At 63.0% G+C, this 57,671-nt stretch carries 45 protein-coding genes and 1 pseudogene (2 of these 46 cut by a window edge); 33 read left to right on the top strand and 13 right to left on the bottom strand.

Translation table 11 applies throughout. The annotated features are described in order from the left end of the window. Positions 1–834, bottom strand: partial view of a D-xylose ABC transporter substrate-binding protein gene (gene xylF / locus HU762_RS17945; protein WP_186639256.1) — the 5' portion only. It extends 168 nt beyond the left edge of the window; 834 of the gene's 1,002 nt are visible here — the first part of the coding sequence; it begins with the start codon at positions 832–834; its stop codon lies off the left edge, out of view. 192 nt (positions 835–1,026) lie between these two features. Beyond that, positions 1,027–2,343 carry a xylose isomerase gene (gene xylA / locus HU762_RS17950; RefSeq protein WP_186639258.1) on the bottom strand — a complete coding sequence of 439 codons (1,317 nt, stop codon included), beginning with the start codon at positions 2,341–2,343 and terminating at the stop codon, positions 1,027–1,029. 155 nt (positions 2,344–2,498) lie between these two features. On the opposite strand from xylA, the gene HU762_RS17955 reads away from it, so the two are divergent. The 3 genes from HU762_RS17955 to HU762_RS17965 all read left to right on the top strand — a co-directional run bounded on the left by HU762_RS17955 (position 2,499) and on the right by HU762_RS17965 (position 4,734). Beyond that, positions 2,499–3,677 (top strand): XylR family transcriptional regulator, encoded by a 1,179-nt coding sequence (locus tag HU762_RS17955; protein ID WP_186639260.1) that lies wholly within the window; start codon positions 2,499–2,501, stop codon positions 3,675–3,677. A gap of 170 nt (positions 3,678–3,847) precedes the next feature. Then, positions 3,848–4,189: a hypothetical protein gene (locus tag HU762_RS17960; RefSeq protein ID WP_186639262.1), complete on the top strand. Its 342-nt coding sequence runs from the start codon at positions 3,848–3,850 to the stop codon at positions 4,187–4,189. 173 nt (positions 4,190–4,362) lie between these two features. Then, positions 4,363–4,734, top strand: a complete 372-nt coding sequence (locus tag HU762_RS17965; protein ID WP_186639388.1) for a hypothetical protein — start codon at positions 4,363–4,365, stop codon at positions 4,732–4,734. Between the two features lie 14 nt (positions 4,735–4,748). On the opposite strand, the pseudogene HU762_RS26750 reads toward HU762_RS17965, so the two are convergent. Both HU762_RS26750 and HU762_RS17970 read right to left on the bottom strand, forming a co-directional pair. Next, positions 4,749–4,934: pseudogene (locus HU762_RS26750) on the bottom strand (GNAT family N-acetyltransferase); the annotation flags it as partial. A 214-nt stretch (positions 4,935–5,148) separates the two neighbouring features. Beyond that, complete coding sequence (locus tag HU762_RS17970) at positions 5,149–5,457, bottom strand: hypothetical protein (protein WP_186639264.1); 309 nt, start codon at positions 5,455–5,457, stop codon at positions 5,149–5,151. Between the two features lie 364 nt (positions 5,458–5,821). Here HU762_RS17970 and HU762_RS17975 point away from each other — a divergent pair, with 364 nt between their 5' ends. The 3 genes from HU762_RS17975 to HU762_RS17985 are packed head-to-tail and all read left to right on the top strand — an operon-like array spanning position 5,822 to position 7,899. Next, complete coding sequence (locus HU762_RS17975; protein ID WP_225923574.1) at positions 5,822–6,325, top strand: STN domain-containing protein; 504 nt, start codon at positions 5,822–5,824, stop codon at positions 6,323–6,325. Between the two features lie 17 nt (positions 6,326–6,342). Next, entirely contained in the window at positions 6,343–6,888 is a 546-nt protein-coding gene (locus HU762_RS17980; RefSeq protein WP_186639268.1) for an RNA polymerase sigma factor, read from the top strand. 54 nt (positions 6,889–6,942) lie between these two features. Then, positions 6,943–7,899 (top strand): FecR family protein, encoded by a 957-nt coding sequence (locus HU762_RS17985; RefSeq protein ID WP_186639270.1) that lies wholly within the window; start codon positions 6,943–6,945, stop codon positions 7,897–7,899. Between the two features lie 16 nt (positions 7,900–7,915). Here the strand turns inward: HU762_RS17985 and HU762_RS17990 are convergent, their stop codons facing one another. Both HU762_RS17990 and gspH read right to left on the bottom strand, forming a co-directional pair. After that, positions 7,916–8,527 (bottom strand): prepilin-type N-terminal cleavage/methylation domain-containing protein, encoded by a 612-nt coding sequence (locus HU762_RS17990; protein WP_186639272.1) that lies wholly within the window; start codon positions 8,525–8,527, stop codon positions 7,916–7,918. Further along, positions 8,527–8,985, bottom strand: a complete 459-nt coding sequence (gspH, locus tag HU762_RS17995; RefSeq protein WP_186639274.1) for a type II secretion system minor pseudopilin GspH — start codon at positions 8,983–8,985, stop codon at positions 8,527–8,529. Before gspH ends, HU762_RS17990 begins: the two co-directional genes overlap by 1 nt. A 91-nt stretch (positions 8,986–9,076) precedes the next feature. Between gspH and HU762_RS18000 the strand changes: the two genes are divergently transcribed. Then, complete coding sequence (locus HU762_RS18000; protein WP_186639276.1) at positions 9,077–9,505, top strand: type II secretion system protein N; 429 nt, start codon at positions 9,077–9,079, stop codon at positions 9,503–9,505. A 1-nt stretch (position 9,506) separates the two neighbouring features. On the opposite strand, the gene gspI is transcribed toward HU762_RS18000, so the two are convergent. Next, positions 9,507–9,887, bottom strand: coding sequence for a type II secretion system minor pseudopilin GspI (gene gspI, locus HU762_RS18005; protein ID WP_186610012.1), 381 nt, complete (start codon positions 9,885–9,887; stop codon positions 9,507–9,509). A 173-nt stretch (positions 9,888–10,060) separates the two neighbouring features. Here gspI and gspG point away from each other — a divergent pair, with 173 nt between their 5' ends. From gspG to HU762_RS18105, 20 genes are all read left to right on the top strand, one after another. Beyond that, positions 10,061–10,510, top strand: a complete 450-nt coding sequence (gspG, locus tag HU762_RS18010) for a type II secretion system major pseudopilin GspG (protein ID WP_186639278.1) — start codon at positions 10,061–10,063, stop codon at positions 10,508–10,510. Between the two features lie 26 nt (positions 10,511–10,536). Beyond that, positions 10,537–11,481 carry a type II secretion system minor pseudopilin GspK gene (gene gspK, locus HU762_RS18015; RefSeq protein WP_186639390.1) on the top strand — a complete coding sequence of 315 codons (945 nt, stop codon included), beginning with the start codon at positions 10,537–10,539 and terminating at the stop codon, positions 11,479–11,481. Then, positions 11,478–12,650, top strand: a complete 1,173-nt coding sequence (gspL, locus tag HU762_RS18020) for a type II secretion system protein GspL (protein WP_186639280.1) — start codon at positions 11,478–11,480, stop codon at positions 12,648–12,650. The genes gspK and gspL overlap by 4 nt, the downstream gene beginning before the upstream one ends. Next, positions 12,643–13,197, top strand: coding sequence for a type II secretion system protein GspM (gene gspM / locus HU762_RS18025; protein ID WP_186639282.1), 555 nt, complete (start codon positions 12,643–12,645; stop codon positions 13,195–13,197). Before gspL ends, gspM begins: the two co-directional genes overlap by 8 nt. Beyond that, positions 13,194–15,578 carry a type II secretion system secretin GspD gene (gspD, locus tag HU762_RS18030; RefSeq protein ID WP_186639284.1) on the top strand — a complete coding sequence of 795 codons (2,385 nt, stop codon included), beginning with the start codon at positions 13,194–13,196 and terminating at the stop codon, positions 15,576–15,578. Before gspM ends, gspD begins: the two co-directional genes overlap by 4 nt. Next, a complete protein-coding gene (gene gspE, locus HU762_RS18035; RefSeq protein ID WP_186639286.1) occupies positions 15,575–17,017 on the top strand; it encodes a type II secretion system ATPase GspE in 1,443 nt (480 codons plus the stop codon). Before gspD ends, gspE begins: the two co-directional genes overlap by 4 nt. Beyond that, complete coding sequence (gene gspF / locus HU762_RS18040; protein WP_186639288.1) at positions 17,017–18,228, top strand: type II secretion system inner membrane protein GspF; 1,212 nt, start codon at positions 17,017–17,019, stop codon at positions 18,226–18,228. Before gspE ends, gspF begins: the two co-directional genes overlap by 1 nt. Positions 18,229–18,567: 339 nt before the next feature. Next, positions 18,568–19,800, top strand: coding sequence for a substrate-binding domain-containing protein (locus HU762_RS18045; protein ID WP_186639290.1), 1,233 nt, complete (start codon positions 18,568–18,570; stop codon positions 19,798–19,800). Between the two features lie 115 nt (positions 19,801–19,915). Next, complete coding sequence (locus tag HU762_RS18050) at positions 19,916–21,145, top strand: substrate-binding domain-containing protein (RefSeq protein WP_186639292.1); 1,230 nt, start codon at positions 19,916–19,918, stop codon at positions 21,143–21,145. A gap of 204 nt (positions 21,146–21,349) precedes the next feature. Then, positions 21,350–33,859 carry a filamentous haemagglutinin family protein gene (locus HU762_RS18055; protein ID WP_186639294.1) on the top strand — a complete coding sequence of 4,170 codons (12,510 nt, stop codon included), beginning with the start codon at positions 21,350–21,352 and terminating at the stop codon, positions 33,857–33,859. 446 nt (positions 33,860–34,305) lie between these two features. Further along, positions 34,306–34,713: a transposase gene (locus tag HU762_RS26915; RefSeq protein WP_272976174.1), complete on the top strand. Its 408-nt coding sequence runs from the start codon at positions 34,306–34,308 to the stop codon at positions 34,711–34,713. 147 nt (positions 34,714–34,860) lie between these two features. Then, positions 34,861–36,456 carry a ShlB/FhaC/HecB family hemolysin secretion/activation protein gene (locus HU762_RS18065; protein ID WP_186639297.1) on the top strand — a complete coding sequence of 532 codons (1,596 nt, stop codon included), beginning with the start codon at positions 34,861–34,863 and terminating at the stop codon, positions 36,454–36,456. Between the two features lie 31 nt (positions 36,457–36,487). Continuing rightward, complete coding sequence (locus tag HU762_RS18070; protein WP_186639299.1) at positions 36,488–38,320, top strand: MotA/TolQ/ExbB proton channel family protein; 1,833 nt, start codon at positions 36,488–36,490, stop codon at positions 38,318–38,320. Positions 38,321–38,330: 10 nt separating this feature from the next. After that, positions 38,331–38,756, top strand: a complete 426-nt coding sequence (locus HU762_RS18075) for a biopolymer transporter ExbD (RefSeq protein WP_186610023.1) — start codon at positions 38,331–38,333, stop codon at positions 38,754–38,756. 3 nt (positions 38,757–38,759) lie between these two features. Then, on the top strand, positions 38,760–39,482 hold the full coding sequence (locus tag HU762_RS18080; RefSeq protein ID WP_238340404.1) for an energy transducer TonB: 723 nt from the start codon (positions 38,760–38,762) through the stop codon (positions 39,480–39,482). A 35-nt stretch (positions 39,483–39,517) separates the two neighbouring features. Then, on the top strand, positions 39,518–41,209 hold the full coding sequence (locus tag HU762_RS18085; RefSeq protein WP_186639301.1) for a putative porin: 1,692 nt from the start codon (positions 39,518–39,520) through the stop codon (positions 41,207–41,209). Positions 41,210–41,224: 15 nt separating this feature from the next. Further along, positions 41,225–41,872 (top strand): DNA repair protein, encoded by a 648-nt coding sequence (locus HU762_RS18090; protein ID WP_186639303.1) that lies wholly within the window; start codon positions 41,225–41,227, stop codon positions 41,870–41,872. 36 nt (positions 41,873–41,908) lie between these two features. Then, complete coding sequence (locus HU762_RS18095) at positions 41,909–42,391, top strand: YbjN domain-containing protein (protein WP_186639305.1); 483 nt, start codon at positions 41,909–41,911, stop codon at positions 42,389–42,391. A 5-nt stretch (positions 42,392–42,396) separates the two neighbouring features. Continuing rightward, complete coding sequence (locus tag HU762_RS18100; protein ID WP_186639307.1) at positions 42,397–43,362, top strand: peptidylprolyl isomerase; 966 nt, start codon at positions 42,397–42,399, stop codon at positions 43,360–43,362. A 41-nt stretch (positions 43,363–43,403) separates the two neighbouring features. Further along, on the top strand, positions 43,404–44,381 hold the full coding sequence (locus HU762_RS18105; RefSeq protein WP_186639309.1) for a LysR family transcriptional regulator: 978 nt from the start codon (positions 43,404–43,406) through the stop codon (positions 44,379–44,381). 62 nt (positions 44,382–44,443) lie between these two features. On the opposite strand, the gene mqo is transcribed toward HU762_RS18105, so the two are convergent. Next, a complete protein-coding gene (gene mqo, locus HU762_RS18110) occupies positions 44,444–46,093 on the bottom strand; it encodes a malate dehydrogenase (quinone) (RefSeq protein ID WP_186639311.1) in 1,650 nt (549 codons plus the stop codon). A gap of 208 nt (positions 46,094–46,301) precedes the next feature. Between mqo and HU762_RS18115 the strand changes: the two genes are divergently transcribed. Beyond that, positions 46,302–47,087: a DeoR/GlpR family DNA-binding transcription regulator gene (locus HU762_RS18115; protein ID WP_186639313.1), complete on the top strand. Its 786-nt coding sequence runs from the start codon at positions 46,302–46,304 to the stop codon at positions 47,085–47,087. Positions 47,088–47,178: 91 nt separating this feature from the next. After that, on the top strand, positions 47,179–48,105 hold the full coding sequence (locus HU762_RS18120) for a Gfo/Idh/MocA family oxidoreductase (protein WP_186639315.1): 927 nt from the start codon (positions 47,179–47,181) through the stop codon (positions 48,103–48,105). 220 nt (positions 48,106–48,325) lie between these two features. Here HU762_RS18120 and yghU read toward each other — a convergent pair whose 3' ends face one another. Beyond that, positions 48,326–49,165, bottom strand: coding sequence for a glutathione-dependent disulfide-bond oxidoreductase (gene yghU / locus HU762_RS18125; RefSeq protein ID WP_186639317.1), 840 nt, complete (start codon positions 49,163–49,165; stop codon positions 48,326–48,328). Between the two features lie 274 nt (positions 49,166–49,439). Between yghU and HU762_RS18130 the strand changes: the two genes are divergently transcribed. Both HU762_RS18130 and HU762_RS18135 read left to right on the top strand, forming a co-directional pair. Next, on the top strand, positions 49,440–50,795 hold the full coding sequence (locus tag HU762_RS18130) for a PAS domain-containing methyl-accepting chemotaxis protein (RefSeq protein WP_186639392.1): 1,356 nt from the start codon (positions 49,440–49,442) through the stop codon (positions 50,793–50,795). A 256-nt stretch (positions 50,796–51,051) separates the two neighbouring features. Next, positions 51,052–53,106, top strand: a complete 2,055-nt coding sequence (locus tag HU762_RS18135) for a pyridoxamine 5'-phosphate oxidase family protein (RefSeq protein ID WP_186639319.1) — start codon at positions 51,052–51,054, stop codon at positions 53,104–53,106. Here the strand turns inward: HU762_RS18135 and HU762_RS18140 are convergent. Further along, positions 53,103–54,047 (bottom strand): DMT family transporter, encoded by a 945-nt coding sequence (locus HU762_RS18140; RefSeq protein ID WP_186639321.1) that lies wholly within the window; start codon positions 54,045–54,047, stop codon positions 53,103–53,105. The two genes, HU762_RS18135 and HU762_RS18140, sit on opposite strands and share 4 nt — an antisense overlap. A 74-nt stretch (positions 54,048–54,121) precedes the next feature. Between HU762_RS18140 and HU762_RS18145 the strand changes: the two genes are divergently transcribed. Further along, on the top strand, positions 54,122–54,976 hold the full coding sequence (locus HU762_RS18145) for a LysR family transcriptional regulator (RefSeq protein WP_186639323.1): 855 nt from the start codon (positions 54,122–54,124) through the stop codon (positions 54,974–54,976). A gap of 11 nt (positions 54,977–54,987) precedes the next feature. Here HU762_RS18145 and HU762_RS18150 read toward each other — a convergent pair whose 3' ends face one another. After that, a complete protein-coding gene (locus HU762_RS18150) occupies positions 54,988–55,443 on the bottom strand; it encodes a PACE efflux transporter (RefSeq protein ID WP_186639325.1) in 456 nt (151 codons plus the stop codon). 106 nt (positions 55,444–55,549) lie between these two features. Between HU762_RS18150 and HU762_RS18155 the strand changes: the two genes are divergently transcribed. Next, positions 55,550–56,440 carry a LysR substrate-binding domain-containing protein gene (locus HU762_RS18155; protein ID WP_186639327.1) on the top strand — a complete coding sequence of 297 codons (891 nt, stop codon included), beginning with the start codon at positions 55,550–55,552 and terminating at the stop codon, positions 56,438–56,440. A 21-nt stretch (positions 56,441–56,461) separates the two neighbouring features. On the opposite strand, the gene HU762_RS18160 is transcribed toward HU762_RS18155, so the two are convergent. Further along, positions 56,462–56,734, bottom strand: a complete 273-nt coding sequence (locus tag HU762_RS18160; protein ID WP_186639329.1) for a YceK/YidQ family lipoprotein — start codon at positions 56,732–56,734, stop codon at positions 56,462–56,464. Then, positions 56,710–57,671: the 3' portion of an MFS transporter gene (locus tag HU762_RS18165; RefSeq protein WP_238340405.1), read on the bottom strand. 295 nt of this gene lie beyond the right edge of the window; only the last 962 of its 1,257 coding nucleotides appear in the window; its start codon lies beyond the right edge, outside the window; it ends in the stop codon at positions 56,710–56,712. Before HU762_RS18165 ends, HU762_RS18160 begins: the two co-directional genes overlap by 25 nt.

Here is a 57,671-nt window from a genome sequence, read left to right on the forward strand (position 1 = left end):
GAGTTTGGCCGCTTCGGAGGCGATCAATTTCAGCGGTTTGTAGACAGTCATGGTCTGCGTGCCATCGATGACGCGCTTGACCGCCGCCAGGTCGGCGTCCTGGCCAGAGATGGGCACCTTGCCGGCCAACTTCTGCGCGGCCAGGGCCTGGATGGCGCCGCCGGCGGTGGCGTCGTTGGAGGCGACGATGCCATCGATCTTGTTGTTGTTCCGGGTCAGGGCGTTTTCAACGATGCTCAGGGCTTCGGTGGGGTTCCATTCCTTCACCCATTGCTGGCCGACAATCTTGATGTCGCCCTTGTCGATGGCCGGTTGCAGGACCTTCATCTGGCCTTCACGGAGGATCTTGGCGTTGTTGTCCGTAGGGGCGCCACCGAGCAGGAAATAGTTGCCCTTGGGCGCTGCTTTCAGCACACCGCTGGCCTGCATCTCGCCAACCTTTTCGTTATCGAAGGAAATGTAGGCGTCGATATCGGCATTGAGGATCAGTCGGTCATAGGACACGACCTTGATCCCGGCCTTCTTGGCTTCGGCGACGGCGTTGGTCAGCACGGTGGCGTTGAACGGCACGATGACGATCACGTCGACGCCGCGGGAAATCAGGTTTTCGATCTGGGAAATCTGCTTTTGCTCGTTGGCATCCGCCGACTGCACGAAGACTTTGGCGTCGAGTTTTTCCGCCGCCGCGACGAAGTAGTCACGGTCTCGCGACCAGCGTTCCAGGCGCAGGTCATCGATGGAGAAACCGATTTTCGGGTGGGCGGCGTCGGCCATGACCGGGAGCGATAGCAGGGCCAATGCGCCGGCGAGCAGAGTACGTTTGAAGCTTTTCATGGTGGTGCGTCCTTTTATTGTTTTTTGAAAGACACTGCCTGACGATGAACGTGATGCCGGTAGAACTGTAGAGAGTTGCACGGCGTTGCGGGCACAGATTTGTCGCGCGAATGTAACAACCGCTTTGGCAAGGTCGTTCCTCCGCAGGGGCCGCTTCGCGGCCAGCGGGGATAAATCCCCTCGCCACAGCCCTCAGGGGTAGATGAACCGGTTGACGACGTTTTCGAGCATCTCCTGCCGACCGCTGACGGCTTGCGGATCCAGGTCGTTGGTAAAGGCGTGCTCAGCCAGCGATTCGAGGCTGAAGTCGCCCGCCAGAACGGCCTTGCCGAATGGCTGCTGCCAGCCGGCGTAGCGCTGGTCCTTGAATGCCTGCAACTGGTCGTTCTGCACCATCGCCGCTGCGCGCTCGAGGGAAAGCGCCAGCACGTCCATCGCCGCGACATGACCGTGGAACAGGTCGATGTCGTCCACGCTTTGCCGGCGGACCTTGGAATCGAAGTTGAATCCTCCGTTGCCGAAGCCCCCGGCCTTGAGGATTTCATAGGTGGCCAAGGTCATTTCCTCGACGCTGTTGGGGAACTGGTCAGTGTCCCAACCGTTCTGCGGATCGCCACGGTTGGCGTCGATGCTGCCGAAGATCCCCAGCGAGACCGCCGTGGCGATTTCATGATGGAAACTGTGCCCGGCGAGCGTGGCGTGGTTGGCCTCGATGTTGACCTTGATCTCGTTTTCCAGGCCGAACTGTTGCAAGAAGCCGAACACCGTTGCGCTGTCGTAATCGTATTGATGCTTCGTCGGTTCCTGGGGCTTGGGCTCGATCAGCAGGTCACCCTTGAAGCCGATCTTGTGCTTGTGATCGACCACCATGCGCATGAAACGGCCCAGTTGTTCGCGCTCGCGTTTCAAATCGGTATTGAGCAGGGTTTCGTAACCTTCACGGCCGCCCCACAGCACGTAGTTCGAGCCTTTGAGGCGCTGGGTGGCGTTCATGGCGCTGAACACCTGGGCAGCGGCGCAGGCAAATACTTCCGGGTTCGGATTGCTGGCGGCGCCAGCGGCGAAGCGTGGATTGCTGAAGCAATTGGCGGTGCCCCAGAGCAGTTTGATTCCGCTCTGTTCCTGATGACGTTCCAAGTGGTCGACCATTTGCGCGAAGTGGTTGCGGTATTCCTTCAGCGACTGGCCTTCCGGCGCGACATCGGTGTCATGGAAGCAGTAATAGTCGATGCCCAGTTTGGAGAAAAACTCGAACGCCGCTTCGGCCTTGCCGATCGCCAGCTCCATCGGATCCCCGGCATGTTGCCACGGGCGCTTGAAGGTGCCGGCACCGAACACGTCGGACCCTGGCCAGACAAAGGTGTGCCAGTAGCAGACGGCCATGCGCAGGTGCTCGCGCATGGGTTTGCCGAGCACCAGCTTGTCGGCATCGTAATGGCGGAAGGCAAGCGGGGAGTCGCTGCCCGGGCCCTCATAGCGAATCGTCTCGACATCGGGGAAGTACGGCATGGGACGGTTTCCTTTTTATTCTTGGCGGTGTCCCGATACTAACGCCGCCCCTGTCGGTGCAGATTATGAAAATCACCAACAGACAGTTCGATTTTGAGTATTGAGAATCAACGCCTGCGCGCCTAGTCTGTGTCGATCGGCATAGGGAACACACCATGAAAACCGTCCCGCCCGTTCACCGCATTGCCCTGCTGTTCAATGGCAGCAAGATCTATGATCGCGGCATTATCAGCGGCATCGGCAACTACCTGAGCAGCACGCGCGCGTCCTGGGATCTGTTCCTCGAGGAAGACTTCCTGTGTCGCTTGAAAGGGATCGAACGCTGGCAGGGCGATGGGATCATTGCGGACTTTGACGACCCACTGATTGGCGAGGCGCTGTCCGGGATCAAGTTGCCCGTGGTGGCGGTGGGCGGCTCGTATCGGGATGAGCGCGCCTACCCCAAGGGTATTCCTTATGTCGCCACGGATAATCATGCGCTGATCAAATTGGCCTATGAGCATCTGATCGAGGCCGGGTTGACGCGTTTCGCCTGCTTCAGCCTGCCCGAAGCACAAGCCAATCGCTGGGCCCAGGAGCGGGAGAAAGCCTTTCGCCAATTGGTCCAGCGCGATGGCCTGCACGCTGAGGTCTATCGCGGCATGGGCACTAGCGCGCCACTCTGGGACAGCGCCGTCGAGCAGCAGATTGCCTGGCTGCAAAGCCTGCCCAAGCCCATCGGCATCATCGCCGTCAGCGACGCCCGGGCCCGGCAGTTGTTGCAAGCCTGCCTGACCGCCGGGATTGCCGTGCCGGAAGAAGTCGCCCTGATCGGCATCGACAACGACCCGTTGACCCGCAGCCTGACCCGGGTGCCGCTGAGTTCGGTGGTGCAGGGCACCGAAACCATGGGCCGGACCGCCGCGCGGTTGCTTCACCAAATGCTGCATGGCATGCCGTCCTCGAGCACGCAGGTTCTAATCCCGCCTGATGCGATCAATGTGCAGGTATCGAGCCTGCACCAACCATTGGGCAACCCCTATGTCATGCAGGCACTGCTCTTCATCCGCCAATACGCCTGCCAGGGCATCAAGACCGCCCAGGTGGCGGCTTACGTAGGGGTGTCGCGGTCATCGTTGGAATCGCACTTTCGCAAGGAGCGGGGCTGCAGCGTCCACGACGAAATCCTTCGTTTCAAACTGGCCGCCGCCGCCAAGGGGTTGGAAAACACCGACTCGCCGATTGCCGACATCGCCCAGAATTGTGGTTTCAAATCGGCGCAGTACCTGCACACCGTGTTCCGCCGCGAATTCGGCTGCACGCCTCGGGAGTATCAGGTGCGTCAGGCTGATTGAGGAAATGACTCAGGGCTGCAGATGGCTCTGGTCATCCTTACCCGGCTTGCAACTATTGCTGGGAGTAATAGTGACCATTACCAAATGCAAGTTCTGCTTTGCAGGCTTTCATTGGAAAATCAGCGCCATCAAACACGCCACCCCGTATTTTTATTTTCAGGATCCGACCCATGCGCCCTTTGTCTTTGCTTGCCCTGGCGTTCTCCCCGTTGCTGCTGGCGGGGTGTGCCTCGGCGCCGAACGATCCGACCCTGACCCTGCAGACCAGCAAGACGCCGGCTGAATACGCCGAATGCGTCGTGCCGAAGCTGCAAGACAGCGCGTTGAGCCCGTTGGTCTCGCAGACCCAGCGCAGCTATCGCATCGTCGTGCCGAGCAAGGTGCTGGCAGACAATGTCCTGGAAGCCTACAAGGCCGGCAGCGGCGGCAAGGTGTTCATCTACGAGCGCCATCTGCTGGCCTCCAATCTCGTGCCTTCGAGTTTCGAGCGCGCTGCACAGGAATGCATCTGACCAAGTCGTAAACGCTTTTTACCGTGCTCCTTTGGTTGGCCGCAACCAACCAATCCCCTTGCCCCGCACCGCATTCGGTCGCGGGGCTTTTTTTGTAGACGGGAACCGTACGTGCCGGATGTGAGAGGATGGCGAACGCAAAGTCGCCGCACATCACAAGGACCGAAATGAATATGCTCCCAGCGCGCGCCGTGCCATTCGTCTTGACGCTTGCGGCCCTTTGCACGCCGGTGCAGGCCTCGACGTGGCAGATCTGTGAAATTGAGCTGAAGGTTACCGAAGTGGTGAAACGACCCACGCCAGAGCTTAAGGTCCAGGTGCTGAAAGCGCGTCCGATTTCACCCAGCGTGGAATGTCCGACGGAGGGCGCGGTGCTCAGTTTCGTCCCGGAAACCGCCGACTACCAAGCCACGCTGCCGCGCCGGCAATGGCCCGCAAAAGGCCAGACGGTCCGGATCAAATACCGCTATCTGGATGGTATTTGCAAAGGCGATGGCAACGACTATCCCTGTCGTATCGAGCATTATCCGTTTGGGTCTCGATAAACTGGCCCCTGAAGCTAGATTGAAAGACCGTACCAATTGTCATGCCCGGTTTCGCCCCGGTTGGAACGCTCCAGCAGAAAACCACAGCGCTGAAGTACTTTTACCGAGCCTATGTTGGTCGCGTAGACATTGGCCTGCAGCCGACCGAGTCGCCAGTGCGACTGGGCCTGCTGGATCAAGTGCCTCACCGCCAGTGTCGCCTAATGGGCGATGTGCTCGCTACTGCGGCGTAATGCTGTTGATTTAAGAGGTTCAACAAACCTGTGGCGAGGGAGCTTGCTCCCGCTGGGCTGTGAAGCAGCCCCAAACGGCCAATGCGGTCCTCCAGACGGATCGCGTTTGCAGGTTTTGCGACTGCTGCGCAGCCGAGCGGGAGCAAGCTCCCTCGCCACGGTTTAAGTGAACAGCATTACGCTACTGCGGCGGGCGTTGCGGCAAGGCGGAATTGCCAAAGGTGTTGCCCATGCGAATTCGCGTAGCGGACTGGTTGTACAAGCCCAGCTTATTCGGCGCGCGCTGGTCGATCGGCACGTTCATCGCTTCCTGGTTCTTGCGAGCTGCCGCAGTGCCCTTCGGGTTAGCCATCTGCTCGCTCAGGCATTCATAGGACAGCGCCTTGTAGCCGTTCACCTCGACATTGATGCATCCCTCATTCACTGGCTCGGCGGCTTGCACCCACAAGGGAAGGATAAGAAACAGTGGCGTGAATACGCGACAGTCCATGACGAGGTTCCTCGCGGCGGCAGAAGAATCCAATCTACCTCGAAATCGCGCAGCGTATGGCGATGTTTTTTTTGCAGCGACCGTCACACAAACGACATGTACAGCTCTCATGATGCGCCAACGCAGGGCGTCGACACGCCGTTCGGGCCGGAAGCCGTCTATGTCAAGAGAAGCGCTGAGCAGGTGCTGCCTCGCGCCCACGGTACTGTTTTTTTTGCTCCATGCACTGATGCCGCAAAGGGATGCGTGGTCAGCCACGCCTGCGCCTCGTGAGGCTGGCCACCGAGCGGATCGCTTGGTCGAATTTGCAATCCCCGCTCAGGAGCTGAGTGCCGCCCTGGACCTTTACAGCAGAACCAGCGCAATGGCGATTCTGGTTGATCGCCAGCTGACGCACGGACGGCGATCGACGGCGGTGAATGGGCGCTTGCATGCGCGTCAGGCGCTGGAGCAGTTATTGGCCGGAAGTGGGCTGATGGCGCTGTACACCGGCGCGGATGCATTTACCGTCAAACGAGCCGAGGTCGCCAGCCGTGCAGGTACGTCGCCACGCCACGGCAATCCCAGGTTACGCGAGAACAGTTTTGCCAACGCCTTGCAGTCTGCGCTGGAGCAGGCGCTATGTCGCTCCGTGGTGACTCGCCCGGGCCGTTATCGCGCAGCGTTGCAGGTGTGGGTGGGCGCGTTGGGCGAGGTGCAGCACAGTCGCTTGCTGGCTTCCACCGGTAATGACCAGCGTGATGCGGCGATAATCGAGGCGTTGGGTCGATTGAATATCGGCCAGATACCGCCGTCGTCGTTGCCGCAGCCGGTGACTGTGCTGGTGATGCCGGACGCCGCTGTCGCAGGCATGGAATGCAACCCATAGGAAGGAGCGGTAAAGCCATGACGGAAAAGGAGCAGAGCGCCATGCTCAAGGTGTTCCTGGCTTCCTATGATGTGTTTCGCGCGCGCCTGCGCCGGCGTCTGGGCTCCGATGACCTGGCCAACGACGTATTGCATGAAACCTATCTGCGGGTAGACCGCATGGAACAGCCGGTGGATGTGCAGAAACCCGGCGCCTACCTGTTTCGCATGGCCCTGAACATCGCCGCTGACCGTCGTGCACAGGATGCGCGACTGCTCACCGGTATCGAAATCGAAGAGCTGATGCAAACGGTCGACGAGCATCAGGACCCGGCGGTGATCGTGGGCGGTCAGATTGAAATTCGCGCGCTGATGCAGGCGCTGACCGAGCTTTCCTCCAGGCGTCGGCAAATATTGATGGCATCGCGCATGGAGCAAACGCCGCATCAGGCGATCGCCCTGCGTTTTGGCATTTCCACCCGGATGGTCGAGAAGGAACTCAAGGCTGCGCTGGAATATTGTGCGGATCGCCTGGAAAGAAAAGTGATCCAGCGGTTCGGTCCCGGTGCGGGAAAACAGTCTTAGGTCATGAAGCGCGTGTCGCGCGTACTTTCTCGAGTCATTGCACGTTTGAAAAACATGTCCATAAGCGCATCTGAATCGGCCACTGCCACGGTTAGCCAGCTCCGGGACGAAGCCTTCCATTGGCTGGTGCGCCTGACGTCCGGGCACGCCACCCAAGCCGATGCCGAGGCCTTTCGCCGGTGGAGCGCACAGAGCTCGGAACATGCCCGGGCATTTGCCCAGGCCCGGCAGTTGTGGCAAGCCATGGCGCCTGCCGAGCAAATGCTCCAAGGCGTACAGGCGGCTAAGGTCATCGATCACCCCCGACGTTTCGGCCGGCGAGCGTTTCTCGGCGGGGCGATTGCCGCGTCAGTGGCGGTATTGGTAGCGCGTCCGGCGCTGTTGGATGGCTGGTCCATGGGGGCTGATTTTCATACCAATGTGGGTGAACAACGGCGTGTCGACCTGGTCCAGGGCGTAGTGCTTGAACTCAATACCCAGACGCGTATCAGCCAGCGCACCGTGGCCGCTGGCGATGCCGCCATCGAAGTGCTGAGCGGCGAAGTGGAGGTCCAGGCCCGTACGCCTTTGCGCGTATTGGCCGGCAATGCCGAGCTGCTGGCCGATGGCGCGCGGTTCAATGTACGGGCCATCGATGGCAGCGTGTGCGTAACGTGCCTGGAAGGCAGCGTGCAAGTCCAGCATCAAGGACGTCGCGTAAGCCTGGTGCAAGGCCTGCAATTGACCTATACCGCGCAGCGACAAGGCCAACCCAGCGCCTTCGACACACAGCAAGTGATGGCCTGGCGTGAGCAGATGCTGGTGTTCAACGACGCACCGCTGGCGAGCGTGATTGATGAAATCAACCGCTACCGCCCTGGGATGATTGTGCTGATGAACGCGCAACTGGGGCAGCGCAAGGTGCAGGCGCGCTTCAGCTTGGCGCAATTGGAAAATGTCGCCGTGCTGATTCGCGATGCCTATGGCGCCTCGATCACCGAGCTACCGGGCGGCATCGTGCTGGTCAGCTAAAACCGCCCATGCGATATCATTCAAGCGGCGCCAACACCTGGCGGTACTGCTCGGTGCCTTGCGCCGTGCGACGGCTGAAGCTGAACTCCAGGCCAGCCGGGTTTTCCTCCTTGCTGCCGGTCAGATGGCTCCAGCCACGATCCGCGCGCCAGACCCGCACATCGACGCGCTCCAGTTCACTGAGCACCGCCACGCCTTCCTTGGGCGCAGGTAATGGGTAGCGCGACCGGCCGGCACCTGCGGCGCGAAACAACGTGCCGTTGTCGATCCACCATTTCACGCGCTGCACGCTGCCGTCCTGCGCCGCCGTGGCGCGTATCAGTTCCAATTGCAACGGGTTGCTGTCGCTGCTGCGGATGCTGATCGCCGCAGGCGCCGGGAGGCTGGCGACAGACGGGTCGTCAGGGGCTTTTGGCTCGGCCAACTCAGTGGTGGCGCGCAGGGCAAAGTCTCGCTGCAACTGGTTGAGCGCACGCATCAGTTGCGCGTGTTGCTCGACGCTGTCCTGCAAGTGAGCGTCGGCGCGAGTCACGCCGTCGAGCCCGCGCCAGGCGATCAGGCTGACGATCGTCATCAGCATAATGGCTACCATCACCTCAATCAGCGTGAAGCCTCTTTGCCGGTCCATCAATGCACCTCGATGCGGCCAGTCGCGGTGCGCGTCACCGATACGCTGGCCTGGTTGCTGGACAGGGTGACTTGCAGGGGGGCGCCAATCCATTCGGCATCGAGCACCAGCGTTTTGCCCTGGCGTATCCGCACCTCCACTGGCGCCGAATCCCAGCGTCTGGGCCGTAGTTGCGGGTCGTTGATGAACTCCCGATCCCGCGCGTCGACGACATCCCGCCGCACGAAACGGTAGCCCTGGTTGTCGGCGACCCAAGTGATGGGCCGGCCGTCGCTGCGCGCTTCGGCCTGGGCGGTCTCCAGCAGCAACGCCAAGCGCTTGGCGTCTTCACGCAGGCCGCGCGCAGGGTCGGCGTGGATGTTCAAGCTGATGGCGGCGCTGGCAATGCCGATGATCACCAACACCACCATCAGTTCGATCAGCGTGAAGCCTTGTTGCCGGTGTCGCCAATTATTCATGGCGCTGCGCCTGTATCTGGGGTGGATTTGCAATAAAAACGTGAGAAAGCACGGGTAGCCTGATTCACTGGAATTCACGGAGGATCCGCTCATGCGCCATTTCCATCGGTTGAACCCGGCCACCCTGGTACAGGCTGCCGCCGTGCTTGCCAGCGTGGCGGGGCTCGTCATATGGGGTTTTTTGCTCAACGATTCGGCGCCCGTGCAAGCCCAGGCCAGCAGCGAAGCCTTGCCACCGCTGGCCGCCACCGGCCAGGAGGCGGCCCAGTGGTTTGCCAGTTCGGCGCATACCCTGGAGATCAAGCTCAGCGGCCTGCTAGCCGGCCCGAATGGCGCGGTAGCGGTCCTCAGTATCGATGACGGGCCGCCCCGGGCCTTCCTGGCGGGGGAGCAGTTGGGCGAGGGCGTGCGCTTGCGCGGTATCGAAGGCGACGCCGTGGTCATCGACCGCGCCGGCACTGAATCGCGTTTGCCGATAGCCCGCCTGCCGGCGCCGGTGGCGCTGCCGTCGCTGCGTTGATTCATGGTTTGGCGATGGGACGGCTGAACAACGTTTCCAGGCGCGCCAGCGGTGGCCCGTGTTGTTCGCGATCATGCACCAGGACCTGCACCCTCAGCAGATCGCCGCTGCGGGTTACCCGCTGTTCACAACTGAGCTTCAAACGTCCTTGATCACAGCGCTGCATGGCGCTGTCCTTATTTTTCACCCCGCGCAGACGCAGTTCGGCCAGGCTGTTCTGCGCCGCCAGCAGCGCTACCGAGCGCTCGCGCAGTAGCGCGTTGCTCTGGCTCATTTGCCCGCTGGCACGTACCGCCGCCGACATCGCCACCGCCACGATCAGCAGCGCCACCAACACTTCGATCAGGGTAAAACCGCGTTGCCGGGGCACCTGTCTGGTCATGGTGATGAGCGTCGTCGGGGGAAATGGACTTCAGCCTAATGCCCGCACTTGACGGATTGCTGACCAAAGCTCCTGAGGATTTTTTATACCAGTGACATATGCGACTGGAACAATCCGCAGCGAATGGAAACCTCAATCCGCGCCGAACCAGGCGCCAGCCAAGGAGTGTCGAGATGGGTGTCGTGTCGTCTAACCGTCCCACACAAGGCCCTCGCCGGCAGCGAGGTTTTACCCTGATCGAAATCATGGTCGTGGTGGTCATCCTCGGGATTCTCGCCGCCATGGTCGTGCCCAAAGTCCTCGACCGGCCGGACCAGGCCAGGGCCACGGCGGCTCGCCAGGACGTCGCCGGGCTGATGCAGGCGCTCAAGCTGTTCCGCCTTGATCAAGGGCGCTACCCGACCATGAACGAAGGCCTCGCAGCCTTGGCGCAAAAGCCTGCCAATGCCACCAGCGCCAATTGGCGTGCTTACCTGGAGCGATTGCCCAAGGACCCTTGGGGCCGTGCCTACAATTACCTCAACCCAGGCACCAACGGCGAGGTTGATGTGTTTTCCCTCGGCGCCGATGGCCAGCCCGATGGTGAAGGCGTCAACGCCGATATTGGCTCCTGGCAGCTTTAGCCGTGGGGCATTCAGCGCAGCGCGGCATGGCGGTGATCAGCGCCTTACTGGTAGCGACCGTGGTGGCGGTGATTGCCGCTGGCATGATCGCCCGGCAGACGCAGGTGACCCGTGGCGTTGAAAGCGAAAGCCAGCGGGTGCGGGGCGCCTGGCTGTCCAATGGGGTGCTGGAGTGGACCCGACAGGCGCTGTGGCAGCAACGGCTGCGCGAACCCATGACGCGTTTGGACCAGGACTGGGCGCAGCCCATGCGCGGCGTACGCCTGGGCTCTGAGAGCGGCGTATTCGACGGTCGCATCAGCGATGAGCAGAGCAAATTCAACCTGCGCAACCTGGTCCTGGACGGACAGCTCGACACGCTGGAATCCGCTGTGTTCGAACGCCTTTGCGCCGAACTGGGCGTACCGCTTGCCCAGGCCAATCGCATCGTCCAGCGCGTGATCGAGGCGTACCCCAGGCGCTTGCAGCCTGCGTCGCAAAGCACGAGCGCGGGAACGGGATTGGACAGCGGCCGCCTGACGTCACCCGACGCCGACAGCCGCCCGCTGCCCGCCACCCGGCCGATGTTGCGCCACTTCGATGACTTGGCCAGCTTGCCGGGTATCGACCCCGCCACTCTTGAGCGCTTGCGCCCCTTTGTCACGGTGCTGCCAGCGAGCACCTGGGTGAACGGCAACACCACCACTGCCCAAGTCCTGGCCGCGCGGGTGCCCGGCATGAGCGTGGCCCAGGCGCAAGCGCTGATCGCCGAGCGCGACCGTGGCCAGTGGTTCATCAACAGCGGGGATTACCTCAACCGCTTGCGTGTACCGCAGATGAGCACTGAACAACTGCGCCTGGGCATCACCAGCGAGTGGTTTCTGTTGCGCGGGCAATCCACCGTCGAGCAGCGCCAGTTCAGCGTCCAGGCGCTGTTTTATCGCGGTGAGCTGAACCGGCCCCGAGTGATCTGGTCGCGGGTGGGCGCATGAGCGTTTTGCTGCGGATGGCCCTGGCGCCGTTGGCGCAGTTGAACGCCGACAGCCTGTTGGAGTGTGCCTGGCTCGACCGTAAGGGCGCGTTGGTCAAGCAGGGTCGACAGTCTTTGCGCGAGCTGAGCAGCGCGGCCCAAGCCCAAGCGTTGGAGCTCTGTTTGCATCCCCAGGACAGCTTGCTGGCCTGCGTCGAATTGCCCCCGCTGCCAGCTGCGCGCCTGGGCGATGCCGTGCGTTGCGCGGCAGACAACCTGCTGCTGGGCAGCGACGATACCGTTCACCTGGTACACGGGCCTCGCGACATTGGCGGCCAGGTGCAATTGGCTTGGTTTGACCGGGCGGCGCTGCAGCGTCTCTCGCAGTTGTTGCAAACGCTCAAGTTGCAGCCGCGCGGCCTGTACGCGGCGCCGTGCTTTTTATCGTTGGCCGAGGCCGGCGCGTGCACGGCAACTTGGGTGGAGGATCATTTGCTGGTACGCGAGGACCTTCAGCGCGCCTGGGTTCATCCCTTGATGGAAGAAGGGCTCGAGCAATTGCGCGAGAGGACGGTGCGTTGGGTCGGTGCGCGGCCAGAAAGCTTGGCCGGCGTCGATCCATTGCCGGGCGAACAGCGCTGGATCGGCCCGGTGCCGTCATGGAGTCTGCTCAGCGGCATCGAGCAGAACCCACGGGGCAATCAGCGCTGGGGCCGCGCCGCAGCCTGTTGCGCGGTGGCGGCGTTGATCTGGGCCTTGGGCCTCAATCTGTATGCCATGCGGCTGGCCGATGAGGGCCAAGCAATCAAGAGACAGATGGTCAGTCGGGTGCAGCAGGTTTTCCCCGAGTTGCCGGTGGTCCTCAATCCCTTGCAACAGGCGCGTCAGCAACGCGATGCGCGACGCGACGGGGCGCTGGCCGAAGGACCGGTCAGCTTCGCGGTCCTGGTGCAGCAGGCGGCTGGGCATTTGCCGTTCATGGCGGGCGCCGTCGACAAGCTCGACTTTGATGGCACGGAATTGCACCTGACCCCGCGCGCGCCGGCCCGCAAACCCCCTGCCGAGAGCAGCTGGCAAGCCAGCCTGGCGCAAGGCGGCATACAAGCGGATCTGGCCAACGGGCAGTGGACCCTTAAGCGTTTGCCAGCGGACGCCAAGACGACGTCCGTCGCGGAGGCCGCGGATGAATAGCCTTGCCCGCTATCGCGCCCGCTGGCAGGCCCAGCGCGCCAGCGCACTGCAGTTCTGGCAACGCAGCAGCGCCCGGGATAAACGCATCTTGCGCGTCGCCGCCGTGGTGTTGCCGGTGATGGTGCTGTGGTACGGCCTGGTCCAACCGCCGCTGCAACGCATCGATCATTGGCAGGCCGAGCTGCCGCGCCTGCGTTCCCAGGCGGCAGCGCTGGAATCGGTGCTGGGCGAGGTGCAAGGCGCCAGCGTGCCGCCCGGCGCGATCACCCCGCAAGTTTTGCATGAGCGTTTGGATGGCATCGGTCTCGCGGGCGCCTACCGCCTGGAGAACAGCGCCGAGGGTGATGCCATGACGTGGCGGCTGACACTCGATAACGCCCCGGCCGACGCCGTGTTGAACTGGTTACTGGACGACGCACCCCGGCTCGGCCTGCGGGTGCGCGACGCTCATTTGCAACGGACAACAACGCAAAGTACTGAGACGGCCGCGCGGATTTCCGGGGTCGTCGGCATGGAACAGGCGCCAGGCGCTAAGGACTCTTCATGAAGCGGTTTGGTACGTACGCGTCAACATTTCCCTTGGCGCTGCTGCTGAGTGCCTGTAGCCAATGGGGCGGCGAGCAACCACAGCCCATCGCCGCGCAAAGCGAACTCGGCCAGCCGCTGGCGCAGACCGGCAGCGGCGATGCGCTGGTGGAGCGCCAGCGAGCCCAGGCGCAGGTGCAAGAGCAGCGACAGCGGCAGGTCAACAAGGCACCGTCGCGCTCGAGCCCGCGTTCTCCCGCCGATGCTGCGACGGTGGCCGGCAACGGCTTGGGCAAGCAGCCGGTGCAGTTGAATTTTGTCGAGGCCGACATTCCCGCCGTGGTGCGCGCTTTATCCCGGGCAACCGGTCGCCAGTTCCTGGTCGATCCGCGCATCAAAGGCCAACTGACCCTGGTGTCTGAAGGCGAAGTTCCGGCTCATACCGCCTACGACATGTTGCTGGCGGCCCTGCGCATGCAAGGCTTTGCCGTGGTCGAAGTGGAGGGCGTCAGCCAGGTGGTGCCGGAAGCCGATGCCAAGTTGCTGGGCGGCCCGGTGGGGGACGCCGACCGTCCGGCAGGCAATGGCATGATCACGCGGACCTACCGCCTGCAGTACGAAAACGCGGTCAACCTGATTCCGGTGCTGCGGCCTATCGTGTCGGCTAACAACCCCATCAATGCCTATCCTGGCAACAACACGGTGGTGGTCACCGACTACGCGGAAAACCTCAGGCGCGTGGCGCAGATCATCGCCAACATCGACATTCCCGGGGCCATCGACACCGATGTGGTGCCGGTGCAGAACGGGATCGCGGTCGACATCGCGACGATGGTCTCCGAGCTGCTGGACGTGCAGGGCGCCGATGCCACGCAAAAGGTCTCGGTGATTGGTGACCCACGGTCCAACAGCATCATCCTGCGCACCGGCAGCCCCGAGCGTACCGAATTGGCCCGCCAACTGATCTACAAGCTCGACAATGCCCAGAACAACCCGAGCAATCTTCACGTGGTGTACCTGCGCAACGCCCAGGCCAACAAACTGGCGCAGGCCCTGCGCGGCCTGCTCACCGGTGAAGGGGAAATGGCCGGTGCGTCCACCGACGGCGCGCGAGCCCTGTTGAGTGGCGGCGGCCTGGGTGGCCAATCGGGCAACAGCACCACCGGCAATGGCAGCAGTTCCTCGAGTAGCGGCGCCAGCTCGCAAAACAGCAACGGCCAGGGCGCCGGCCTGCAAATGCCGAGTGGTCAAAGCGGCCAGAGCGGCCATCAGTCCGGCGAAAGCGCGGTGGCGTTTTCCGCCAATGGCGTGACCGTGCAGGCCGATACCACCACCAACACTTTGCTGATTTCCGCCCCCGACCCGTTGTATCGCAACCTGCGGGAGGTCATCGACCTGCTCGACCAGCGCCGAGCCCAGGTGGTGATCGAAAGCCTGATCGTCGAAGTCAGTGAAGACGATGCCAGCGCATTCGGCATCCAATGGCAGGCCGGCGACCTTGCCGGCAATGGCTGGATCGGCGGCGCCAACCTGGGCGGCGCCGGCATCAATACGTCGGCCAAGAACAGTATCGATGCGCTGCCCGGTGGCCTGAGCATCGGCAAGGTCTCGGGCACCGTGAATATTCCGGGCATCGGCCAGGTGTTGGATCTGAAAGTGCTGGCCCGCGCGCTGAAAAGCAAGGGCGGTACCAACGTGCTGTCCACGCCCAATCTGCTGACGCTGGACAACGAAGCGGCGAGTATTTTCGTCGGTCAGACCATCCCGTTCGTCACGGGCAACTATGTGACCAATGGCGGGGGCAACAGCAACAACCCGTTCCAGACCATCGAGCGCGAGGAAGTAGGGCTGCGCCTGAACGTGCGTCCGCAGATCTCCGAAGGCGGCACGGTCAAGCTGGACATCTACCAGGAAGTCAGCAGCGTGGACCCGCGCGCGTCCAGCGACGCCGGCACGGTGACCAACAAGCGCGCCATCGACACCAGCATCCTGCTCGACGATGGACAGATCATGGTTCTGGGCGGCTTGCTCCAGGATGGTTTTACCGAGAGCTCCGATGCCATTCCGGGGCTGGGCAGCATCCCCGGTATCGGCGCGCTGTTTCGCAGCGACAGCCGCTCGAGGACCAAGACCAACCTGATGGTATTCCTGCGCCCGTACATCATCCGCGACAACAATGTCGGACGCAGTATTACCCTCAATCGCTATGACTTTATCCGTCGCGCCCAAGGCAATTTGCAGCCTATCCACCGATGGCCGCTCACCGACATGCAGGCGCCGCAGTTGCCGCCAGCCGAGCAGGCGATGCCGCTCAACGTGCCGTCACGCAATTCAGCGCCGCTCAATCAGGTGCCCCGCGCAGCCATCCGCGCCGTGCCGCTGGAAACGGGCAAGCAGCCATGAACCCTGGGCAACCAACCCGCCAGGGCGCCTTGCCCTACGCCTGGGCCAAGGCCCAACGGCTGTTGCTCAAGGCTGGCGAGGAGGGCGAAGTGCTGTTGGTCAGCGCCGCAACGCCCGGCTGGGCCATCAATGAGGTTCGTCGCCGCTATGGCATCACCGCCTTGCAACGCATACGCGACGATGAGTTGGAAGCGCTGCTGACCAGCGCCTACGCCGATACCGGCAGCGCCGCCGCGATCGTCGGCGCGGCGGAAAATGAAGTCGACCTGGACCGGCTGATGCAAGACATCCCGGAAGTCGCCGACCTGCTGGACAGCGAAGGTGGCGCCCCGGTGATCCGCATGATCAACGCGTTGCTGACCCAGGCGGCGCGGGATGAAGCCAGCGATATTCATATCGAGCCGTTCGAAACTCATTCCGTGGTGCGCTACCGCGTCGATGGCGCCCTGCGCGATGTGGTCGCGCCGCGCAAGGCCCTGCATGCGGCGCTGGTGTCGCGGATCAAGATCATGGCGCAGTTGGATATCGCCGAGAAACGCTTGCCCCAAGACGGCCGCATAGCCCTGCGTGTCGCCGGGCGGCCGATTGACGTGCGGGTGTCCACCGTGCCCACCGGCCACGGCGAACGCGTGGTGATGCGTCTGCTGGATAAACAGGCCGGGCGGTTACAGCTGGAAACCTTGGGCATGGCGCCCGCCGTGCTCACTCAACTGGACCAACTGATCCGCCAACCCCACGGCATCGTGCTCGTCACCGGCCCCACCGGCAGCGGCAAGACCACCACGCTCTATGCCGCCCTGGCCCGTCTGGATGCCAGTACCAGCAACATCCTCACTGTCGAAGACCCGGTGGAATACGATTTGCCGGGCATCAGCCAGATTCAGGTCAACAGCCGGATTGACATGAGCTTCGGCCTGGCCCTGCGGGCCATTCTGCGCCAGGATCCGGACGTGATCATGATCGGCGAAATCCGCGACCAGGAAACCGCCCAGATTGCAGTCCAGGCCTCATTGACCGGGCACCTGGTCCTGGCGACCCTGCACACCAACGACGCCGTGTCGGCGGTGACGCGGCTGACCGATATCGGCGTGGAGCCCTTTTTGTTGGCGTCGTCACTGCTCGGCGTCCTCGCGCAACGCCTGGTGCGGCGCCTGTGTCCGGAATGCAAGCAGCCTGACGAAGCGGTGCCGGGGCAGTGGCGCCCCCACGGCTGCCCGCGCTGCAACCACACCGGCTACAGCGGTCGTACCGGCATTCACGAATTGTTCGTGGTGGACGACGAGGTGCGCCGACTGATCCACCAGGGCGAAGGCGAACAGGCGCTGCGCATTTGTGCGCGGCAGGCCGGTATGTTGAGCATGCGCGAGGACGGCGAGCGGTGGGTGGCCAGTGGCTCCACCGCCCGCGAAGAAATCCTGCGCGTGACCCGGGACGCCTGATGAACCGCTACCGTTTCGAGGCCGCCGATGCCTCCGGGAAAATCCAACAAGGCGTGCTGGAAGCCGACAGCCAGCGCAGTGCGATGGGTGAACTGCGTGGCCGTGGGTTAACGCCGTTGCGCATCGATGAACAGCAACCCGTCAACAGCGCCAGTGCGCCCGGTATATTCAGCCCCAAGCTGTCCGACGGCGATCTGGCCTGGGCCACCCGCCAACTGGCGAGCCTGCTGGGCGCCAGCTTGCCGTTGGAAGCGGCCCTGTCGGCCACCGTGGACCAGGCCGAGAAACGCCACATCGCCGAGACCCTGGGCGCCGTGCGTGGCGACGTGCGCAATGGCATGCGCCTGGCCGATGCGCTCGCCGCACGGCCACGGGATTTTCCCGAGATCTACCGGGCGATGATTGCCGCTGGCGAAGAGTCCGGCGACCTTGCCCAGGTGATGGAGCGCCTGGCCGACTACATCGAAGAACGCAACAACCTGCGGGGCAAGATCCTCACGGCGTTTATCTACCCGGCGGTGGTGGGCGTGGTCTCCATCGTCATCGTGATTTTCCTGCTGGGCTTCGTGGTGCCGCAGGTGGTCAGCGCCTTTTCCCAGGCGCGCCAGGACCTGCCAGCCCTGACCCGAGTGATGCTGCAGGCCAGCGATTTCCTGCGCGCGTGGGGCTGGGCTTGTTTCGCCGGGCTGGCCGGTTGCTGGTGGGGGTGGCGCCGCTATTTGCGTAACGCCGAGGCACGCCTGGCCTGGCATAGCCGGGTGTTGCGGCTTCCGCTGATCGGCCGCTTCGTGCTCGGGGTGAACACGGCGCGTTTCGCCTCGACCCTGGCAATTCTCGGCAGCGCCGGCGTGCCGCTGTTGCGCGCCCTGGACGCCGCCGGGCAGACGTTGGCCAACGACCGTCTGGGCCATTGCGTGGCGGATGCGACGCTGCGGGTACGCGAAGGCGTGGGCCTTGCCAATGCGCTGCGAGTCGGCAAGGTGTTCCCGCCCATCCTGATCCACCTGATCGCCAGCGGCGAAAAAACCGGTAACTTGCCGCCCATGCTCGAACGCGCCGCGCAAACCCTGTCCCGCGACATCGAACGGCGGGCCATGGGCATGACGGCGCTGTTGGAGCCGCTGATGATCGTGATCATGGGTGGCGTCGTGCTGACCATCGTCATGGCTGTGCTGCTGCCGATCATCGAGATCAATCAGCTGGTGCAATGAAGGCTGCGTAATCCCACACCAGAGCGCCACTCGGGGTCATCCGTTCGACATGTACGGCGCGCCAGGCTACGGCCCACGGGGGAGGGCATGCCATAGCGTTTAGCTGATGCTGCGAAAACTGGGCGAAATGTCAGGAAGGTGTCGGTAACTCCCGAGAATATTTAGGAAAAACAGCGCCGAACACCCGAGATTTTTTCCTTTCTCTGTCACCGGAAGTTGAGAGCTTCTACGCCGTGGCCACCCCTTTAAAAGAGCGCTGGAAATCTGCTCGGGGCAGCGGTCGCGATGAGAAGCACAAGCGAACTACCAACGTCCAGACACGATGAAAGGAGATTCTTCATGTTCAAGCGCAACGTTCTTGCTGTTTCCATGGCCGTCGCCGGCCTTTGCTCCGCCCAGGCCATGGCCGCTGTCGTCGGTGGCGGTGCCACTCTGCCGCAGAACCTGTACGGCGTGCCTCCAACCGGTGGCGTCGCGGCTCCCGTCGGCATCCTCAACGGCCCTGCGCCACAACCGGCCTTCGCCAACTACGTGGGTGTGGGCAGCGGCGGCGGCAAGACCGCTTTCCTGACCAACAACTCCGACGTGCTGGTCTGGAACCTCGACGGCAACTCGGCCACCGCCCTGGAAAAGGTCTACGTTCCGGCCGTGACCGTTGACTACGCCGGTAGCGATTCGATCCTGTCCAGCGCTGAACTGACCACCTATCGCGCCGCTCACCAGTCGCCCGCCGTGCCGACCGGCAACGCCGCCAACTGGGGTCCGATCATCCAGATCCCCGCTGAAGCCACTTCGGTCACCGTTCCATACAAACTCACGTTGGCCAACGGCACCGCCGTCAACAACCTGAACCTGACCAGCGCCCAGCTGTGCAACATTTTCTCGGGCACTGTCACCACTTGGAACCAGGTCAACAGCACCTATCCAACCACCCCGATCAAGGTCTACTACCGCGCCGGCAGCAGCGGCACCAGCGAGATCTTCACCCGTCACTTGAACAGCCAGTGCCCGACCAAGTTCACCACCAACGGCACCTTCACCACGGCCGTCGGCACCGTTCCGGCAAACGCCACTGCCGTGACCGGCAGCACCGCGATGGCCAGCACCGTGCTTTCCACCGAAGGCGCCATCGGCTACGTCGGTCCGGAAGACGTCAACGCCAGCAGCAACGCCGTGGTCGCTCGCGTCAACGGCAACCTGCCCACCGTCGGCAACGTGACGACCGCCCTGAGCACCATCGCTCCGCCAGCCGCCGCTGATCGTGGCCTGCCGGAAAACTGGGCCAAGGTCCTGCCTAACCCGGCGACGGGCTACAGCATCGTTGGCTACACCTTCCTGGTGTTCAACCAGTGCTACAAGGACAGCACCGATACTTCCGCTGTTCGCAGCTTCATCAACCGTCACTACACCCTGACCGACCTGGCCAACAACGACGACGAAATCATCGCCGCCAAGCTGATCCCGATCACCGACACCTGGAAAACCGCGGTCCGCGAAACCTTCTTCACCGCCACCAACTCGCTGTCGGTGGGCAACACCACCGCCTGCAACGGCATTGGTCGTCCGCTCTAAACCCTGAACACCGGGTTCGCTGCATGAACCGGCAACAGCCTCGCGCTGTTGCCGGTTTTTTCGCTCGCCCAGGCGAGTTACTCATTGGAAGAGCGCCTACATAAGGAGATTGTTCATGTACAAAAACTTCGTTTCGAATAGCGTGATGGCTCTGGCCCTGGTATTGAGCGGTGCTCAGGCAATGGCAGCAGTAGTGGGTGGTGGCGCAGACGCTCGGCAGATCCTTTACGGCATGCCCCCAACTGGGGGTGTCGCTGCTCCCGTCGGCATCCTCAACGACCCTAAATTGGCCTTCGCCGACTACGTGGGTGTGGGTAGCGGCGCCGGCAAGACCGCTTTCCTGACCAACAACTCCGACGTGCTGGTCTGGAACCTGGACGGCAACTCGGCCACCGCCCTGGAAAAAGTCTACGTTCCGGCCGTGACCGTTGACTACGCCGGTAGCGACTCGATCCTGACCAGCGCTGAACTGACCACCTATCGCGCCGCTCACCAGTCGCCCGCCGTGCCGACCGGCAACGCCGCCAACTGGGGTCCGATCATTCAGATTCCTGCCGAAGCCACTTCCGTTACCGTTCCATACAAACTCACGTTGGTCAACGGCACCGCCGTCAACAACCTGAACCTGACCAGCGCCCAGCTGTGCCACATTTTCTCGGGCACTGTCACTACTTGGAATCAGATTAACAGCGCCTATCCAACCACCCCGATCAAGGTCTACTACCGCGCCGGCAGCAGCGGCACCAGCGAGATCTTCACCCGTCACCTGAACAGCCAGTGCCCGACCAAGTTCACCACCAATGGCACCTTCACCACGGCTGTCGGCATCGTTCCGGCGAACGCCACTGCCGTGAATGGCAGTGCGGCGATGGCTAGCACCGTGCGTTCCACCGAAGGCGGCATCGGCTACGTCGGCCCGACATACGTCAACGCTGGCGATAATGCTCAAGTGGCTAGAGTAAACGGCAATATGCCCACTGTCGGCAACGCAACGACTGCATTGAGCACCATCGCTCCGCCAGTCTCTGCTGATCGCGGCTTGCCGGAAAACTGGACCAGGGTCCTGCCTAACCCGGCGACGGGCTACAGCATCGTTGGCTACACCTTTATGGTGTTCAACCAGTGCTACAAAGACAGCACCGATAACACTGCTGTTCGCCGCTTCATCAACCGCCACTACACCCACACCGACCTGCTCAACGATGATGACGAAATCATCGCCGCCAAGCTGATCCCGATCACCAACACCTGGAAAACTGCGGTCCGCGAAACCTTCTTCACCGCCACCAACTCGCTGTCGGTGGGCAACACCACCGCCTGCAACGGCATTGGTCGTCCGCTCTAAACCCTGAACACCGGGTTCGCTGCATGAACCGGCAACAGCCTCGCGCTGTTGCCGGTTTTTCGTTTCAGGCAACCGCCCGGCAGATGAACATTGCATGACAAAAGTTCGGTCGCGATGGCGTCAACCTGCCTTGGGATTAGTCATTTGCGCGCCTCGTCCAGCGGGCGCTACCGAATTCGCCCTGCGTAAAAAGGATCCGTAGTGATGCGTCGCCGCCCACAGAAAGCCACTCGCCGTAATGCTGAATCCACCGCTGTGCTGCGCCTCAAGCCTTTGGCCCAGGCCATTGCCTTGCTGCTGCTGGCCAACCCCGCGTACGCAGCGACCAGTTTCAGTTCGGCCTGGTTCGCGGCCAAGGGCGCGGCTCCGGCGGCGGGCCCGGCCAGCCCCAGCGCGCCGCGCCCTGGGACGCCTCCACCGCTGGCGCAGCAACAACGGGTGCAGCAGCAGTTGGGCCGTTCGCTGGCGAACATGAACAGCACGGTGGCGGCGATTGCGGCCAGCCAGGCTGCCCAGGCGGCTGGGCGTGCGGCCACCTTTGGCGCACCGCAAACCATCCATAACGGTTTGGGTGGCAATGGCCTGAACGCGGTGATTGGTCCGGACGGCAAGCCGCTGTTCGTCAACGCCAATGGCCCGGTACAGAGCGATGCCAATGGCAAGGTCGTGGTGACCGTCAAGCAGACCGCCGACAAGGCAATCCTCAACTGGGACACGTTCAATATCGGCCGTGACACCACCCTGGCGTTTCAACAGGACGCCAGTTGGGCGGCGTTGAACAAGGTCAACAACAGCACCGCGCCGAGCCAGATCCAAGGCCAGATCAAAGCCGACGGCACGGTGATGATCCTCAACAGCAACGGTGTAGTGTTCAGCGGCAGCAGCCAGGTCAACGTGCGTAACCTGGTGGCGGCCGCCACGGATTTCAGCGACGAGCAATTCAAGACCGGTGGCCTCTACAACGCCAGCGCCGCAAGTTTCACCAACGCCCAAGGCGCGATTCGGGTGGAGACGGGCGCGCAGATTTCCACGGCCGCCCCAAGCAAATCGACCGCCGGTGGCGGCTATGTGTTGTTGCTGGGCAAGACCGTCGACAACGCCGGCACCATCAGTACCCAGCGCGGCCAAACCGTGCTGGCGGCCGGTGACAGCTTCACGATCAAAAAGGGCTTCGCCAGCGACGGTAACTCGACTTCAACCACCCGCGGCAATGAGGTCATCGCCCATCAAGTAGGCGGCACGGGCGCCGGGCAGGTGAGCAACACAGGGCTGTTGATGGCGGCCAGCGGCGACGTGACCCTGACCGGCAACCAGGTGCGGCAAAACGGCGTGGCCGTCGCCAGCACCTCGGCGGACACCCGTGGCACGCTGCATCTGACCGCGCGCGGTAGCGAGGCCAACGTGACCCTGGGCGAAGGCAGCACCACGGCGATCCTGTTGGATGCCAGCGCCACGGCCCTGGACAGTCAGCGCGACAGCTTGTTGAAACCGGTCGTCAGCCAGGACGGCAAGGTGATCCCCGCCGACACCTATCGCCGTGACCTGTCTCTGGTGCGGATCGACAGTGCCGGCAGCGTCGACTTCCAGAAAGGCTCGATCACCCTCGCCACCGGCGGCCAGGTCGCAGTGAATGCCGGTACCCGCAGCCTGGTGCGCGACGGCGCGGTGATCGATGTGTCCGGCGCCACCGGGGTCAAGGTGGCGATGGAAGCGAACAGCATCAAGGTCAACATCCAGGGCAACGAGCAGCGTGATGCCGCCGGCAACCGGGATGAAGGCGCGTTGAATAACAACGATGTGTGGGTGGATACCCGCGAGCTGGTGTTCGTGCCGGCCGGCACCAACGGCTACGCCACCGATCGCTGGTACACCGCCGGTGGCTTGCTGGAAGTCAGCGGCTACCTCGGCACCCAGGGCCATAGCGCCGCCGAATGGATGGCCCAGGGCGGTACCGTGAGTTTTACCGGTAATGACTTGGTCACTCAGGCTGGCTCGCAGATCAATATGTCCGGCGGCACGCTGGACGTGCAAAGCGGCACGATCAAGCAAACCTGGCTCAGAGGCGCCGATGGCCGCTTGTATGAACTCAACCGCGCGCCCGGCGACAGGCTCTACACCGGCCTCTACAAAGGCTACGAAGACCATACCCAGCGCTGGGGGCAAACGAACTATTACTACAATCCCCTGATCGCCCCGCGCTCGCGCCAAGAGGCGGGCTACACCGTTGGCCGCGATGCCGGCACCCTGGTGATTGGTACGCGTAATGCGGTGCTCGAAGGCACACTCGCCAGCGACACCTTCCAAGGTGACCGCCAGACCCGCGCCGCCCAGGCCGGCCTGGATGGCTACCAGCAGTCGCAAAAAGCCGTAGCCCGGGGTGGGCAACTGGTGGTCGGCGCGTACGTGCCGTTCTACGTGAAGGAAAGCGGCACCGTGGAATATGCCCTTGGCGCCACGGCCGATACGCTAAAAAACGTCGTCATCGGCAAAGGCGCCGCAGGCGTTGCCAATGGCATCGACCTCGGCAGCGCCTTGCCGACGGATCGCCAGGGTACGTTGTACCTGGACAGCAACCAGCTCAGCGGCTTCAAGCTGGGTGCGATCAAAGTAGCCGCCAGCGAAGGCATTAATGTCGAGGGGGCGTTGCAGGTAGCCCCTGCCGGCACCATCAGTTTGTTTGGCCCGAAAGTGGCCGTGAATGCTGACATCACCGCCCACGGCGGCGTCATTCAGGTGGGCAGGGATTTCGTTCAGGTCGATGGCTCGATGCCGGTCGCCGGCGCTTCCTCGATCACCGTGGGCAAAGGGGTGCGCCTGGACGCCAGTGGGCTGTGGAGCAATCTGCAACTGGACCCTGCCGACATCAGCGCCTTGCCCTACCAGAACGGTGGCAGCATTGCCCTGAAGACCGGCGGCGCCCTCGTGCTGGGCGCCGGCAGCGTGCTGGATGTCTCTTCCGGCGCGGCCTTGCTCAATTCGGGCAAGTTGCAGGGCGGCAAGGGCGGCGATGTCAGCCTGAGCACCGTCACTGGGGAATTGAGCTTGGGCGGTGAGTTGCGTGGCCAGGGTGTGAAGGGCGGCGGCACCTTGCAACTGCATGCCGGTAAAGTGCTGATCAGCGACACCGCGACATCGGCGGCGGCGGGTACTTTGTTGCTCGATGGCGGTTTCTTCAAAAAAGGCTTTTCCGCCTACGACATCATTGGCAGCGATGGCCTGGAGGTTGCCGAGGGCACCCGAGTCGACGTCACGTTGCCGGTGTATCGCCAAGGCCCGGCCGCCGCTGGGCTCGCCACCGGTGGCGCGCCTGGCAGCGCGCTGGAAACCTGGACGCCGCCGCTGTACCTCGAAGACGCCGGCAAGGGCGTGCTGACCCAACGCCAGGGTGCCAGCCTGGCGCTGCAAGCCGGCAGCCAGAACACCCGCCCAGGGAACGTTGCCTCCGCGGACCTGCTGGTGGGCAAGTCGGCCGTGCTGAACGTCGATCCCGGGCAGGCGATCCGCTTGAGTGGGATCGGCCAAATCACCGTGGACGGCACATTAAATGCCTGGGGCGGTTCGATCACTGTCGGCTCCGCACTTGGTCCGCAAGCGGCGGCCATACCGCACAGTGACCAATTCAAGTCGATCTGGATCGGCGAGAACGCGGTCCTGGACGTAGCCGCTCGCGCCGCCACCGCCACGGATGCCAGGGGGAACCAATACGGTTTCGTGCGTAACGGCGGAAGTATCGTCATTGGTGGTGAAATCGACCATGCGACGGGCGACGGCGGCGGTATCGTCAAATTCATCGTGGTGCGCGAAGGCGCGTTGCTCGACGCTTCGGGTGCGAGCGCCGTTCTGGATGACGCGGGGCAAAACCGCTTGGTTGCCAGCCACGGCGGCAGCATCAGTTTTGGCTCGACCAATGGCCTCTACCTTGACGGTCAATTCAAGGCTGCCGCCGGTGGTACCGGCGCGGCGGGCGGGAGTCTGTCGGTAGGGCTGGGGGCCACCGTTTATTCGAACAATTCCGATTTGCCGGACGACCAGCGCAAGACCCGCGAACTGATTATCGAGCAACACCATTCCGCGACCGGGATCGCCGCCGGTAGCGCTCCCGAACAGGGCGCCGCCCTGTTGGAACATGGTTATGCACGGCTAGCGGTGGATCAGGTCGAGGCCGGCGGCTTTGATACGTTGTCGCTGTTCAGCACTGGCTTGTTGACCTTCGACGGCAATGTGAACCTGTCGATGGCCAACGCGCTGCAACTCTATGCGGGGGCGTACGGCATGGCAGAGACAGCCGCCGCGGACTCGGTGGTCAATTTGCGCGGCAGTTACGTGCGCTTGGCTGGCGCGGTGGATAAAACGGCCGCCGGGGCTGACAACAGCAGCACCGGCATAGGACTGACGCCGTCGGCACGACCTGCCGCGGGGAAATTGCTGCTGACAGCGACCGGGCTCCTTGAGGTCCGCGACGCGGTGAGGGTCGGCGGCAGCGGAACGCTGACGATGGCCGACGGAGAAGTCCGGCAGGTTGACCGTCGCGGTTTTGCGGATCTGCAGCTCAACAGCCAAGGTGACATTCGGATGGCGAGCAGCCAGACCGATCACAAGATGTTGATTCGTACACCGGGTGTGCTGGGCCTCACCGCCGCGCAGATCTACCCAGGCACCGGTGTGCAAGGGACCCTGACTGCCAAGCGAATAGACATAGGCCGCAATGGCTCGGCGATCCCTTCGGTGCCTTACTCCGCGTTCGGCGAGTTGCGACTCGAAGCGGATGTCATCAATCAGGGCGGCATTTTGCGGGCGCCCTTGGGTAACCTGATCATCGGCCAGACGGCGCTGGAAACGGCGTCGCGTCCCGGCAGTGACGTGAACTTTCTGCCGGGCAGCCTGACCTCCGTCAGCGGCGCGGGGCTCGTCATGCCCTATGGCGGAACAGCGGATGGCAAATCCTACGTGTTCGATGGCGTGACGCTCGACAAGAGCCTGCTGCAGCCAGCCCTCAATGGCGTGCCAGGCAAGATCGATCTGGTGGGCGAGACCATCGACGTTGCGGCGGGGGCGGTGGTGGATGTGTCCGGCGGCGGTGAATTGACCGGCGCCGGTTTCATCTCGGGTCGTGGCGGTTCCACTGACGCGCGCTTCAATCCCTTGGTGCAGTTCGGCCCGGACGGTTTCCTGTTACCGGCACTGAGCAGCAACCCGGTCTACGCCATCGTTCCCGGCGTACAGACCGGCTATGCGCCGGTGGGTGGCGAAGCCGGCGCCGTTGCCCCCGTGGTCGGCCAGCAGATTACCCTTGGTGCCGGCGTACCCGGCTTGCCGGCCGGCACCTATACCTTGCTGCCCTCGACCTTCGCGCTGCTGCCGGGTGCGTTTCGCATCGAGGTCAACGGCCTGGCCGGGCAGGGCGGGGTCGTGCCGACCCAGGCCATGCGTAACGGCTCCTGGGCAACGGCCGGTACCCTGGGCATTGCCGGCACGGGCGTACGCGACAGCCTGGCGAGCCAGGTGATTGTCACGGCGGCGGATACGCTGCGCCGCTATTCGCAGTACAACGAGACCAGCTTCAGTCAGTTCGCCCTGGCGGATGCCGCGCGCCTGGGCGTGCCCGCTGTGCTGCTGCCCCGGGATGCCAAGGCGTTCAACGTCACGTTCGAGCGCAACCAGAGTGACCAACCGAGTTTCAGTTTTGCCGGAAAACTGCTGAGCAAAGCAGCCAAAGAGGGTCGCGGCAGCACCACCACACTCACGTTGGTCAGGGCCGGGAACCTGGAAATCATCAAGGCAGGAGAGGCGGCCAGTTCTGGATCGGACGTTGTAACCCTGACTGACGATGCGGTGAATGCCATCGGCGCCAGCAGCCTGTTCATCGGCGGTTACGCCTTGGCCCGCTATGGCCAGGGCGGTAACTTCCTTGAGTTCGGAAATGGCAATGGCTCCGTCGCCAAGACCCAAAACATCACCTTGCGCAGCGGCGCGACCTTGCGGGCGCCTGAAGTATTCCTGGTGACGTCGAGTCCGAAGGGCGGGATCACCGTGGAGCAAGGCGCGTCGATCAATACCCTGGGCATGGGCGCCGTGGCCCGTGACTCGCACGATGGCTATATCTACAGCCCCGGTCGCAACAGCGTGCTGGCCGTGTCCAATGGCTACCTGAACATGCTGGCGCCTTCAGCGCCTAACCCGCAGGAGCCAGATAGTGCCCCCGGCAGTATCCGCATCGGTGTATGCGATGGTGTCTGCACCGGCACCACCCGCCTGTATTCCGAGGGCACCATCGCCTCGGCCACGGACAATCGCTTCGAGCTGACGGATGCCGTGCGCTTCGGCACCCGCAACCTAACCCTCGCGGTCGGTGGCATCAACGTCGGCAATGCCGACACCCTGGCTGACCTGGCGTCGCGCAATCTGTTGCCCAATGGCCTGACGCTCAACCAGCAGGTGCTTGACCGCCTGTTGCTCGGCGATACCAGCGCCGGCGCGCCGGCGCTCGAAACCCTGGTGCTGGGCGCTCGCGATTCGCTGAATTTTTATGGCAACGCCAGCCTCGATACCTTTGACGCGGCGACCGGCAAATCACGGCTCAAGGAGTTGGTGCTCACCACGCCCGCCATCTACGGCAAGGGCGAGGCGGGTGAAACCGCGCGAATCCGCACCCGCGACCTGATCTGGAACGGTGCGCAAAACGAGGCCGCCAGCATCGTGCGCGACAGTGCCGGTACGGGTGCGGGCAACCTGCAGATCGACGCCGAACGCATCGGTTTTGGCTATGCCCCGACCACCGAGCCCAAGGTGGTCAAGGCCTATGACCGGCTGGCGCTGGGATTTGCCAACGTCAATCTCAACGCCAGCGAACGCATCACAGCCAACCATAAGGGTGGCCTGCTGGTTTACCAGCGTCAGGGTGAATACATCACGGGCAAAGGCTTTCAGTACAGCGGCGGCAACCTGAACATCCTCACGCCGTTGATGACCGGCGAGGCCGGGTCGGTCAACCGGATCACCGCAGGCGGCAATATCCGCGTCAGCGCTCCGGCGGGCAGTCGCCTGCCGGTGGCCAGCGCCGATAGCTTGGGCGCCGAGCTGGCGTTGAACGGCAAGAACGTACGGGTCGAAGGCAACGTGGTGCTGCCCAGCGGCAAGCTGACCCTTAGCGCCGAGGATGAATTGACCCTCACCGCCGCCGCGCGCCTCGACCTGGCCGGACGCAAAATCACCTTCAACGATGTCAGTAAGTACAGTTGGGGCGGTGACCTGATCCTCGAAAGCCGCAACGGCAATATCCGCCAGGCCGCCGGCTCGGTGATCGATCTCTCCGCCGTGAACAACCAGGCCGGCACCCTCAAGGCCACCGCACTGGCGGCGGCCGCCGGCAAAGTCGACCTGGCGGGCAGTGTGCTGGGCAGCAGCAGCGGCTACTACGATGCGGGCGGCACCGCCGTGCCCTACAAGGCCGGCAGCGTGGACATCCGCGCCCAACGCCTGGGCGATGGCAGCCTGAGCGATGACTTTGCCACCCTCAACCAGCGCCTGAACCAAGGCCAGGTATTCGGCGGGCGCCTCTTCCAGCTCAAGCAGGGCGACCTGGTGATCGGCGATGGCCTCAAGGCCGGTGTGGTCAGCGTGTCGGTGGACGGCGGCAAACTCACCGTCAATGGCACCGTGGACGCCAGCGGCGAGCGCGTGGGTTCCATCCGCCTGGCCGGCAAGCAAGGCTTGACCCTTGGCGGCAACGCCGTGCTCGATGCCCACGGCCGCGTGCTGCGGGTCGACAGCTACGGTCAGATCATCGATTCGCCGAACCGCGCCATGGTTGAACTCAGTTCCGGAGATGGCCTGCTGACGCTGGCCGGTGGCGCGCGCATCGATCTGCGCCATGGCACCGCCACCACGGTCGGCCACGACGGCAAGGCCCGTGGCACCCTGGAGCTGAATGCGCCACGCCTGGGCGGCGCCACGGCCGGCGACATCGCCATCGACGCCAGCGGCAACCTGAACATCCAGGGCGCCAAGCTAATCGCGCTCAATGGCGTGCAACGCTACGACGATGCCGACTACGGCACCGATCCGGCGGCCAGTGGCCGGCCGTACCAAGTCATCAATCAGGACTACCTCAACGGTATCCATGACGACAACCGGGACTTTATCGACAACGCCTTGAACAACAATGCCTTACGCTACGGCAAGCTGGCGGGCCTCAACAATGCCGCCTATCGCAACGCTTTCCACCTGCGCCCCGGCGTCGAAATCGTCAGTGCCACCGCCGACGGTGACCTGGTGGTGCAGGGCGACCTGGACCTCTCCGGTTACCGCTACGCCAGCCTCAACCCGCTGACGCCAAAAACTGCCGTATACGGTTCCGGCGAAGTCGGCAGCCTGGTGCTGCGCGCCGGTGGCGACCTCAGCGTATATGGCAGCATCAACGACGGTTTCGCGCCGCCGCCCGCAACCCCGGACGACGATGGCTGGGTGCTGACGCCGGGCAAGCAATTGTTCAACGGTGATGTGATCGTGCCGCGCGCGGGCATCGAGTTGCAGGAAGGCACTACGTTCTTGTCCGGCGTCACCCTCAACTACGACTTGCCATTGCAAACGGTCACCCTGGCTGCGGGTACTCGCCTGCCGGTGCCTGGCGAAGTGGCAGAAGCCGTGAACCTGCCGGCCGGCACGGTACTGGCGGCGAATATCCGCAACGCCGATGGCTCGCTGGCCCACGCCGCCGGAACCCGGCTGAGTGCTGACTTGACCCTGGACCCAGGGATGATTCTCGATGCCGGGTCGGTGCTGGCGGGCGACATGGCGCTGACCGGGCTGGTGTGGCCCAAGGGCGTGGCGTTGCCCAGCCGTCCGTTGAACATGGTCGATATGTCCAACCCGAATGTCATGGTGCAAGCGGGCGCGCTGCAGCTCGCATTGGGCGCGCTGATTCCGGCGGGCACCGACGTGAAGCTCGCCGACGGCGTGGAGAAGATCAACTTGCGTGGCGGGGACGGCAAGGGCCGTAACTGGGCAATTGCACCGATGCTTGCCGAAGGCTCGCAATCGTGGTCGGTGCGGACCGTGGCGGGCGCCGATGTTCAGGCCGCCGACACGCGTCTGGCGGACCCCTATGCGCAGAATGGCAAGCTGACGGTGGCGGACACCCATTATGCAATGCAGGGTACCCGCGTTCAGACCGGGGGAGGAGCACCGGTGCCGGGCTCGGCGAGCGATCCAGTGGTGACGACCACGGATTTTTCGATGATGTTTTTTGGCGATCTCAGCTATGCAGGTTTGCCAGCGGCAGCAATGGCGGTCCAATTCGGCATGACCCTGGAGGATCTCTGCGCCATCGGGCCGATGTGTACTAACAGCCCTCTGTTCATCACCGTTGTCGGTGCCGGCGCCCTGGGCAATCCGGCTTATGAAGGGCGCTCGGCCAGCGAACTGGCGGCTGAACTGGGCCAGACCGTGGACATGCTTTGCGTCTCCTCCGATGCCTGCCTGGCGAAGTTTTCCGAGGGTGAGTACCAATACGCCTACAAACCCGAGGCGAGCAGTTTCAGTGTCCTGCGCACCGGTACTGGCGACCTCGACCTGGTCAGTGCGGGCGACCTGAGCCTGCACTCGCTGTTCGGCATCTACACGGCGGGTACTTCGACCCTGACCCAGGCGCAATCGGCAGGCTATAACCTTGCCCGAGGGGTCTGGAAAGATGGTTCAGTCGACCAGGTGACGGACCAAGTGCTTCCTTGGGGCGCCGGTGTCTATGAATCCTTGGTAGACGGCGGCCCGAGCAGCCTCTACCGCGCCTGGTATCCCGATCAGGGCGGCAACCTGTCGTTGACCGTTGGCGCAGACTTGACCGGCGATGTCATCAGCCGGACCGGGCTGAACGCGAGCTCAAGCGTTGGCAACTGGCTGTGGCGCCAGGGCGGCGGCGTCGACGGGACCACGCCCACGGCCTGGTGGATCAACTTCGGCACCTTCGTGGCCGAAGACCAAAACATGGCACTGGTCGGCTTTACTGGACTCGGCACCTTGGGCGGCGGCAACCTGGCCGTGGACGTGGCGGGTGATGCCGGCATGTTGGCGCCACGTGGCGACACCGGCGAGCAATACGCTACGCGCAGCCAGGGCTTGGTACTGGCCGTGGGCTCGACGGGGCGCATGGTCAATGGTCAGTTGCAGATGACCGGCGGCGGTGACTTGAGCCTGCGCGTCGGTGGTGGGCTCAACCCATCGCTGAGCGCGCGGGCGCTGGAAAGCGCCAACAGCAAAGGTCCGGTCGCCCAGCGTCATGCATTGAACGGCAGCCTGATCAATTTGCGCGGGACCGTCAGGGCCCATGCCGGTTCTTTTGGCGGCATCGAATTGGTCAGCGGCCCGCATGCGCTGTGGCAGGACCCGCGTGAAACCCGGGCCTACGATCCGTTCCAAGCCACCTCGGCAAGCGCCACCGGAGGCATGATCGTGGTGCCGGGGGACGCCACCGTGGCCCTGGATGCCCGAGGCGATCTGGTGCTGGGCGGCGCCGCCGATGCCGGGCGTCTGCTCTCGCAAGGTACACAGCTCGTCAACTTGGGGGCCGCAGGAAAGGGCACCGGCTCCTCGTGGTTCAGCCTGTGGACCGATCACACCGCCATTGACCTGTTGACGGCGGGGGGCAACCTGACGCCGTTCACGCGAGTCGGCGAGGTGGCCATAGGCGGTAGCGCCCCGGCGCCGGGCGACTCGGCACCCACCGATGGTCGTTTTGTCTATCCGTCCATCCTTCGAGCCACCGCCGCCAACGGAAGCCTTTACTACGGACCTTCCGGGACCTGGACGGGGGGTACGGCGATGCCGAATCTGCCTTACTCGCTAGTGCTGGCGCCGGGCGCGCAGGCGCAACTGGAGTTTCTCGCGTCCGACTCGATTTACGCGGGAGGTTTTACCATTTCCCCCACCAACGCTCCTCAGGCGAGCCTGGCCACGGTGGCTCGTCCGGGGTTCAGCTACATGGACAGTACCGGCGTCAAAACCGACACGAATGGCACGGGTACTCTGTTCGCTTTCGGCGGCTCCGGCACCGAAGGCAGTTACCGGGGCGCGGACCAGCCGACACGCTTCTACGCGGTGAACGGCGATATCGTGGGGCTGCGCACGGGGGAGATCCTGTCCTTTTCCGTTCAACCCTACGAGGGTGATATCTGGTACGAAGCCGCTCGGCCGGCCTGGATCATGGCGGGGCGCGACATAGTCAACAGCGGACAGCTCACCAACAATTCCGTGCCTCAGCTCCCTGGCGATGCGAAAAGCACCGGCAACCTGTTCGTCCACGACGACCCCACCGACATCTCCGTTGTCTCCGCCGGCCGCGACATTCTCTACAGCACTTTCAATGTCGCCGGCCCCGGTACGCTGGAGATCAGCGCCGGACGCAATATCCTGATGGAAGACCAGGCCGCCGTGACCAGCCTCGGTCCGGTGAAATCCGGTGACAACCGCCCAGGCGCAAGCATCGTGATGCAAGCCGGCGTGGGCGCTGCCGGGCCGGATTACTTGGGCTTTGTGCGCCAATACCTGGATCCGGCCAACCTGGCGGACGCCGCTGTCGGCCTGGCTCAACAGCCGGGCAAGGTGGCAAAGACCTATGAGGTCGAATTGGCGGCCTGGCTGGCGTCGCGGTATGGCTTCAGCGGTGAGGCCGATCAGGCGCAGGCTTATTTCGCCGCGTTGCCGGCCGAGCAGCAGCGGGTGTTTGCTCGCGAGGTGTACTTCGCCGAACTGCGTGCCGGTGGTCGCGAGTACAACAACGCCAGCAGTCCTCGTTCCGGTAGCTACCTGCGCGGTCGCAACGCCATCGCCGCGCTGTTCCCGACCCACGACGTGGCGGGCAATCCCCTGGCCTACCAGGGCGATATCACGATGTTCGGCGGAGCGGGGGTGCACACCAACTTTGGTGGCGATATCCAGATGCTGACGCCTGGCGGGCAGCAGGTTTTTGGTATCGAAGGCGAAGCGCCGCCGTCCAGTGCCGGGGTCATCACCCAAGGGGTTGGCGACATCCAGTTGTTCAGCAACGGCAGCGTGTTGCTGGGACAAAGCCGGATCATGACCACCTTTGGCGGCGACATCCTCGCGTGGTCCGCGACAGGCGATATCAACGCCGGTCGCGGTTCGAAAACCACGCTGGTGTACACACCGCCCAAGCGCGTCTACGACAACTGGGGCAACGTCACCTTGTCGCCGTCGGTGCCGAGCACTGGCGCCGGCATTGCCACGCTCAACCCCATTGCCGAGGTCGCACCGGGCGATATCGACCTGCTCGCGCCGCTCGGCACCATCGATGCGGGAGAGGCGGGCATCCGGGTTTCTGGCAATATCAACATCGCCGCCTTGCACGTGGTCAACGCGGCCAACATCCAGGTGCAAGGCAAGTCCAACGGCGTGCCGGTCAGCGCAGTGGTCAATACTGGCGCGCTGACCAACGCCAGTTCCGCCGCGGCTTCGGCCAGCGACGCGGCGGAAGGCGTGGCCCGCGAGCAACAGGCCGCCTCGCGCAACCGCATGCCGTCGGTGTTCAGCGTGCAGGTCCTGGGTTTTGGCAACGAGCGCCTGGCACCGTCGCAGGAAGGCGCCAGCCGGGCACCGGACCACGAACCGAACAACAGCGTGCGGGTATTGGGCGCCGGACGGTTGGACGACCAGGCGCGTAATCAGTTGACCCCGGAGGAACAACGCAACCTGACGCTCTGAGAAACATCAACAAAACCCCGCGGGCGACAGGCAACTGTCGCCCTTTTTCATGGGCGCTCGGTCGCTGTCGGTAACCGTTCATGAAGATTCGATGACAAAAGTTCGGTAGTGGCAGGTGGCCGGGGTCAAGGTTGTGTGAAACGGCAACGGCGCAGGAACGCCGTGGACGAAAAGGCCTTTTGCAGGGAAGCCGGACAACTTTTTCTGGCGCTATTTCGCGCTGGATGCCAGGTGTGACAGGGGCATTGGGGTCTATGGAAAGTTACTCGAAAGTGGGCATGCAGGAGCTGGACCAGCGCCTGTCGAAAATTGTTGAAGCCGCGCGCAAAAAACCGGTCTCGGTGTACCGCTACGGCGCGCCTTGGGTGTGGATCGTGTCCCAGGACGATTGGCAGAGTGCCTTGAAGGAACTGTCCAGCTACGTGCCGCCAGGTCATTCCCTGGTGATGTTGCGCCCACAGATCGAGGAACTGCTGGAGGTCGCGTCCGAGCCTTTGCAGCAATGGGCGCGGGAACACCACATCCAGGTGCCGGTACCGGCCTTGATGCTCGCTTTGCTGTTGCAACTGCTGTACTCGCTGCCCAGTGAAAAACAGCTGTACGAGCAGCTCAATTACAACCTGTTGTTCCGCTGGTTTGTGGGTCTTGAGTTGAACCAGCGGGTCTGGGCTTTCTCGGTCTTCGTGCGGGACATCGGCGAGCTGCTGGACAGCCCGCACGCGGCGAAATTGCTCGAGCGCATCGTCAGCGAAGTGTTCTGCGGCGACCTGATGCACATGCCGGAGTTTTCGCTGAACTTCGCCTTGTTGCACACCTGGCTTTCCAGGCACGCAGGCCATTCCAAACGCAAATAAACCGTCAGGCAACAACACGATGCCAAGGCAGCGCGTCATGCGGCGCGCGGCTTTGCAGCAGGCGCTGCGCGCGTGGCGCAATTGAATCGAGGGGGATGTGTGGATCATTGGGACTTCAACATCGGCAGGTGCAGGCGATACCTGCCCATGGCGCTCGCGCTGATGCTCGTCGCCGAGGCGCCAACGCTGTGGGCCGAGGAAGCCGATACAGCGGCCGCGGCCGAGGCCGGAACGCCAGCGCGCCTGGTGGACGTGAATGAGTATGTAGTGCGCGGCAATACCGTGCTCGATGCCCGGGAAATCGAAGAGGCGGTGTATGCGTTCCTGGGGCCGCAACGCAAGCTCACCGACATCGAAGGCGCCCGCGACGCCCTGCAACAGCGCTACCAGGCCAAGGGTTACCAGTCGGTGTTCGTCGAACTGCCGGAGCAGCAGGTGGAAGGCGGCGTGGTGTACCTGCAAGTCAGCGAAACCAAGATCGGCCGGGTGCGCGTGGTTGGCACCGAGCACTATTCGCCGGTCAATGTCCGCGAAGAAGTGCCGGCGCTGGAAGAAGGCAAAGTGGCCGATTTCAGCGCGGTGCAAAGCCAGTTGGCCGTGGCCAACCGCAACCCTGGGCGCCAGGTGGTGCCGGTGGTGCGCGAAGGGCAACGTCCGGGGACCATGGATGTCGACCTGCAAGTCGAAGACAAGAATCCCTGGCAAGCCAGTGTCGGGCTGAACAATGACTACAGCGCCGACACCGAAAAACTGCGTTCGGTGGTCACGCTGGGCCACAACAACCTCTGGCAACGCGGGCATTCGGCGTCGCTGACTTATTTCACCGCCCCCGAAGACCGGGACAACGCGCAAGTCTGGTCGGGATCCTATAACGCGCCCCTGAGCGAGCGTTGGAATGCGCAGTTGTCCGGCTACCAGTCCGACAGCAACGTCGCGACCATCGGCGGCAGCAACGTGTTGGGCAAGGGACATTCCTATGGCGCGTCGCTGATCTACAACGTGCCGCCCCAGGGCGTATGGGCCAACACGCTGTCGGTGGGCGTGGACTTCAAGGACTTCGAGGAAGCCCTGCAGTTTGGCGGCTCCAGTGATGAGGTGCCGATCAAGTACGCGCCGATCACCCTGGCCTACAACGGCTTTCGCTACACCGAAACCTCACAGTTCGGCCTGGGCCTGAGCATCGTTGCCGGCACCCGCAGCTTCTTCGGCTATGGCAGCGACGCTGATGAGTTTCGGGCCAAGCGCTATGAAGCCAATCCCAGCTTCGCCGTGTTCAAGGGCGACAGCACCTTCACGCGGAATTTTGCCGGGGACTGGCAAGCGGCAAGCAAGCTGAGCTTTCAATTGGCCTCCGGGCCGCTGGTCTCCAACGAACAGTTTTCCGCCGGTGGCGCCACCAGTGTGCGCGGTTATCTCGCAGCGGAACGCACGGGCGATGACGGCGTGCTGTTTTCCCAGGAACTGCGCACACCGTCGTTGAGCAAGCACCTGGGCAAAGGCCTCGGCAGCTACGTCGACAACTGGCGTTTATACGTCTTTGCCGAAGGCGCGCAAATGGCCCTGCAAGACGCGCTGCCCGACCAGGAGGCCGACTACAGCCTGGCGAGTATCGGCTTCGGCACCCGCGCCACGTTGCGCGAATGGCTGTCGGGCAGCCTCGACTGGGGCCTGCCGCTCAAGGACGGCCCGAACACCCGCAAACACGATTCACGCGTGCACTTCAATGTGCAGGCGACCTTTTGACCGGTAGGCACAGACCTTGGAGCACCCCGTTATGCATCGCTTGATTTTCATTCTTCTCGCTTGCCTGGGCCTTGTGCTGCCGGCAACGGCCAGCGCCTGGTGGCAGGACGATTGGCACTACCGCAAACAGATCAGCATCGACACCACGCCCCAGGGCGCGGCGATCAGCCAGGCGGTGGGGCGCACCTCGCTGCTAGTGCGTTTGCACACCGGCAATTTCACCTTCGATGGCGTTAACGAAAACGGTTCGGACATCCGTTTTGTCGCCACCGATGATCACACCGTACTCAACCACCAGATCGAGAGTTTCGACCCGCTGATGGGCATGGCGCTGATCTGGGTGGACGTGCCTCTGGTGGAGGGCGGTAAGCGCCAGGATGTCTGGATGTACTACGGCAACCCGAAAGCGCCGGCCACGAGCAACGCTCAGTCAGCCTTCGATGCCGACTACAGCCTGGTCTATCACTTTGATGGTGCCGTTGGCGCACCGCCACGGGACGCCAGCGCCTTTGCCAACCACGCGCAGAACGCCCCGGCAAATATCATCGACGGTGTCATCGGGCGCTCGGCACAGCTCAACGGCCAGCCGCTGTTGCTGCCGGCCAGTCCATCCCTGGGCGTGAGCGCGGGTGGTGCGTTGACCTTCAGCACCTGGTTGCGAATGGAGCAGGGCGCAGGCGAGCAACTGCTGCTGGCCCGTCGTGATGCCGGCAATGCGCTGCTGGTGGGCGTGAACCAAGGCGTGCCCTTTGTGGAAGTGAACGGCCAGCGCGCCGTGGCCAACCAGGCCGTGGCACTGGGGCAATGGCAACACCTGGCGTTGACGGCTGACGCCAGCGGCTTGCGTTTGTATGTGAATGGAAAGCCGGCGGCGAGCCTGGCGCAACCGTTGCCAGCCTTGCAGGGTGCGATTGCCATCGGCGCCGATTCACCGGCCGCCGTTGAAGCCGGCGCGGTGGCGCCGACCGCTACGTATCAAGCCTTCACCGGCGCTCTCGATGAACTGCGCTTGTCCCGCGTCGCCCGTTCGCCCGAGCAAATCCTGGCCGATGCCACCGCCCAGGGCGCCGAGTCGCGCCTGGTGGTCTATGGGGTGGACGAAGAACAGTCCGGCTTCGGTTTCGGCAGCCTGGGTTTCCTGCTCAACGCGGTGCCGCTGGACGCCTGGGTGATCATTGCCGTCCTGGTGCTGATGATGTTGCAGTCGTGGGTGATCATGGTGCGCAAGAGCCGCAATGTCAGTCGAGTCAGCCGTGCCAACGAAGTCTTCCGCAGTCATTTCGCCAAGGTTGGGACACGGCTGGAACTGCTCGCCGATGACCGCGACCTGGCGCAGCGCCTAAGCGATTCGTCGCTGTGGCGGCTGTATGGGGTGGCGGTTGCCGAAATCCGCACCCGCCGCGACCAGGGCGCCGACACCTCGTCGATCTCCGCAGCCACCATCGAAGCCATCCGCTGTTCCATGGACGGTGTACGGACCCGGGAAAACCAACAGCTCAGTTCCAAGTTGTCGACCTTGTCCAACGCCATCGCCGGCGGCCCTTACATCGGCCTGCTGGGGACTGTATTGGGGATCATGGTGGTGTTCCTCGGCACCGCCATGGCCGGTGATGTAAACATCAACGCCATCGCCCCCGGCATGGCAGCCGCGTTGCTGGCCACCGCCATGGGGTTGTTCGTCGCGATCCCGGCGCTGTTTGGCTACAACCGCCTGACCACGCGCAACAAGGAAGTCAGCGCCGACATGCGGGTATTCGTCGACGAGTTCATCACCCGCCTGGCCGAAGTCCACGGCGAAAGCCAGTCCAGTGAAGCGGCGCATCGACGGGGCAACCACGTCGCCAGCCCATCGTTGACGGTGTAGGGGAGCGACCATGGCCAACCTCAATAGCGCCTCGGACGACGACGAAGATGCCGCCGTCGACACCATCAACATCACGCCGCTGGTGGACGTGCTCATGGTGGTGCTGGTGATGTTTATTCTCACCGCCACCGCCCAGGTCTCCGGGATCCAGATCAACCTGCCGAAGGCCAGCTCGACCATCTCGCTTTCGCAGCCCAAGACCAAGGCGATTTCCATCAATGATGGCGGCCAGGTGTTCCTCGATGCCTACCCGGTCACCCTCAACGAGCTTGAAGATCGCTTGCGCATCGAGAAAGCCCAGAGCCCGGATTTTCCGGTGATCGTGCGCGGTGACTCGGCCGTGCAGTACCAGAAAGTCATTGAAGTGCTGGACCTGTTGCGCCGCCTGGAGTTGTCCCAGGTGGGCCTGGTCACCGGCAAACCGAGCCAGGGCTGAGTCATGACGTCTTTTCCTGAACAGCCGCAAAACGGACACCTGGAACGACAGCGGGACGGCACCGGCAGGGTGCGCCGCGTATTGCAATGGACTGCCGGTTTGCTGGTGGGCGCGGGCCTGGCCTGGCTGCTGTGGACATGGGCTAACGATATGAGCGGCATCCGGCGCGAGGCGCCGAAGATTCCCGCGATCATTCCGTTGCCGCCACCTCCGCCGCCGCCCCCGGAAAAACCGCCGGAGCCGGAAAAACCGGTGGAAGAAAAAATCGTCGAGCCCGAACCCACGCCCGAACCAGAAGAAGTCAAGCCGGAGGAAGAAGCACCGCCTTCGCCCGCCGAAGACCTGGCTGACCCGATGCAAATGGACAGCGACGCCCAGGCTGGCTCCGACGCTTTCAATATCGGCGCGGGCAAGGGCGGCGGGATGGCTGGCGCCGGTGGCGGACGCCTCGGCAACGGCACCTACAGCCAGTTCCTCGCCTACAGCTTCCAGCGCTTGCTGCGCGAGTCGCCCGAGCTGCGCAACCTGGCTTTCCGCCTGGAAGCCGACGTCTGGCTGGACCAGGCCGGTCGGGTGATCCGGGTGGAACTGGGGCGCACCAGCGGCGATGCCGAACTTGACGCCAAGGTGCTGGCCACCTTGCGCGCCTCACCCAATCTGGAACGCCCACCCGCCTCGTTGCAGGTGCCGGTGCGTATCCGCCTACAAGGACGCCGGCCGGGCTAAGCCGGGTCGCCAAGAGACCATTAGGAGTTGTGTTCATGATCTGCAAAGTTAATCGATTGGCGCTGGGCGTCGGCCTGGTGATCGCCAGCCTGGCGGGCAGCGCGTTGGCGCAGACACCCTCGCAGAACGCGACGGTCAATCTGATTCGCCTGTTGGTGCAACAAGGCGTGCTCAAGCAGGACCAGGCCCAAGCGCTGATCGACCAGGCCGAAGCCGAGGCCACGCAAGCCCGGCAGACGGCCGCCAACACCGCACCGGTGCCAGCGCCAGGCGCGCCGGGCGAGGTTCGGGTGCAGTATGTGCCGGCCATCGTTCGGGAACAGATCCGCGACCAGGTGAAAGCCGAAGTGATCGCCCAAGCCAAACAGGAAAACTGGGCCCAGCCCAACACGTTCCCTGACTGGGTCTCACGCATCACCTTTGAAGGCGACGTGCGCTTGCGCAACGAGTCGCGCTTCTACTCGGGCAGCAACAGTAACGAGATCGTCGACTTCGCCGAGCTCAATAACAGCGGGCCTTATGACGTGAACCCCAACAGCGGCTCGCAACTTCCACCGTTGCTCAATACCCGGGAAGACCGTGAGAACATGCTGCGCCTGCGGGCTCGCATGGGCATGCGGGCCGCGCTTTCCCCGCAATGGACAGCGGCTATCCGCCTGGGCACGGGCTCGGACAGCAGTCCAGTCTCCACCACCCAGACCCTGGGCGGCGGTTTTGACAAAAAGGATCTGTGGCTCGACCAGGGCTACCTCAACTATCGCCCCACCAAGGAACTGAGCTTCACCGGCGGGCGCATGCCCAACCCGTTCATGTCCACCGATCTGCTGTATTCCAACGACCTCAATTTCGACGGCTTGGCCGGCTCGTTCAATCACCCGTTGAGCCGCGACCTGGCGATGTTCGGCACCCTCGGTGCGTTCCCGGTGGAGTACAGCTCCGACAGCGCGTCGAGCGATGGTTTCAACAAGGAAGACAGCGAGAACAAGTGGCTGTACGGCGCCCAGCTTGGCGCGAGCTGGGCGTTTGCCCCGGACAACAACATCAAGGGGGCGTTGGCTTATTACCAGTTCGATGACATCGAAGGGCGACGCTCCAACCCTTGTGCCATCTATGACGGCGCCCCCGCCTGTGACAGCGACGAAACGCGCCCGGCCTTCATGCAAAAGGGCAACACGTTGATGGAGCTGCGCGACCTGGTGCCGGACCCTTCCGCGCCGACCACCTCGCCGCAGCCGCAGTTCGTAGGCCTGGCCTCGGAGTTCAACGTGCTCGATCTCAACCTGGTGTGGGACACCTTGCTGTTCGACGACCTGAAGCTGCGCAGCCAGGGCAACTACCTGGTCAACCTCGGCTACGACGAAGGCAAGATGCGCAAGCGCTCGGCCGGTGCGCTGGCCAACAACCTGGATGAGAACGGCGACATCGAAAGCGGTGACAGTGCCTGGATGCTGCAGTTCACCCTGGGCAGTGCCCTGGACCTGAAAAAGCGCGGCGACTGGAACCTGTTCGCCGGCTACAAGTACATCGAGCCGGATGCCTTGCCGGATGGCTTCAACGATTCTTCGTTTCACCTTGGGGGCACCAACGCCAAGGGTTATTTCCTCGGCGGCAACTATGGAATCGAAGACAACGTATTGGCGACCGCGCGCTGGCTGAGCAGCGAAGAAGTGTATGGCGCGCCGTTCGCTATCGACGTTCTGCAACTTGAGCTCAATACGCGCTTCTAGCGCCGGGAGGACCATATGACCAGGCCATTTCATCCCGTCATCCACGCTGTGGTGCTGTTGCTGGGCCTCGGCGCAGCCTTGGGTGCTTCGGCGCAAACCTTGGAGGAGCGCCTGCGTGCCCAGTTGCGCAGCACCACTGCGCAGTTGCAAGCCTTGCAGAGCGAACAGGCGCAAGGCACCGCTGCCCGCCAGGCAGCGGAGAGCCAACTGAGCGCCGCGCAAGGGCAAATCAAGCAACTGACCGCCGAACTGACCAAGGCCCGCAGCCAGAACGAACAACTGGGCGCCCAGCAGGATGCCGTCCGCAGCAGCGCCCAGGCGCAGGTGGCGGCCAGCAGCGAGCAGGTCGGCAAATTCAAGCAAGCCTACGAAGAACTGCTGGGCCGCGCCCGCGGTATCGAAGCGGCACGCGCCACCCTGCAAGCCAGCCTGACCAGTCGCGAGAGTGAAGTACAGCAATGTGTGGCGAAGAACCAGCAGATGTACGGCATCGCCAAAGAGATCCTCGGCGCCTACGAAAACATCGAGGTCAGTGATGTGCTGAAGATTCGCCAGCCCTTTGCCAGCGGCGCGCGGGTGAAGTTCGAGGAATTGGCGCAGCGTTATGGCGATGCGCTGTACCAGACCCAGTTCGACGCCACCAAGACCACCGCGGGCAAATAATCACCGTCCACTTTTTACCCAACAGGAAATTTCGCGATGACCACACAAGCACTGATCCAGAGCATCACCCCCGAGCAACTCGGCGAGTTACTGCAAGCCGCTGGCTATCGCGTCAATCGCACCGAGCAGGGCGAGGTCGTGCAGTTGTTGAGCGCCAGCCAGGGCATCGGTTTTGCCGTGCGCTTCGGCAACCCGGCCGCCGCCGAGGGTAGCTTCCTCGACTTTACGTTCAGCTGCGCGTTGCGCATCGAGGGCAAGTTGCCTGAAGGCCTGGTGGAAGTCTGGAACGCCAGCCGCCGCTTTGCCCGCCTCAGCCTTCAGGGCGAATTCCTGGTGATGGAGATGGACGCCATCGTCGCCGCAGGCGTCAGTGAGGATCACTTGCGCGGCGTGCTGGAGCTCTGGGACCGCTTGCTGCAAGAGTTCGTGGTGTACCTGCGCGAATACAGCCAGCAGGCCCGCCAGCAACAGGCGGTGGACGCTGCGCCAGTGCCAGAAGTCGTGGTTGAAGAGGCTTGATGGGGATGAGCAGGTTCAGCAAACGGGTGGGCGCCAGTCTTGTCATTCTGGTGGCGGGAGGCATCGCCGTGGCAGTGGCCCTCGACCCTGGCGATTCCCCACATGCCTCGGTACCGGCGACACAACCGGTAGCTGCCCGAGGCCAAGGCGAGACCGCGCCGGCCGTTGCCAGTCTGGGTGACCTGCAATTGAGCAGCGCCGAACTCAACGGTGTGTTGGGCTCGTTGGCGCCGCCGGTGCGCGAGCAACTGCGGGCCAATCGTGGCGCCCTGGAAAGCTGGATTCGAACGCGCCTGGCGGAGAAAGCCTTGTTGCAGCAGGCCGACGCGCAAGGTTGGCAGGAACGCCCGGAAATTCAACAGATGACCCGAGCCGCCACCGAACAGATCCTGTTGCGCACCTATCTGCAATCCGTCAGCCAAGTGCCTGCCGATTACCCGGATGAGCAGGCGCTGCAACAAGCCTATGACGCAGCGAAGGGCCAGCTGCAAAGCCCGGCGTTGTATCGCGTCAGTCACATTTTCATCGCGCTGGAGCCGGGTGCCAACGAAGAGTCGGTGCGCAAGAAAGCCACCGAACTGGCTCGCCGCGCCCAGGCTCCCAATGCTGATTTCGCCGCGTTGGCCCGGGAGTTTTCCGATGACCAGGCCACGGCGCAGCGGGGTGGCGACAGCGGCCTGCAACCGTTGCAGCAATACGTGCCGCAAATGCGCCAAGTGCTGGCGCGGCAGCGAGTTGGCAGTGTTTCCGACGCTTTGCGCAGCGAGGCGGGTTTTCACGTTCTCAAGCTCACCGACATGCAACCGGCACGTCCCGCGAGTCTGGATGAGGTGCGTGGACAGTTGCGCGAGGCGCTGCGCAACCAGCGCCAGGAACAGGTGGCCAGGGCGTATCTGGAAGGATTGGTCAGCAAGGCGACGTTGAGCATCGATGGCGCGCAACTGAACGAGGCATTGGAGTCTGTTCGTTAAGCGGCGCGGCAGCCGTGAAGCTACCTTAGGGAGGAGGGCGTATGGCGTTGGAGGAGATTGGCAAGGTTCGAGATTACGTGCGGCTGGGTGCTTCGGTGGCAACCGATGATCAGGCACTGAAGGGCTTCAAGGATCCGCAAGCGCTGGAGTTTTTCCTGGTGGCGGCACGCTGTAGCTGTTTCATGCAGGCCGCGCGCAGCCTGAATGTCAAAGCGTCGTTATTGCGGAAAAAACTGTCGCGGTTATCCAGTCATTACGGGCGTCCCTTGTTCGAGCACCGAGGGAATGCGCTGATGCTCAGCCAGGCTGGCCGTCACCTGCGCAGCCAATTACTGGCCCACCGAGCTTTGCTGGCGTTGCCTGACGCCTTCGACACCGAGCAGACCCTGGTGCGGGTGGCCGTGGCCGAGCCGTTGCTGCACGACGTCCTCAGCCGCGCGCTGCTTGGCTTCTTGCGCCAACACGCCAACGTGCGCCTGGACGTGGTGCGCCTCGACGGTCCACCCGGCCAGGAGTCGGTTGAGGCGGATGTCATCGTCTGGCTCACCGACCCACGGACGACAGCGCCGCAGCTATCTTTCCCGGTGGCCGAACTCAGTTGCCTGGCCGAGCTGGAATACATCCCGCACATCGCCAAGCGCTACTCCCGGGAAGCAAGTCGCCCACGCAGCCTTCCCGAGCTTCAGGACTACATGCTGGTCAGCCTGCACAGCTACGCAAAAATGCCTTCGCTGGCCCCGTGGAACCGCGCCGTCAGCGAGCGCCGGTCAGGCGTCACGCAGGTGAACTCCTATGAGTTGATGCGCCAGATGATTCAATGGAGTGCCTGTATCGGCCTGCTGCCGCACTACGTTTGCTCGCTCGACAAAACCCTGCAGCCTTTGCCCGAATTGTTCACTGGCGACATGCAGATGCAGGTCTGGATGGCCGTGCATGGCGATGAGGCGCACAGGCAGGAAGTCGTGCGATTGGTGGCGATGGTCCGCGCGGCGTTTGAAGAGCACAAGGAGTGGTTCTAGGCTGTGCCGGTAGCTGAGCCGTTGCTTGAAGGCTCAGCTATAAGACGTCAGCCTGACGCCATTCACAAAGCAATGTCCGGGTCGGAATCGCTGTGTTTCTGGCCCACCGGATCGCTGTTGGTGGGGGCGTTCGCCTCGGCGTTGCCACGAATATCCGGTGGCGGCGCCAGTTGCAACAGCTCGCTGGTGTATTTCCATTCCTCGTAGACTCGCGCCGGATCATCGTTGAGCCGGGTTCCATAGCTCGGCACGATCTGGTGCAGCTTTTCCTGCCAGGCAGGGGAGGCGACCTTGTCCTTGAAGACCCGCTGCATGACTTCAAGCATGATAGGCGCCGCTGTCGAGGCGCCGGGGGATGCCCCGAGCAATCCGGCGATGCTGCCATCCTGCGACGCGACCACCTCGGTACCGAGTTTGAGCACGCCGCCTTTTTCTTCATCGCGCTTGATCACCTGGACCCGCTGGCCGGCTTGCCAGAGGCGCCAGTCTTCCTGCTTGGCCTGGGGAAAATATTCCTGCAAGGCCTTGAACCGGTCGTCGTCGGAAAGCATCAGCTGGCCGGCCAGATATTCCACCAGCGGGTACTGCTCGACGCCGACTTTGGTCATGGGCCAGATGTTGTGGGGCGTCATGCTGGTAAACAGGTCGAAGTACGAGCCTTCCTTGAGGAATTTGGTGGAGAAGGTCGCGAAGGGGCCGAACAGGATGACGCGCTTGCCATCCAGTACCCGGGTGTCCAAGTGCGGCACGGACATCGGCGGCGCGCCGGTGGAGGCTATCCCGTATGCCTTGGCCATATGTCGCTCGGCGATGGTGGGATTCTCGGCGACCAGGAACGAGCCGCCGACCGGAAACCCTGCGTACTCCTTCGCTTCCTCGATGCCCGACTTCTGCAACAGATGCAGCGCGCCACCCCCCGCGCCGATGAAGACGAACTTGGCGTCGGTGGCTGTCGTCTCACCGTCCTTGAGGTTCTTGTACTCCACGTGCCAGGAGCCATCGTCATTGCGGGTGATATCGCGGACTTCGCTGGAAAGCTTCAGGCTGAAATTGGGTTTGCTCTGCAGATATCCGACGTACTGGCGAGTGATTTCGCCAAAATTCACATCGGTGCCGATCGGCGTCCAGGTCACCGCAAGCTTCTGGTTCGGGTCGCGGCCCTCCATCATCAGCGGCACCCATTTCTTGATCTGCTGCGGATCTTCCGAATATTGCATGGGCCGGAACAGCGGGCTCGCTTGCAGCGCCTCGTAGCGTTTCCTGAGGAACTTGATGTTGTCGTCCCCCCACACAAAACTCATGTGCGGGGTGGCGTTGATGAATGAGCGAGGGTTTTTCAGGACATTGTTCTTGACCTGCCAGGCCAGGAACTGCCGGGTGATCTGGAAGGCTTCGTTGATCTCGATGGCTTTGGAAATATTGACGTTGCCTTGCTCGTCCATCGGCGTGTAGTTGAGTTCTGCCAACGCTGAATGGCCGGTGCCGGCGTTGTTCCAGCCGTTGGAGCTTTCTTCGGCCACCGCGTCCAGGCGCTCGACCATCTCCATCGACCAGCCTGGCTCCAGCTCGTTGAGCCAGATGCCCAGCGTGGAACTCATGATTCCTCCGCCCACCAGCAGCACATCGACCTTTTTCGTTTCTGCGGCCTGGGCACCATTGGCGCCCGATAGGACGACGGCGCTTACCAGGGCTGCGATGATTGTATTGTTCATGGTTCCACCCTCGGCGACCGGGTGAGTCGCTCGTCTACGAAATGACGCTACTGACCTTGGGTTGACCCGCCTCGGGAAAAAACTGTTCACGGCCCGGCGCGAGAGAGTGACGAAAGGCAATCCGGCCTGGTTTGACGATCCTGGGGGGACGCGGCATAGTGTGCTCGTTTGTGGTTATTATTGCTCGTTTATGCAGGTTGCCAATGTCATGAGTTCTTTTAACGAAGCGTTTCCCGGCGAACGCCAGCGATTGATCAGCGAACGTCTCGCCCTGTATGGCCGGGTCATTGCGGCTGACTTGGCGGTTGAGTTCAATGTTTCGGAACACTCGATACGGCGCGATTTGGGCGCGCTGGCAGCGGCGGGCTTGTGCAAGCGCGTCTATGGCGGCGCGATTCGCCTGCCAGCGGCCGAGGCGCCTATCGATGTCCGGATCCATCAGGATTCGGCGCGCAAGGGCACGCTTGGCCAGACGGCTGCCTCGCTGCTCATCGCCGGGCAGCACGTGTTCCTCGATGCCGGGTCGACCAACCTGGCCATCGCCCGCGCCATCGACCCGGAGCTCCGGTTGACCCTCTCCACCAACTCACCCTTGATCGCGGTGGAGCTGATGAAGCTGCCCCGCGCCGAAGTCATTCTGCTGGGCGGTCGCCTGAATCCGGTCGCGGGCGGTGCCATCGGGCTGGCGGCCGTCCAGCAATTGCGCCAGTTCAATTTCGACTTGTGCTTTGTCGGTGCCTGCGCCATTGACTCGGACAATGGGGTCACGGCGTTTGGCCTGGATGACGCGGAATTCAAACGCGCGGTGGTGGCGGCGAGCGGCCAATTGGTGGTGGCGGTGACCAATGAGAAACTTTCCAGCGTTGCCCACTATCAAGTGGCGTCTTGCGAGGAAGTCACGGCTTTGGTGGTCGAGCACGACGCACCGCGGGAGCGACTCGAACCGTTTCTCAGCCGGATTTCCAAGGTCGTGACCGCCCCGGCGCAGCGCTGACGCCGAGCATTGGGATACGAACCCATTGTCCGCCAGGCGATTTACGTCTAGTTTGCTGCCCCATCATAAGTACAAAAGTCAGGAGTCATCGATGCAACCGATTCGTCTCGGTCTGGTGGGCTACGGCAAGATCGCCCAGGATCAACACGTCCCCGCTATCCGCGCCAACCCCGCGTTCGAACTGGTGGCGGTCGCCACGCAAGGGCAGCCTTGCGCCGGGGTGGAGAATTTGCAGTCCCTGGGCGAATTGCTGGAAAACGGCCCGCACGTTGATGCAATCGCATTTTGCACGCCGCCACAAGGTCGATTCGGGCTGGTCCGACAAGCCCTGGCTGCCGGCAAGCACGTGCTGGTGGAAAAGCCGCCCTGCGCCACGCTGGGCGAAGCGATGGCCCTTGTTGACCTCGCGCGCGAGCAAGGCGCCAGCGGCCTCTACGCCTGGCATTCGCGTTATGCGCCCGGCATCGAAGCGGCTCGCGACTGGCTGGCCAGCCGTACGCTGCAAAGCGTCCGGATCGATTGGAAGGAAGACGTGCGCAAATGGCACCCGGGCCAGGCATGGATCTGGCAACCCGGTGGCCTGGGCGTCTTTGATCCCGGCATAAACGCCCTCTCGATTGCTACCCATCTGCTGCCGCTGGCGCTGTTCGTCGAGTCGGCCGAACTGCGCGTCCCCGACAATTGCCAGTCACCGATTGCCGCGAGCATCAAGATGGCGGACGCGCGCCAGCTCGATGTCCGTGCCGAGTTCGACTTCGACCATGGTCATGACGAGCTCTGGAGCATCGAGATTCGCTGCGCCGAAGGCGTCCTGCGGCTCGACAATGGCGGCGCGTTGCTGAGTATCGACGGCGTGCGCCAGGCTGTGTCGGAGGAGGGCGAATACGCGGCGGTGTATCGGCATTTCCAACAGCTGATCAAGGACAAGGCCAGCGACATGGATTTGCAACCGCTACGCCTGGTCGCGGACAGCTTCTTCGTGGGCAGTAGGACCCTGGTCGAACCGTTTTACGATTGACTTGCGAACAGGCCCATCATCCTGGCGACGATGGGCCTGTGGATTACCGCTATTTGATCGTTCCCACGCTCTGCGTGGGAATGCATCCCCGTGACGCTCTGCGTCACCCCAGAAGCGGAACGCGGAGCGTCCCTGGCGGCGTTCCCACGCAGGAGCGTGGGAACGATCGAACGTGGTGAGGGCGCATGCTCCCTCACCACCAGGTTTCGCGTAGGCGCGTCTAGCCCAAATCCTGCGCCCGATGCCGCTCCGGCACCTGGCTCGCTTCATCGCCCCAGGTCCGGTTGACCCGCTGGCCGCGCATCACCGCGGGTCGGTTGGCGATTTCCTCGGCCCAGCGTTGTACATGGGTGTATTCGTGGGCCGAGAGGAACTGCGCCGCTGAATACACGTTATTGCGCACCAATTGCCCATACCAGGGCCAGACCGCGATGTCGGCGATGGTGTATTGGTCGCCCGCCAGGTATTTGTTTTCAGCCAGGCGACGGTCCAGCACATCCAGTTGGCGCTTGGCTTCCATGGTGAAGCGATTGATCGGGTATTCGAGTTTTTCCGGCGCATAGGCGTAGAAATGTCCGAAACCGCCGCCCAGGTACGGCGCCGAACCCATCTGCCAGAACAGCCAGTTCAGGGTTTCGGTGCGGCCGGCCGGGTCGGTGGGCAGCAGCGCGCCGAATTTTTCTGCCAGGTAAAGCAGGATCGACCCGGACTCGAAGACGCGGATTGCTGGCTCGACGCTGCGATCCAGCAGGGCCGGAATCTTCGAGTTTGGATTGACCTCGACAAAACCACTGGAGAACTGGTCGCCTTCGCCGATGCGAATCAGCCAGGCGTCGTATTCCGCGCCGGTGTGCCCGAGCGCCAGCAACTCTTCAAGCAGGATGGTGACTTTGACGCCGTTGGGCGTCGCCAGTGAATAGAGCTGCAACGGGTGCTCGCCGACCGGCAAGGTTTTTTCGTGGGTCGGCCCGGCAACGGGGCGGTTGATGCTGGCGAAGTGGCCGCCCGAGGGGGCTTCGTGCTTCCAGATTTTTGGAGGAACGTAAGACGCTTTGCTCATGAGACGTACCTTATCGTTTTGAATGCACTGATCCTGGGATGAAGCCATAGCACATTTGCGCAATGGCTCGCATCGAGAGACGGACTCTAATCCAGGGGCGTTTTGTCAGGCGAACAAAGGCGGTTGATTGTCTGTATCTCCCTCAGTAATAGATAGCCGGACAAGGGCTTTTTGACGCCAGAAAATAAATGCTCAGCATCCTTACAGTCTCTAGGTTATTAGCCGATAGCCATTTGAGATGCGGTTGATTCCCAGCTTCTGCCGAGGGTACGTCATGTTTAATACAACACTAAAAAATGAACTGACGGCAAGGAAGGCCGAGTTAGCAACTTACAAGGGATTGGTAGGCGCTCTGGAGCGGTCGATGGCCGTGATCGAGTTCAGTCCCGACGGCAAGGTGCTTCGCGCCAACGAAAACTTCCTCAATACCATGGGCTACCGCGAGGATCAGTTGGCCGGTTTGTCCCACCGCAATTTTTGCACCCCAGCGCTGGCGGGCAGTGCTGAGTACCGCGAGTTCTGGGACCGGTTGCGGGCTGGCCAGTTCGTTTCGGGGACGTTCCAGCGGGTCAGCGGACAAGGGCGCAACGTCTGGCTGGAGGCGAGCTATAACCCAGTCCTGGATGAGCAGGGCAAAGTCGTGAAGGTGGTCAAGTACGCCCTTGACGTCACCGCCCGAGTGGCCAGTGACGCAGAAACACGTGGCAGGCTCGCTGCACTTGATCGGGCAATGGCGGTGATCGAATTTGATTTGACTGGCAATATCCTCACCGCAAATGACAACTTCCTGCGGACGATGAATTACTCGCTCGCTGAAATCAAAGGCAAGCATCACCGACTGTTCTGCGAAGCGAACCTGGTCAACAGTTCGGAATATGGCGATTTCTGGCGACGTCTGAACGCCGGTGAGTTTTTCAGCGGACAATTCAAGCGACTGGGCAAGCATGGCAAGGTGGTGTGGTTGGAGGCCAGCTACAACCCGGTCTACGACGCCGAAGGCAAGCTGAGCAAGATCGTCAAGTTTGCCAGCGACATCACCGAGCGGGTGGAAAAGTTCGAAGAGGATTCACGCGGTGCCTCGCGTGCTTATCACATTTCTTCCGAGACTGAGCGAGTCGCCGAGCAGGGCGCCCAAGTGATCCAGCAAACCGCCAAGGAGATGCGCCAGATCGCCGAAAACATTGGCGCCTCCGCGCGCCTGGTCGGGCAACTGGGCGCGCGCTCGGAAGAGATCACCGCCATCGTCAATACCATTCGCGGCATTGCCGACCAGACCAACCTGCTGGCGCTCAACGCTGCCATCGAGGCCGCGCGGGCGGGCGACCAGGGCCGGGGCTTTGCAGTCGTGGCCGACGAAGTCCGCCAACTGGCCGGGCGCACGAGTCGCTCGACAGCGGAAATCGCCGAGATGATCGGCATGATCCTTTCTGAGACCCGCGATGCGGTCGCCAGTATGAGCGTGACCCATGAGGGCGCGCTGCGCGGCGTTACCCTGGCGGACCAGGCCGGATCGGTCATCGTGCAGATCAGGGCCGGGACCACGGATGCATTGGAGGCGGTCAGCATGTTCGCGTCCAAGCTCGACGAGTCTGAAGTCATTCCAAAAACGGCGATCGGCTGGGTCGGCTGAAGATGCTGTAACGTCTGGGGGGGCGGACCGTCAGCCAGGGCCGCTCCTCAATTGACCAGCGATGTGCGCGAGGACCCAGGCGTCGAGGTCATTCCATTTCCTGAAACAGTGGATTTCAATCCATGCGTATTCCTGCGCCGCCGCTTTGGGCAGAAGATGGCTCCACCAGCCGCACACCTTGTTCAAAGGCGTGACGGACCATCCCTGACCACAGCGCACTGACCCAGCAGCAATGCCGGGGCGCGAGGAGTAGCTGATGAACGAAGCCTCGAAAGCACAACCTTCGCCCTGGCATGAAGGCGAGTTGACCTTGCAGCGCTCCGTCGGCGCGGTGGACATGATGGCCGGTGTCGGCCAGCGGCAACTGGCACGCACCTGGATGCCGGATCAGCACCGTGAGTTCTACGCCCAATTGCCCTTCGTGGTGTTGGGCGCGGTGGATCGTCAAGGCGATGTCTGGGCGACGCTGCGCGCCAGGCAGCCCGGCTTCATGAGTTCACCGGATCCGCAAACGCTGCACATCGATATCGAGCCGCAGCCGAGCGATCCAGCCCAGGAAGGCATGGGCGAGGGCGATGCCATCGGCATGCTGGGCATCGAGTTGCATACCCGTCGCCGTAACCGCATGAACGGTGTCATGCGCCGTCGGCTCGACCAAGGGCTGGAGATCTCGGTGAGCCAGGCGTATGGCAACTGCCCGCGCTACATCAACCTGCGCCAATACAGCTTTGTCGATGAGCAAGCTGCCGTCTCGCGTGAACTGGAGGTGGACGACCCTTTGGTTCGTCGGCTGGTCACGGCGGCCGATTCGTTCTACATCGCCACCTACGTGATCCGAGACGGCGAACGGCAGGTCGATGCTTCGCACCGTGGCGGCAAGTCCGGTTTTGTGCACATGGACGAGGACGGGACGCTGACCATCCCGGATTTTTCCGGGAATCTGTTTTTCAACACGTTGGGCAATATCCTGCTGAATCCGCGCGCAGGGCTGCTGTTCGTCGACTTTGAAACCGGCGACCTGTTGCAGCTGAGCGGTCGCGCCGAGGTGTTGCTGGACGACCCGCAGATCGCTGCGTTCCAGGGCGCCGAGCGGTTGTTGCGTGTGACTCCGCAACGCTTGGTCTACCGTCCCGCAGCGATACCGTTGCGCTGGAAGGACCAGGACGAAGGTGACTCGCCCAATTCGCTGATGACCGGCAGTTGGGAACAAACCGCTGAGCGCTTGCAGGCCGAAGCCCTGAGGACCCAATGGCGTGCGTTGCAGGTCACTCGGACGGTGGATGAAAGCCCCGACATTCGTTCCTTTTATCTGCAAACCACCGATGGCGCCGGTTTGCCACGGTTCGAAGCCGGACAGCATTTACCGGTGCGAGTATTACTGCAAGGGCAGCAAACCCCGTCGATCCGCACCTACAGCGTGTCCAGCGCGCCGTCCGATGATTTCCTGCGCATTAGCGTCAAGCGCGACGGCGTGGTGTCTTCGCACTTGCATGAACAAATTCAGGCGGCCCATGAAATTGAGGCGCGGGCGCCCCAAGGCCACTTCACCGTGGACCCCATCGAGCGCCGCCCGCTGGTGCTGTTGGCAGCGGGCGTTGGCATCACGCCGCTGTTGTCGATGTTGCGCGAGGTGGTCTACCAAGGGAAACGCATCAGCCGCATGCGTTCGGTCTGGCTGGTACAAAGCGCCCGTCACGTGGCTGATTTGGCCTTCCGTAAAGAGATCGACGAGCTGGCGGCCCGTGCCGGTGACAAGCTGCGGGTTTTGCGCATGGTCAGCCAACCGCCCACCGACGGCAGCGCCGGGCAAGGTTACGACGTGTCCGGCAGAATCGATGTAGGGCTGCTCAAGCAATGGCTGCCGCTGGACGACTATGACTTCTATTTGTGCGGGCCGGGCAGCTTTACCCAGGCGCTGTATGACGGCCTGCGCAAGCTGCGCATTCCCGATGATCGCATCCATGCGGAAACCTTTGGCCCGTCCACGCTAGTGCGCGATATCGAGGTCCGAATGCCCGTGACCGAGCAGGTGCCCGCGGCGAGTGGAACGGTGAAGGTCCTGTTCGCCAGCTCGGCCAAGGAAGCGCGCTGGGAGCCGGGTAGCGGGACGCTGCTGGAGTTGGCCGAGGCCCGGGGCCTGAACCCGGAATTCAGTTGCCGCGGTGGTTCCTGTGGCACCTGTAGAACCCGCATGACCCAAGGCCAGGTGCATTACCTGACGCAGCCCGCCGAGCCGGTCGCGGACGGCGGAGTGCTGATTTGCTGCGCAGTACCGGCCGAGGGCAGTGAGCCTTTGGTGCTGGAGGTTTAACGCGCGGCGGTGGCGCTGCGTCGACCACGCGCTTCATCACGCATCACCATCCAGATACCGACGGCAGATACCGCCATCCCCAACGCGATGAGCCACGACAACGGCTCGTCGAACATTGCCCAGGCCCACAGCATCGTAATGGGCGGGCTCAGGTAGAGAACGCTGGCGACACGGGTGGCTGTCGCCCGGCGCAGGCACAACCAATAGAGCCCGTATCCGCCCATCGTCGACAACCCCGCCGTCCATACGACGCTCAGCACAAAGCCGGTGCTGGGTATCGGCGCGAGGCTGCCCTGTGCGCCTTCGATAAGCGCAAACGCCAGGCCGCTGACACAGCATTGCAGCCAGAGATTGGGCAGCAGGCCAATCGATTGCGAGGCTGGAAGATGCTTCTGCCACAGGGTCGCAGCAGCGAGCGAGAGCATGCCGAGCAGCGGCAACCCGTAAGCCCACAAAGGCGCGTCGCCCCAGGCCAACGCGCCTTGGGTACCGAGGGCAACACCGGTCAGGCCGATGGCCAAGCCCGCCCAGGCTGCCGGCGCCAAGCGCTGTCCCAGCACACCGGCAGCCAACAGTGCCAGGCCTATCGGCAGCAAGTCGGCAAACAGCGCCGCCAGGCCTGCCGGAACACCCAGGGCGATGCCTTGGGTGATACCGGCCAGATAACCCGCCATCGCTAGCAGACCGATACCGGCGTTTTTCAAGAGTGCGGCGAAGGGGATTCGTCGCAGTTGGCCGACGACGAAGGGAAACAGGATCAGCGTGACCAGGACGCAGCGCCAGAACACCACGAGCAACGGCGGCGCGTAATCGATGGAGAAGCGCGCACCGACGAACCCTGAGCTCCAGGCCAGGACCAGCGCCGCTTCCAGCAAGGGCAACGGAATCAGCCAATACAAGCTGGGCGTGGCAGGGGAAGTGATCGATTTGGGCGAGTTCATGGTCACAGGCTACGAAAGCCGACTAATCTAATAAATCAAAATATCTTGTAGAAGTCGTTCACGAACGGTGAATCATGACAGCCATACTGGACATCGAGCTGATACGAACCTTTCATGCGGTCGCGCGGATAGGCAAATTCAGCGCTGCGGCGCAGGAGCTTCACAAGAGCCCGGCGGCGGTCAGCGTGCACATTCAGCGACTGGAAGCGGTCGCCGGTGGCCGGCTGCTGGACCGTGACAATCAAGCGGTCTCCCTGACCGCGTTGGGCAAGCGCCTGCTCGTTTCCACGACGGAACTGCTCACGACCCACGACCGGGTATTGGCCGACCTGCACGGCACGCGGCTGGCGGGACGGATCACCTTGGGTGTGCCCGACGAATACGCCGACCATGTCATCCGCGACATCGTCCCAACGTTCATCGCAGCCTGGCCGAACGTCATCCTGGAGCTCAAGACCGCCCCCAGCTATGCCCTGCGTGAGCAGGTCCAGCGCGGCAAGCTACAAGCCGCCGTGCTCACCCAGCCGAAGGAGTTGCGCAACGCTGAGGTTGAGTTCCTGGTCACCACGACACCGGTCTGGGTCGCGGCGCTTCACGCCACGGCGAATTTGACCGAGCCGCTGGCGCTGGCCGTGCACGCGGCGCAATGCCCTTACCGACAGGTCATGCTGCAAGCGCTCCGGCAAAGCGGGCGCAAGGTGCGAATCGTCCTCGAAAGCCCCTCCAACCAGGCCGTCAAGGCCTGCGTGGAGGCGGGGTTGGCGATCAGCCTGATCGACCGTGGCCGGGTGACGGATAACATGCGGATCCTTGATGAGCTGCCGGTGATCCCGGATCACGACGTAGTGTTCATGCGATCCCAGGCATCCCGTGACGATGAAACGGTCGACTTGCTTGGCCAGGCCATCCAGCAGCGCTTTCGGCTGTAGGGCAGACGCCATCACGTGGCGTTGGCCTTGGAGGTCGAGGTCGGTGCGGACTGCGCCGACAGTGGGACATCGAACACCCGATCGAATCCCCATTGAAAAACCAGCGAGTAGAAGAAGAAAAACACAAACAGTCCCAGATTGGTTACCAGCGCCAGCCACAGGCTGATGCCTAGCCACGCGGCAATCACCGGTGTGAGAATCAACGTCAAGCCGCCTTCGAATCCCAAGGAGTGCAACAACCGCCGTCGCCAGTTGCGCTGACGGTTGTGCTGGCGGCGCTCCCACCATTCGAACGCGCTGTTGAATAGCATGTTCCAGCCCAGCGCGACGCCAGATATCACCAGGGACAGCAAGGTGGAATAACCCATGCCTTGCTGGTAGATCAGCGTCAGCGCCGGCGCCACGAACAGGACACCGCCCGCTTCGTAGAGTATGGCCTGGAGGATTTTGCGAGGTGCGCCTTGCATCGGTAGTCTCCGGATCTTGGGGGCAGGAGCACAGCCTCGCGAGTTGAGCGTGCGCGCACAATTGAGCTAAATTGAGCCTCGCTCAACGTGAGTAACGCTTGCGCCCATGTTTGCCAAATTGCCCCTTACCGCCTTGCGCGGCTTCGAGTCTGCCGCACGGCTAGGCAGTTTCAAGGCTGCCGCCCAGGAGCTGAACATCAGCGCCGCGGCGATCTCCCATCAGATCAAGAATCTCGAAACCTTACTGGGCGTGCGCCTGTTCGAACGCTCCAGCCAAAGCGTTCGCCTGAGCGCCGATGGTGAGTGTCTGCACACCTACGTCCACCGGGCGCTGCTCGATATCCAGCAGGGCCTGCAAGTGCTGTCCCCGTCCTGCGTGGCGCAATCGCTGGTGGTGAGCACTACGCCGGCCTTCGCCAGCCTCTGGCTGATCCCACGGCTCGGTGGGTTTTATCGCTTGCACCCGGACATCAGCGTCCGGCTGCACAGCAGCAACGAGGTGGTGGACCTGCGGCGTGACGCGAGCATCGACCTGGCAATCCGTGCCCTGTTCACGCCTGACCCGCAACTGGTCGAGCAGCCGCTGCTGGATGAGTATTTCGGTGTGTATTGTCGTCCCGACTGGCAACCGCCTGCTTCGGGGGCGCCCGTTGAACTGATCGATGTGCCGTGGTTGAGCAGCTCCGCCGTCACGGTCGATTGGCCGGCCTGGTGCGCCAAGGCCGGCATTGGCGATTGGTTGGAGAGCGCCCGTCTGCGGCGTTATGACGAGGAACAGCATGCCCTGCAGGCAGCCATCGTCGGGCACGGATTGGTGTTGGCCAGCCAGGTGCTGGTTGCCGAAGCTGTCGCGCGCGGCCAGTTGATCGCCTATCGCCCGGAGATTCGCCTCGCGGGCGCGCGTTACACCTTGGTGTGTGTGCCCGGGCGAGAGCGGCAGCCGGCGGTGCGGGCGTTCAGTGAGTGGTTGCTTGCACAGGGCGCGCTTGGCGGCTGAATGTTCGTCGCGCCAATACCCTTATTCCTCGGACGGTCTCATGTGAAAAATGGTGTAGGGCAGGATCAACGTATCGGCGACGAAACTCAGGGGCAGGTCGATGGCCGCGAACGGCGCGAATGCACTGGCGAACGTTGAGTTATCTTCCGTCACCGCTTCCTTGAGTATCTGGTAATCGAAATACACGCCGCAATACGGGCTGACACCGCAAAGGCCGCCGGTGCCAAAGGTTTCGTTGGCGGTCGCGCATCCCGTCAGCAGTGCGATGATTAGAGCCGTTCCGATGATGCGCATGACGTTCCCTCGTTGTTGGTGCGCGACTGTAGCACCGCCGATGGACGGCCCGACATATGAATCGAAATGCCCCACAAAGCCAACGCCAGCGCACTGATCAACCCACCCAGCAGACTGACCGCCGTCCAGCCCCAAAGCGCATACACCTGAGTGGCGGCGGCAGCCCCGAGCGCGCTGCCGATCGAGTAGAAACACATGTAGGCGCCGACCATGCGACTTTGTGCGTCGGGGCGGGCGGCGAAAATAAGGCTTTGGTTGGTGACGTGCACCGCTTGTACGGCGAAGTCGAGCAAGATCACTCCACAGACCAAGGCCACCAGCGAGCTTTCGGCAAAAGCGATCGGCAGCCAGGACATCACCAAGAGCCCCAGCGACAGGCCGGTCACACGTCGTCCGAAACCTCGATCGGCCCAGCGACCGGCTCCCCTGGCCGCCAGGGCTCCGGCGACACCGGCCAGGCCAAACAGGCCAATGGCGGTGTGGGAAAGTGACAGCGGCGGGGCGCTCAACGGTAGGACCATGGCGGTCCACAGCACGGAAAAGGCAGCGAAGATCAGCATGGCGAACAGCCCCCTGATTCGCAAGACCGGTTCGGTCAAGAACAGCTTGAACAGAGACCCGATCAGCACAGGGTAGGATTGTCGGTGGCGGGGCGACGCCGTGGCGGGAATCACTTTCCATAACACCGCGGCGATGAGCAGCATCAGCCCCGAGGAGACGAAATAAACCGCACGCCAGCCTGCCAGGTCGGCAATCAATCCTGAGGTAAACCGTGCCAGGAGAATGCCCAGCACAATCGCGCTGGTAATAGTGCCCACCGCCCGCCCGCGTTGCGATGGCGCGGACAGCGTGGCGGCGTAGGCGACCAGCACCTGGACGACCACTGCCAATAACCCTGTCACAATCATGGCGCCCAGCAGAACCGACCAATGGCGTG

The sequence above is a fragment of the Pseudomonas sp. SWRI92 genome (genome assembly GCF_014268685.1).
Taxonomy (GTDB): Bacteria; Pseudomonadota; Gammaproteobacteria; order Pseudomonadales; family Pseudomonadaceae; genus Aquipseudomonas; species Aquipseudomonas marvdashtae.

Excerpts from the sequence above, each read along its gene's own strand:
- HU762_RS18065 (WP_186639297.1), top strand. The coding sequence starts at position 34,861 with ATGGCGCTCGCGCTGATGCTCGTCGCCGAGGCGCCAACGCTGTGGGCC.
- HU762_RS17990 (WP_186639272.1), bottom strand. The coding sequence starts at position 8,527 with ATGGACCGGCAAAGAGGCTTCACGCTGATTGAGGTGATGGTAGCCATT.
- gspF (WP_186639288.1), top strand. The coding sequence starts at position 17,017 with ATGAACCGCTACCGTTTCGAGGCCGCCGATGCCTCCGGGAAAATCCAA.
- HU762_RS18155 (WP_186639327.1), top strand. The coding sequence starts at position 55,550 with ATGTTTGCCAAATTGCCCCTTACCGCCTTGCGCGGCTTCGAGTCTGCC.
- gspI (WP_186610012.1), bottom strand. The coding sequence starts at position 9,887 with ATGACCAGACAGGTGCCCCGGCAACGCGGTTTTACCCTGATCGAAGTG.
- gspM (WP_186639282.1), top strand. The coding sequence starts at position 12,643 with ATGAATAGCCTTGCCCGCTATCGCGCCCGCTGGCAGGCCCAGCGCGCC.
- HU762_RS18080 (WP_238340404.1), top strand. The coding sequence starts at position 38,760 with ATGACGTCTTTTCCTGAACAGCCGCAAAACGGACACCTGGAACGACAG.
- yghU (WP_186639317.1), bottom strand. The coding sequence starts at position 49,165 with ATGAGCAAAGCGTCTTACGTTCCTCCAAAAATCTGGAAGCACGAAGCC.
- HU762_RS18120 (WP_186639315.1), top strand. The coding sequence starts at position 47,179 with ATGCAACCGATTCGTCTCGGTCTGGTGGGCTACGGCAAGATCGCCCAG.
- HU762_RS18130 (WP_186639392.1), top strand. The coding sequence starts at position 49,440 with ATGTTTAATACAACACTAAAAAATGAACTGACGGCAAGGAAGGCCGAG.
- HU762_RS17975 (WP_225923574.1), top strand. The coding sequence starts at position 5,822 with ATGGCGATTCTGGTTGATCGCCAGCTGACGCACGGACGGCGATCGACG.
- HU762_RS17985 (WP_186639270.1), top strand. The coding sequence starts at position 6,943 with ATGTCCATAAGCGCATCTGAATCGGCCACTGCCACGGTTAGCCAGCTC.
- HU762_RS18160 (WP_186639329.1), bottom strand. The coding sequence starts at position 56,734 with ATGCGCATCATCGGAACGGCTCTAATCATCGCACTGCTGACGGGATGC.
- HU762_RS17965 (WP_186639388.1), top strand. The coding sequence starts at position 4,363 with ATGCTCCCAGCGCGCGCCGTGCCATTCGTCTTGACGCTTGCGGCCCTT.
- HU762_RS17955 (WP_186639260.1), top strand. The coding sequence starts at position 2,499 with ATGAAAACCGTCCCGCCCGTTCACCGCATTGCCCTGCTGTTCAATGGC.
- HU762_RS18055 (WP_186639294.1), top strand. The coding sequence starts at position 21,350 with ATGCGTCGCCGCCCACAGAAAGCCACTCGCCGTAATGCTGAATCCACC.
- mqo (WP_186639311.1), bottom strand. The coding sequence starts at position 46,093 with ATGAACAATACAATCATCGCAGCCCTGGTAAGCGCCGTCGTCCTATCG.
- HU762_RS18145 (WP_186639323.1), top strand. The coding sequence starts at position 54,122 with ATGACAGCCATACTGGACATCGAGCTGATACGAACCTTTCATGCGGTC.
- HU762_RS18045 (WP_186639290.1), top strand. The coding sequence starts at position 18,568 with ATGTTCAAGCGCAACGTTCTTGCTGTTTCCATGGCCGTCGCCGGCCTT.
- HU762_RS18085 (WP_186639301.1), top strand. The coding sequence starts at position 39,518 with ATGATCTGCAAAGTTAATCGATTGGCGCTGGGCGTCGGCCTGGTGATC.
- HU762_RS18070 (WP_186639299.1), top strand. The coding sequence starts at position 36,488 with ATGCATCGCTTGATTTTCATTCTTCTCGCTTGCCTGGGCCTTGTGCTG.
- HU762_RS17980 (WP_186639268.1), top strand. The coding sequence starts at position 6,343 with ATGACGGAAAAGGAGCAGAGCGCCATGCTCAAGGTGTTCCTGGCTTCC.
- HU762_RS18105 (WP_186639309.1), top strand. The coding sequence starts at position 43,404 with ATGGCGTTGGAGGAGATTGGCAAGGTTCGAGATTACGTGCGGCTGGGT.
- HU762_RS18000 (WP_186639276.1), top strand. The coding sequence starts at position 9,077 with ATGCGCCATTTCCATCGGTTGAACCCGGCCACCCTGGTACAGGCTGCC.
- xylA (WP_186639258.1), bottom strand. The coding sequence starts at position 2,343 with ATGCCGTACTTCCCCGATGTCGAGACGATTCGCTATGAGGGCCCGGGC.
- gspK (WP_186639390.1), top strand. The coding sequence starts at position 10,537 with ATGGCGGTGATCAGCGCCTTACTGGTAGCGACCGTGGTGGCGGTGATT.
- HU762_RS18135 (WP_186639319.1), top strand. The coding sequence starts at position 51,052 with ATGAACGAAGCCTCGAAAGCACAACCTTCGCCCTGGCATGAAGGCGAG.
- gspL (WP_186639280.1), top strand. The coding sequence starts at position 11,478 with ATGAGCGTTTTGCTGCGGATGGCCCTGGCGCCGTTGGCGCAGTTGAAC.
- HU762_RS18075 (WP_186610023.1), top strand. The coding sequence starts at position 38,331 with ATGGCCAACCTCAATAGCGCCTCGGACGACGACGAAGATGCCGCCGTC.
- gspH (WP_186639274.1), bottom strand. The coding sequence starts at position 8,985 with ATGAATAATTGGCGACACCGGCAACAAGGCTTCACGCTGATCGAACTG.
- HU762_RS17970 (WP_186639264.1), bottom strand. The coding sequence starts at position 5,457 with ATGGACTGTCGCGTATTCACGCCACTGTTTCTTATCCTTCCCTTGTGG.
- gspE (WP_186639286.1), top strand. The coding sequence starts at position 15,575 with ATGAACCCTGGGCAACCAACCCGCCAGGGCGCCTTGCCCTACGCCTGG.
- gspG (WP_186639278.1), top strand. The coding sequence starts at position 10,061 with ATGGGTGTCGTGTCGTCTAACCGTCCCACACAAGGCCCTCGCCGGCAG.
- HU762_RS18090 (WP_186639303.1), top strand. The coding sequence starts at position 41,225 with ATGACCAGGCCATTTCATCCCGTCATCCACGCTGTGGTGCTGTTGCTG.
- HU762_RS18150 (WP_186639325.1), bottom strand. The coding sequence starts at position 55,443 with ATGCAAGGCGCACCTCGCAAAATCCTCCAGGCCATACTCTACGAAGCG.
- HU762_RS18100 (WP_186639307.1), top strand. The coding sequence starts at position 42,397 with ATGAGCAGGTTCAGCAAACGGGTGGGCGCCAGTCTTGTCATTCTGGTG.
- gspD (WP_186639284.1), top strand. The coding sequence starts at position 13,194 with ATGAAGCGGTTTGGTACGTACGCGTCAACATTTCCCTTGGCGCTGCTG.
- HU762_RS18095 (WP_186639305.1), top strand. The coding sequence starts at position 41,909 with ATGACCACACAAGCACTGATCCAGAGCATCACCCCCGAGCAACTCGGC.
- HU762_RS17960 (WP_186639262.1), top strand. The coding sequence starts at position 3,848 with ATGCGCCCTTTGTCTTTGCTTGCCCTGGCGTTCTCCCCGTTGCTGCTG.
- HU762_RS26915 (WP_272976174.1), top strand. The coding sequence starts at position 34,306 with ATGTTGCGCCCACAGATCGAGGAACTGCTGGAGGTCGCGTCCGAGCCT.
- HU762_RS18115 (WP_186639313.1), top strand. The coding sequence starts at position 46,302 with ATGAGTTCTTTTAACGAAGCGTTTCCCGGCGAACGCCAGCGATTGATC.
- HU762_RS18140 (WP_186639321.1), bottom strand. The coding sequence starts at position 54,047 with ATGAACTCGCCCAAATCGATCACTTCCCCTGCCACGCCCAGCTTGTAT.
- HU762_RS18050 (WP_186639292.1), top strand. The coding sequence starts at position 19,916 with ATGTACAAAAACTTCGTTTCGAATAGCGTGATGGCTCTGGCCCTGGTA.